At 64.7% G+C, this 54,242-nt stretch carries 62 protein-coding genes and 1 pseudogene (1 of these 63 running past the window's edge); 32 read left to right on the top strand and 31 right to left on the bottom strand.

What is annotated here, in order from left to right; all coding sequences use genetic code 11:
- Window positions 1-142, top strand: a pseudogene (locus FS320_RS08095) (ATP-binding protein); the annotation flags it as partial.
- 181 nt (window positions 143-323) lie between these two features.
- Here FS320_RS08095 and FS320_RS08100 read toward each other — a convergent pair.
- Together FS320_RS08100 and FS320_RS08105 are read right to left on the bottom strand one after the other, a co-directional pair.
- On the bottom strand, window positions 324-1,427 hold the full coding sequence (locus tag FS320_RS08100) for an AraC family transcriptional regulator (protein WP_152710672.1): 1,104 nt from the start codon (window positions 1,425-1,427) through the stop codon (window positions 324-326).
- 9 nt (window positions 1,428-1,436) lie between these two features.
- Window positions 1,437-1,739, bottom strand: a complete 303-nt coding sequence (locus tag FS320_RS08105; RefSeq protein ID WP_244627032.1) for a hypothetical protein — start codon at window positions 1,737-1,739, stop codon at window positions 1,437-1,439.
- A 77-nt stretch (window positions 1,740-1,816) separates the two neighbouring features.
- On the opposite strand from FS320_RS08105, the gene FS320_RS08110 reads away from it, so the two are divergent.
- The 5 genes from FS320_RS08110 to FS320_RS08130 all read left to right on the top strand — a co-directional run bounded on the left by FS320_RS08110 (window position 1,817) and on the right by FS320_RS08130 (window position 8,542).
- Window positions 1,817-3,646, top strand: coding sequence for an adenylate cyclase (locus FS320_RS08110; protein ID WP_152710674.1), 1,830 nt, complete (start codon window positions 1,817-1,819; stop codon window positions 3,644-3,646).
- A 158-nt stretch (window positions 3,647-3,804) separates the two neighbouring features.
- Complete coding sequence (locus tag FS320_RS08115; RefSeq protein ID WP_152710676.1) at window positions 3,805-5,244, top strand: DUF1254 domain-containing protein; 1,440 nt, start codon at window positions 3,805-3,807, stop codon at window positions 5,242-5,244.
- Between the two features lie 75 nt (window positions 5,245-5,319).
- Window positions 5,320-6,864, top strand: a complete 1,545-nt coding sequence (locus FS320_RS08120) for a DUF1254 domain-containing protein (RefSeq protein ID WP_152710678.1) — start codon at window positions 5,320-5,322, stop codon at window positions 6,862-6,864.
- Window positions 6,865-7,300: 436 nt separating this feature from the next.
- Window positions 7,301-7,525: a hypothetical protein gene (locus FS320_RS08125; protein ID WP_244627033.1), complete on the top strand. Its 225-nt coding sequence runs from the start codon at window positions 7,301-7,303 to the stop codon at window positions 7,523-7,525.
- 24 nt (window positions 7,526-7,549) lie between these two features.
- Window positions 7,550-8,542 (top strand): magnesium transporter CorA family protein, encoded by a 993-nt coding sequence (locus FS320_RS08130; protein WP_152710680.1) that lies wholly within the window; start codon window positions 7,550-7,552, stop codon window positions 8,540-8,542.
- Here FS320_RS08130 and FS320_RS08135 read toward each other — a convergent pair.
- Window positions 8,539-8,811: a hypothetical protein gene (locus FS320_RS08135; RefSeq protein WP_152710682.1), complete on the bottom strand. Its 273-nt coding sequence runs from the start codon at window positions 8,809-8,811 to the stop codon at window positions 8,539-8,541. The two genes, FS320_RS08130 and FS320_RS08135, sit on opposite strands and share 4 nt — an antisense overlap.
- Before the next feature lie 97 nt (window positions 8,812-8,908).
- Between FS320_RS08135 and FS320_RS08140 the strand changes: the two genes are divergently transcribed.
- Window positions 8,909-9,610, top strand: a complete 702-nt coding sequence (locus FS320_RS08140; protein ID WP_244627034.1) for a DUF1194 domain-containing protein — start codon at window positions 8,909-8,911, stop codon at window positions 9,608-9,610.
- Between the two features lie 189 nt (window positions 9,611-9,799).
- On the opposite strand, the gene FS320_RS08145 is transcribed toward FS320_RS08140, so the two are convergent.
- Genes FS320_RS08145 through FS320_RS08155 form a run of 3 tightly spaced genes read right to left on the bottom strand, consistent with a single transcriptional unit; the run spans window position 9,800 to window position 10,770 of the window.
- The gene (locus tag FS320_RS08145) at window positions 9,800-10,192 is read right to left on the bottom strand and encodes a response regulator (RefSeq protein WP_152710684.1); all 393 of its coding nucleotides are present in this window, start codon (window positions 10,190-10,192) and stop codon (window positions 9,800-9,802) included.
- A 1-nt stretch (window position 10,193) separates the two neighbouring features.
- The gene (locus FS320_RS08150) at window positions 10,194-10,592 is read right to left on the bottom strand and encodes a response regulator (RefSeq protein WP_152710685.1); all 399 of its coding nucleotides are present in this window, start codon (window positions 10,590-10,592) and stop codon (window positions 10,194-10,196) included.
- Complete coding sequence (locus tag FS320_RS08155) at window positions 10,573-10,770, bottom strand: hypothetical protein (protein ID WP_152710687.1); 198 nt, start codon at window positions 10,768-10,770, stop codon at window positions 10,573-10,575. Before FS320_RS08155 ends, FS320_RS08150 begins: the two co-directional genes overlap by 20 nt.
- A 200-nt stretch (window positions 10,771-10,970) precedes the next feature.
- Between FS320_RS08155 and FS320_RS08160 the strand changes: the two genes are divergently transcribed.
- The 4 genes from FS320_RS08160 to FS320_RS08175 are packed head-to-tail and all read left to right on the top strand — an operon-like array spanning window position 10,971 to window position 14,250.
- On the top strand, window positions 10,971-11,288 hold the full coding sequence (locus FS320_RS08160; RefSeq protein ID WP_152710689.1) for an ArsR/SmtB family transcription factor: 318 nt from the start codon (window positions 10,971-10,973) through the stop codon (window positions 11,286-11,288).
- A gap of 53 nt (window positions 11,289-11,341) precedes the next feature.
- On the top strand, window positions 11,342-11,596 hold the full coding sequence (locus FS320_RS08165) for a DUF1127 domain-containing protein (protein ID WP_162002800.1): 255 nt from the start codon (window positions 11,342-11,344) through the stop codon (window positions 11,594-11,596).
- A gap of 20 nt (window positions 11,597-11,616) precedes the next feature.
- A complete protein-coding gene (locus tag FS320_RS08170; RefSeq protein WP_152710692.1) occupies window positions 11,617-13,044 on the top strand; it encodes an FAD-dependent oxidoreductase in 1,428 nt (475 codons plus the stop codon).
- Between the two features lie 9 nt (window positions 13,045-13,053).
- A complete protein-coding gene (locus FS320_RS08175; RefSeq protein ID WP_342211955.1) occupies window positions 13,054-14,250 on the top strand; it encodes an MFS transporter in 1,197 nt (398 codons plus the stop codon).
- Between the two features lie 16 nt (window positions 14,251-14,266).
- Here the strand turns inward: FS320_RS08175 and FS320_RS08180 are convergent, their stop codons facing one another.
- Window positions 14,267-14,719, bottom strand: a complete 453-nt coding sequence (locus FS320_RS08180) for a DUF1772 domain-containing protein (protein WP_152710694.1) — start codon at window positions 14,717-14,719, stop codon at window positions 14,267-14,269.
- Window positions 14,720-15,177: 458 nt separating this feature from the next.
- Window positions 15,178-15,966 carry a bestrophin-like domain gene (locus tag FS320_RS08185; protein ID WP_162002802.1) on the bottom strand — a complete coding sequence of 263 codons (789 nt, stop codon included), beginning with the start codon at window positions 15,964-15,966 and terminating at the stop codon, window positions 15,178-15,180.
- Between the two features lie 189 nt (window positions 15,967-16,155).
- On the opposite strand from FS320_RS08185, the gene FS320_RS45850 reads away from it, so the two are divergent.
- Window positions 16,156-16,614: a hypothetical protein gene (locus FS320_RS45850; RefSeq protein ID WP_192926262.1), complete on the top strand. Its 459-nt coding sequence runs from the start codon at window positions 16,156-16,158 to the stop codon at window positions 16,612-16,614.
- 89 nt (window positions 16,615-16,703) lie between these two features.
- Here the strand turns inward: FS320_RS45850 and FS320_RS08195 are convergent, their stop codons facing one another.
- Entirely contained in the window at window positions 16,704-17,612 is a 909-nt protein-coding gene (locus FS320_RS08195) for a LysR substrate-binding domain-containing protein (RefSeq protein ID WP_162002803.1), read from the bottom strand.
- A 99-nt stretch (window positions 17,613-17,711) separates the two neighbouring features.
- On the opposite strand from FS320_RS08195, the gene FS320_RS08200 reads away from it, so the two are divergent.
- The 7 genes from FS320_RS08200 to FS320_RS08230 all read left to right on the top strand — a co-directional run bounded on the left by FS320_RS08200 (window position 17,712) and on the right by FS320_RS08230 (window position 23,542).
- Entirely contained in the window at window positions 17,712-18,689 is a 978-nt protein-coding gene (locus tag FS320_RS08200; RefSeq protein WP_152710697.1) for an aldo/keto reductase, read from the top strand.
- A 96-nt stretch (window positions 18,690-18,785) separates the two neighbouring features.
- Window positions 18,786-19,559: an SDR family oxidoreductase gene (locus FS320_RS08205; protein ID WP_152710699.1), complete on the top strand. Its 774-nt coding sequence runs from the start codon at window positions 18,786-18,788 to the stop codon at window positions 19,557-19,559.
- 2 nt (window positions 19,560-19,561) lie between these two features.
- Window positions 19,562-19,891, top strand: a complete 330-nt coding sequence (locus FS320_RS08210; protein ID WP_152710701.1) for a putative quinol monooxygenase — start codon at window positions 19,562-19,564, stop codon at window positions 19,889-19,891.
- Window positions 19,892-19,928: 37 nt separating this feature from the next.
- On the top strand, window positions 19,929-20,813 hold the full coding sequence (locus tag FS320_RS08215; RefSeq protein WP_152710702.1) for an aldo/keto reductase: 885 nt from the start codon (window positions 19,929-19,931) through the stop codon (window positions 20,811-20,813).
- Window positions 20,814-20,891: 78 nt separating this feature from the next.
- Entirely contained in the window at window positions 20,892-21,659 is a 768-nt protein-coding gene (locus tag FS320_RS08220) for an SDR family NAD(P)-dependent oxidoreductase (protein WP_152710704.1), read from the top strand.
- 32 nt (window positions 21,660-21,691) lie between these two features.
- Window positions 21,692-22,810, top strand: coding sequence for an FAD-dependent monooxygenase (locus FS320_RS08225; RefSeq protein WP_202882838.1), 1,119 nt, complete (start codon window positions 21,692-21,694; stop codon window positions 22,808-22,810).
- Window positions 22,811-22,849: 39 nt separating this feature from the next.
- Complete coding sequence (locus FS320_RS08230) at window positions 22,850-23,542, top strand: carboxymuconolactone decarboxylase family protein (protein ID WP_152710706.1); 693 nt, start codon at window positions 22,850-22,852, stop codon at window positions 23,540-23,542.
- 97 nt (window positions 23,543-23,639) lie between these two features.
- Here the strand turns inward: FS320_RS08230 and FS320_RS08235 are convergent, their stop codons facing one another.
- The 4 genes from FS320_RS08235 to FS320_RS08250 all read right to left on the bottom strand — a co-directional run bounded on the left by FS320_RS08235 (window position 23,640) and on the right by FS320_RS08250 (window position 27,182).
- A complete protein-coding gene (locus FS320_RS08235) occupies window positions 23,640-24,626 on the bottom strand; it encodes an IS481 family transposase (protein WP_152710708.1) in 987 nt (328 codons plus the stop codon).
- A gap of 108 nt (window positions 24,627-24,734) precedes the next feature.
- Window positions 24,735-25,055 (bottom strand): c-type cytochrome, encoded by a 321-nt coding sequence (locus FS320_RS08240; protein WP_152710710.1) that lies wholly within the window; start codon window positions 25,053-25,055, stop codon window positions 24,735-24,737.
- Window positions 25,052-25,456 (bottom strand): hypothetical protein, encoded by a 405-nt coding sequence (locus FS320_RS08245; protein WP_152710712.1) that lies wholly within the window; start codon window positions 25,454-25,456, stop codon window positions 25,052-25,054. Before FS320_RS08245 ends, FS320_RS08240 begins: the two co-directional genes overlap by 4 nt.
- A 121-nt stretch (window positions 25,457-25,577) precedes the next feature.
- Window positions 25,578-27,182, bottom strand: coding sequence for an MBL fold metallo-hydrolase (locus FS320_RS08250; protein ID WP_274597146.1), 1,605 nt, complete (start codon window positions 27,180-27,182; stop codon window positions 25,578-25,580).
- Between the two features lie 108 nt (window positions 27,183-27,290).
- On the opposite strand from FS320_RS08250, the gene FS320_RS08255 reads away from it, so the two are divergent.
- Window positions 27,291-27,986: a DUF1003 domain-containing protein gene (locus FS320_RS08255; protein WP_152710714.1), complete on the top strand. Its 696-nt coding sequence runs from the start codon at window positions 27,291-27,293 to the stop codon at window positions 27,984-27,986.
- A 6-nt stretch (window positions 27,987-27,992) separates the two neighbouring features.
- Here the strand turns inward: FS320_RS08255 and FS320_RS08260 are convergent, their stop codons facing one another.
- The 4 genes from FS320_RS08260 to FS320_RS08275 all read right to left on the bottom strand — a co-directional run bounded on the left by FS320_RS08260 (window position 27,993) and on the right by FS320_RS08275 (window position 34,060).
- The gene (locus FS320_RS08260; protein ID WP_152710716.1) at window positions 27,993-29,909 is read right to left on the bottom strand and encodes a heavy metal translocating P-type ATPase; all 1,917 of its coding nucleotides are present in this window, start codon (window positions 29,907-29,909) and stop codon (window positions 27,993-27,995) included.
- 105 nt (window positions 29,910-30,014) lie between these two features.
- Window positions 30,015-30,599: an NAD(P)H-dependent oxidoreductase gene (locus tag FS320_RS08265; RefSeq protein WP_152710718.1), complete on the bottom strand. Its 585-nt coding sequence runs from the start codon at window positions 30,597-30,599 to the stop codon at window positions 30,015-30,017.
- Complete coding sequence (locus FS320_RS08270; protein ID WP_152710720.1) at window positions 30,596-33,193, bottom strand: cation-translocating P-type ATPase; 2,598 nt, start codon at window positions 33,191-33,193, stop codon at window positions 30,596-30,598. The genes FS320_RS08265 and FS320_RS08270 overlap by 4 nt, the downstream gene beginning before the upstream one ends.
- Before the next feature lie 33 nt (window positions 33,194-33,226).
- Window positions 33,227-34,060 carry a universal stress protein gene (locus FS320_RS08275; protein WP_152710721.1) on the bottom strand — a complete coding sequence of 278 codons (834 nt, stop codon included), beginning with the start codon at window positions 34,058-34,060 and terminating at the stop codon, window positions 33,227-33,229.
- Between the two features lie 174 nt (window positions 34,061-34,234).
- Here FS320_RS08275 and FS320_RS08280 point away from each other — a divergent pair, with 174 nt between their 5' ends.
- Window positions 34,235-36,106: a PHA/PHB synthase family protein gene (locus FS320_RS08280; RefSeq protein WP_152710723.1), complete on the top strand. Its 1,872-nt coding sequence runs from the start codon at window positions 34,235-34,237 to the stop codon at window positions 36,104-36,106.
- Window positions 36,107-36,132: 26 nt separating this feature from the next.
- Here FS320_RS08280 and FS320_RS08285 read toward each other — a convergent pair whose 3' ends face one another.
- From FS320_RS08285 to FS320_RS08295, 3 genes are all read right to left on the bottom strand, one after another.
- Window positions 36,133-37,206, bottom strand: coding sequence for an NAD(P)-dependent alcohol dehydrogenase (locus FS320_RS08285; protein WP_152710725.1), 1,074 nt, complete (start codon window positions 37,204-37,206; stop codon window positions 36,133-36,135).
- 114 nt (window positions 37,207-37,320) lie between these two features.
- Window positions 37,321-37,896 (bottom strand): Hsp20/alpha crystallin family protein, encoded by a 576-nt coding sequence (locus tag FS320_RS08290; protein WP_152710727.1) that lies wholly within the window; start codon window positions 37,894-37,896, stop codon window positions 37,321-37,323.
- Window positions 37,897-37,997: 101 nt separating this feature from the next.
- Window positions 37,998-38,261 (bottom strand): hypothetical protein, encoded by a 264-nt coding sequence (locus tag FS320_RS08295; RefSeq protein WP_152710729.1) that lies wholly within the window; start codon window positions 38,259-38,261, stop codon window positions 37,998-38,000.
- A 166-nt stretch (window positions 38,262-38,427) separates the two neighbouring features.
- Between FS320_RS08295 and FS320_RS08300 the strand changes: the two genes are divergently transcribed.
- From FS320_RS08300 to FS320_RS08315, 4 genes are all read left to right on the top strand, one after another.
- On the top strand, window positions 38,428-38,565 hold the full coding sequence (locus FS320_RS08300; RefSeq protein WP_152710731.1) for a copper-binding protein: 138 nt from the start codon (window positions 38,428-38,430) through the stop codon (window positions 38,563-38,565).
- A gap of 137 nt (window positions 38,566-38,702) precedes the next feature.
- On the top strand, window positions 38,703-41,108 hold the full coding sequence (locus tag FS320_RS08305) for a heavy metal translocating P-type ATPase (protein WP_152710733.1): 2,406 nt from the start codon (window positions 38,703-38,705) through the stop codon (window positions 41,106-41,108).
- 64 nt (window positions 41,109-41,172) lie between these two features.
- The gene (locus FS320_RS50675; RefSeq protein ID WP_244627035.1) at window positions 41,173-41,484 is read left to right on the top strand and encodes a DUF2933 domain-containing protein; all 312 of its coding nucleotides are present in this window, start codon (window positions 41,173-41,175) and stop codon (window positions 41,482-41,484) included.
- A complete protein-coding gene (locus FS320_RS08315) occupies window positions 41,481-41,720 on the top strand; it encodes a hypothetical protein (RefSeq protein WP_152710735.1) in 240 nt (79 codons plus the stop codon). Before FS320_RS50675 ends, FS320_RS08315 begins: the two co-directional genes overlap by 4 nt.
- Before the next feature lie 118 nt (window positions 41,721-41,838).
- Here the strand turns inward: FS320_RS08315 and FS320_RS08320 are convergent, their stop codons facing one another.
- From FS320_RS08320 to FS320_RS08330, 3 genes are all read right to left on the bottom strand, one after another.
- Window positions 41,839-42,357 (bottom strand): DUF305 domain-containing protein, encoded by a 519-nt coding sequence (locus FS320_RS08320; RefSeq protein ID WP_244627036.1) that lies wholly within the window; start codon window positions 42,355-42,357, stop codon window positions 41,839-41,841.
- A 40-nt stretch (window positions 42,358-42,397) separates the two neighbouring features.
- Window positions 42,398-42,730, bottom strand: coding sequence for a four-helix bundle copper-binding protein (locus tag FS320_RS08325; RefSeq protein ID WP_152710736.1), 333 nt, complete (start codon window positions 42,728-42,730; stop codon window positions 42,398-42,400).
- 128 nt (window positions 42,731-42,858) lie between these two features.
- A complete protein-coding gene (locus FS320_RS08330; RefSeq protein ID WP_152710738.1) occupies window positions 42,859-43,218 on the bottom strand; it encodes a hypothetical protein in 360 nt (119 codons plus the stop codon).
- 159 nt (window positions 43,219-43,377) lie between these two features.
- Here FS320_RS08330 and FS320_RS08335 point away from each other — a divergent pair, with 159 nt between their 5' ends.
- The 3 genes from FS320_RS08335 (at window position 43,378) to FS320_RS08345 (ending at window position 44,542) form a co-directional block, all read left to right on the top strand.
- Window positions 43,378-43,635 carry a heavy-metal-associated domain-containing protein gene (locus FS320_RS08335; RefSeq protein WP_152710740.1) on the top strand — a complete coding sequence of 86 codons (258 nt, stop codon included), beginning with the start codon at window positions 43,378-43,380 and terminating at the stop codon, window positions 43,633-43,635.
- Window positions 43,636-43,647: 12 nt separating this feature from the next.
- Window positions 43,648-44,121 carry a DUF411 domain-containing protein gene (locus tag FS320_RS08340; RefSeq protein WP_152710742.1) on the top strand — a complete coding sequence of 158 codons (474 nt, stop codon included), beginning with the start codon at window positions 43,648-43,650 and terminating at the stop codon, window positions 44,119-44,121.
- A gap of 160 nt (window positions 44,122-44,281) precedes the next feature.
- On the top strand, window positions 44,282-44,542 hold the full coding sequence (locus tag FS320_RS08345; protein ID WP_152710744.1) for a hypothetical protein: 261 nt from the start codon (window positions 44,282-44,284) through the stop codon (window positions 44,540-44,542).
- Here FS320_RS08345 and FS320_RS08350 read toward each other — a convergent pair.
- The 8 genes from FS320_RS08350 to FS320_RS08380 form a co-directional block, all read right to left on the bottom strand.
- The gene (locus FS320_RS08350; protein WP_244627037.1) at window positions 44,505-44,975 is read right to left on the bottom strand and encodes a YqaA family protein; all 471 of its coding nucleotides are present in this window, start codon (window positions 44,973-44,975) and stop codon (window positions 44,505-44,507) included. The genes FS320_RS08345 and FS320_RS08350 overlap by 38 nt on opposite strands.
- Before the next feature lie 115 nt (window positions 44,976-45,090).
- On the bottom strand, window positions 45,091-46,173 hold the full coding sequence (locus FS320_RS08355; RefSeq protein WP_152710746.1) for a hypothetical protein: 1,083 nt from the start codon (window positions 46,171-46,173) through the stop codon (window positions 45,091-45,093).
- A gap of 660 nt (window positions 46,174-46,833) precedes the next feature.
- Window positions 46,834-47,931: a hypothetical protein gene (locus tag FS320_RS08360; RefSeq protein WP_152710747.1), complete on the bottom strand. Its 1,098-nt coding sequence runs from the start codon at window positions 47,929-47,931 to the stop codon at window positions 46,834-46,836.
- Window positions 47,932-48,022: 91 nt separating this feature from the next.
- The gene (locus FS320_RS08365; RefSeq protein WP_152710749.1) at window positions 48,023-48,658 is read right to left on the bottom strand and encodes a hypothetical protein; all 636 of its coding nucleotides are present in this window, start codon (window positions 48,656-48,658) and stop codon (window positions 48,023-48,025) included.
- Window positions 48,659-48,866: 208 nt separating this feature from the next.
- Entirely contained in the window at window positions 48,867-49,043 is a 177-nt protein-coding gene (locus tag FS320_RS45100; RefSeq protein WP_153885293.1) for a hypothetical protein, read from the bottom strand.
- A gap of 355 nt (window positions 49,044-49,398) precedes the next feature.
- Window positions 49,399-49,890, bottom strand: a complete 492-nt coding sequence (locus FS320_RS08370) for a hypothetical protein (protein WP_152710751.1) — start codon at window positions 49,888-49,890, stop codon at window positions 49,399-49,401.
- Window positions 49,887-50,924 (bottom strand): hypothetical protein, encoded by a 1,038-nt coding sequence (locus FS320_RS08375; protein ID WP_152710753.1) that lies wholly within the window; start codon window positions 50,922-50,924, stop codon window positions 49,887-49,889. Before FS320_RS08375 ends, FS320_RS08370 begins: the two co-directional genes overlap by 4 nt.
- On the bottom strand, window positions 50,921-51,286 hold the full coding sequence (locus FS320_RS08380; RefSeq protein WP_152710755.1) for a DUF6634 family protein: 366 nt from the start codon (window positions 51,284-51,286) through the stop codon (window positions 50,921-50,923). Before FS320_RS08380 ends, FS320_RS08375 begins: the two co-directional genes overlap by 4 nt.
- A 264-nt stretch (window positions 51,287-51,550) precedes the next feature.
- On the opposite strand from FS320_RS08380, the gene FS320_RS08385 reads away from it, so the two are divergent.
- The 4 genes from FS320_RS08385 to FS320_RS08400 all read left to right on the top strand — a co-directional run.
- Window positions 51,551-51,826, top strand: coding sequence for a hypothetical protein (locus tag FS320_RS08385; RefSeq protein WP_152710757.1), 276 nt, complete (start codon window positions 51,551-51,553; stop codon window positions 51,824-51,826).
- A 4-nt stretch (window positions 51,827-51,830) separates the two neighbouring features.
- A complete protein-coding gene (locus FS320_RS08390) occupies window positions 51,831-52,346 on the top strand; it encodes a helix-turn-helix transcriptional regulator (RefSeq protein ID WP_244627038.1) in 516 nt (171 codons plus the stop codon).
- Between the two features lie 323 nt (window positions 52,347-52,669).
- A complete protein-coding gene (locus tag FS320_RS08395) occupies window positions 52,670-53,602 on the top strand; it encodes a hypothetical protein (RefSeq protein ID WP_152710759.1) in 933 nt (310 codons plus the stop codon).
- Between the two features lie 23 nt (window positions 53,603-53,625).
- A protein-coding gene (locus FS320_RS08400) for a hypothetical protein (protein WP_152710761.1) crosses the window boundary here: on the top strand, window positions 53,626-54,242 show its 5' portion. It continues 250 nt past the right edge of the window; the window shows 617 of its 867 coding nt (coding positions 1-617); it begins with the start codon at window positions 53,626-53,628; the stop codon falls past the right edge of the window.

Here is a 54,242-nt window from a genome sequence, read left to right on the forward strand (position 1 = left end):
GAACAAGAGCATCCGGGAGTGGACCGAGCTGCTGGCCGGCGACGAGGTGCTGGCCACGGCCATCCTCGACCGCCTGCTGCACCGAGCGCATGTTCTCAACATCAAGGGGCGCAGCTATCGCCTGCGGGATCTGGAGGAGGCTCTCCAGCGGGCTCACGCTTGAGCCGTCGTAAAACTGGATGTCGCCTTATCTCGTAAATCTCGGTGTCGCTTGACAGACATCACCAGTGCGGCGATGCGGCCGTCGTCACCGCGGTCCCATAGGCGCTTGCCTGGCTCGCGCGACTGATGGGACAATCATCCAACGATTTGGACATCGGGCGTTACTCACAATGGCCTTCGGACCGCCAGGCAGTCGGTGTCCGGCCCGACCAGCGCCGGAACGCGCGGGTGAAGGCGCTCGCTTCCGAATAGCCCAGCGCCGCCGCAATCTCGCCCAGCGGCACCGTGGTGTGCTGCAACAACTGGCGTGCAATCTCGAACCGGACCTCGTTGGTGATCCCGCGGTAGCCCAGGCCACCATCCTTCAGGCGGCGGCTCAGGGTACGACGGTGCATGGCAAGCCGTTCAGCGGTGTCATCGGCCGAGCAGCGATGGCTCGTCAGCCGCGTGCGCATCAGCCGCCGGACATCGTCCGAGAACTCGCATCCCGGACGACCCTTCATCTGGCTGATCCGCTCCTCCAGCAGAGCCCGCATCATCGGATCGGCCCCGGCAACCCGCCGCTCCAGATCGCGGGCCGGGAAGACGATGCTGGCGCTTTCCCGGTTGAACCGGACCGGAGCCCGGAAATGGTGCCGATACGGCGCCTGATCCGCTGGCGCGGCGCGGGGCAGCAGAACCTCGCCCGGCCGCCAGTCCGATCCGCACAAGGTCCGCAGGATGTTCACTGTCACGCCCACGGCGGCGTCGAGGATCTGCTCCACGTTCCTGCTCTCCACCTGATATGTCGCGAAGGTGAGCAGGGCCGTGCCGTCACGACTGGTCAGCGACGGCACCACCGCCCGGTCCTGGACACTCAGGTTCGAGACGAGGGCGCGCACGGCATCGCCGATGGTGTGCGAGTGCCGCATCAGGCGGCCGACCAGGCCCAGCGACAGGGTGCTCGCCCGCCGGCCGACCAGCAGTCCGAAATGCGCGCAGCCCGAGCGCGCCACGCACAGGGTGTACAGCCGGCCCACGACCGCAAACGGGATCACACTCATCTCGTCGTCGAACAGGCGCGGATCGAGCCCTGCGGCCCGGATGACCGGATCGGGATCGACGCCGAGTTCGCACAGGGTCGGTACGATTCCCTTGGAGACGCCGAGGTGGATGTAGCCTGGGGCAAGCGTTCGCTCGCTTGCTGCCGGGACAGTGTGGAACTCCTGGCCTGGTGGCCGGCTGTCACCCGCTGTCAGACATTCGGTGCCATCAACCTGCTTCATGGGAACCTCCTAGGCATTCCGATCAAGTGTCGCCTCGATCTCGCCCGCGAGATCCCGCACCAACTCCCGGTACTCGGCGCAGCGCTCCTCCCGCACCGGGGTGTCGGAGCGCTCCCACCGCGCGAGCGCCGCCTCCGCCTCGGGCAGGTCGGCGCACAGCAGCAGGAACTCCTCGTCCCATCGGGCCAGCTCCTCGATGGCGTGCCCGCGATCCGGGAAGTGGGCGATGGCGGCAAGCAGGCGTCGATCCATGACAGGGCCCCACCTTGGTGCCGGAGACGGCGCGGCGCGCCGTCCCGCAAAAGCCAGCATCCTCCTTTGCCGTGGGAATCGGGAGTAGTTTACGCCGATAAGGGTGCCCTTCGGCAGCCTGGGGAAGGGGTCGGCCCATGCACGGCGACAGGGGCCTCACTGTCGGTGGGCCGCCGAATGCGCAGTCGCCGCCCTCGGCTGCGGACGTGCGCGCCCAGCTCGACATCCTCCTCGCCAGCCCCGCATTCGATGTGCCCGCGCGGGCCCGCAGGTTCCTGAGTTACGTCGTCGAGGAGACGCTGGCCGGCCGCGGCGACCGCATCAAGGCCTACGCGGTCGGGATGGAGGTATTCGGGCGGGACAAGAACTTCGACGCCCAGAACGACCCGGCCGTGCGCATCGAAGCCGGGCGGATCCGGCGCGCGCTGACGCACTATTATCTGGCCGCCGGCCTGTCCGACCCGATCATCATCGACATTCCCAAGGGCGCCTACGTCCCGCACTTCGCCTGGCGGACCGAGCCGGTCACGGACGGTCCCGCCGCAACCGGTCCGCCGCCCGAGACCCCCGCCGCATCCCTGCCGCCCATGCCGAGAAAGCGCATCATGTGGCTGGGCGCAGGCCTTGCCGCCCTTGCCACTGTCGTCCTGCTTGTCATGGTGTTCCTGATCCCGTCTCGGGACGCTCCGGTTCCAACCGCCCAGGCACCGATGCCGGGAGGGCCGACGCTGGTCGTCATGCCCTTCGCCGACCTGGGCGGGAGTCCGGAAACGAAGATCTACGCCCAGGGCCTCACCGAGGAGGTCCTGAGCCAGCTCGCCCGCTTCAAGGAATTGTCGGTGCTCGGGCGCGAGACGTCGAGAAGCATCCCGCCCGACGCCGACGCCGCCCGGATCCGCCGTGATCTCGGGGTGCGGTACGTGCTGGAGGGGAGCGTCCGGACCGCCGAGCACCAGTTGCGCGTGACGGGCCGCCTCCTCGATGCCGAGACGGGCGCCGTGCTGTGGTCGCAGGCCTACGACGAGGACCTGCGCGTCCGCGGCTTCTTCGCGATCCAGGACGATGTGGCGCAGAAGGTCGCGACCGCCATCGGCCAGCCCTACGGCATTATCGCCCGGTCGGACGAGAGGCGCACCCAGGCCGGAGCGCCCGAGGACCTAGAGGCCTATGCCTGCACACTGCGGTTCTACGGCTACCGCGCCGCGCTGGGTCCGGCCAGCCACGCTGCCATCCGGACGTGTCTCGAACGGGCGGTTGACCGCTATCCGAGCTATGCCACCGCCTGGGCGATGCTCTCGATGCTCTACCTCGATGAGGACCGCTTCGGCTTCAACCCACGCCTCGGTTCGCCGACGGCAACGCAGCGTTCCATCGAGGCCGCCCGGCTCGCCAACCGCCTCGACCCGGAGAACGTCCGCGGGTTGCAGGCGCTGATGGGGGCGCTCTTCTTCACGGAGCAGCCGGTGGAGGCGCTCAGGGTCGGCGAGCGGGCCGTGGCGCTCAACCCGAACGACACCGAGCTGCTCGCGGATTTCGGAGCCCGCGTGGGCCAGGCCGGCGACCACAGGCGCGGCATGGCCCTCATGGAGCAGGCCCTGGTCCGCAATCCAGGCCATTCGGGCTATTACAACGGGGTACTGGCGCAGCTTGCCTACCTGGAGCGCGACTACGAGCGTGCCCAGCTTCTGATGAGACAGGTCAGCCTGGAGAAGTTCCCGCTCTACCATTTCGTGTCGGCCATCATCTACGCCCAGCTCGGAATGAAGTCCGAAGCCGCCGAGGCGCGGGACCGTTTTCTCCAGGCGCGTCCCGCGATCTTCGAGCAGTGGGATCGGGAGATGGCCAAGCGCAACTTCCGGCCCGAGGACGCTACCCTCCTGGCCGAGGGGGCCCGCAAGGCCGGCTTCCCGGTGGCGGACACGACGGCGGCCGAAACGGCCCTCCGGACGGCCGCTCCCCAACGCTGAACACAGCCCTCACCTACACAGAGACTACCGTAAACTACAGGCGGTCAGCGTCCTTGCTTGCTAGCGTCAGTCCAGTGCTCGTGCCGTTGTCGCGACCGGGGGTGGCCGTGGCCATACCCTGCTCGAGCGGAAGCCGTGAACCGAAAGGACATGTTCCGATGCTGACGAAACGCGATCTGCTTTGCTCGGCCGCGCTGGCCGCGCTCGCCGCCACGATGGTGACGTCCATCCCGGCCATAGCGCAGGACAAGGCCGAATGGCCCAACCTCCTGGAGGCCAAGGACATCGCCGAGGAAGGATTCGTCTACGGCCTGCCGCTCGTGATGAACTATGCGGTCATGCACGAGTTCGCCGTCGACCCGAAGTCCGGCCAATTCAAGGCACCGTTCAATCGGATCGACAACATGCACCATGTCGCCACCCCGGCGGACACGGCCATCGTCACGCCGAACAGCGACACGCCATACTCCATCCTGTGGCTGGATCTGCGGGCGGAGCCGATGGTCATCTCGGTGCCGACGATCGCAAGGGACCGCTACTACTCGGTCCAGCTCATCGACGGCAACACCTACAATTTCGGCTACATCGGCACGCGCGCCACGGGAACCGAGGCGGGCGAGTATCTGGTGGTCGGCCCCGACTGGAAAGGCGCAACGCCCTCCGGCATCAAGAAGGTCTTCCGATCGACCACCCCCTTCGTGTTCGCCAACTTCCGGACTCAGCTCTTCACCCCTGGCGACATGCCGAGCGTCGAGACAATCCAGGCCGGCTACAAGGCGCAGCCTCTGTCGGCCTTCCTCAAGCAGCCCGCCCCGCCCGCCGCGCCGACGATCGAGTTTCTTCCTGCCACCACGGCCGGGATCAAGGACAACTTCTTCCAGTATCTCGACGCGGCCCTGCAATTCGTCCCCGAGACGCCACGGGACAAGGCGATCCGCGCCAAACTTGCGAGGATCGGCATCGGGCCAGACAGGACCTTCGACTTCAAGGATCTGTCGCTTGAACACAAAGCCGAAATCCTGGTGGGCATGAAGCAGGGCAACGACAAGGTCGAGAAGTGGCTGGCCAACGGCAACAAGGTCATCAACGGCTGGAGCGTCGGCTCCTTCCTTGGCGATGAGGCCTTCTACAACGGCGACTGGCTGAAGCGGGCCGGAGCGGCCAGGGCCGGCATCTACGGCAACGATGCCGTGGAAGCCATGTATCCCTTTACCCGCACGACTGCGACAGGCGAGACACTCGACGCCGGCAACCACGACTACACGATCACCTTTCCCGCCGGGCAACTCCCGCCGGTGAACTCGTTCTGGTCGGTGACGATGTACGACGGCAAGAGCCAGCTCCTGGTCAGGAACCCGATCGACCGCTACCTCATCAACTCGCCGATGCTGCCCGGCATGAAGAAGAACGAGGATGGCTCGCTCACCCTCTACATCCAGAAAGACAGCCCCGGTGCGGACAAGGAGGCCAACTGGCTGCCTGCACCCAACGGCACGATCTACCTCGTGATGCGCCTGTACTGGCCGAAGGTCGAGGCGCCTTCGATCCTGCCGGCTGGCGAAGGGACGTGGCAGCCGCCCGGTGTCGTGGCGCAGTAATTATCCCCCCAATCCGTGACGCGTGGCGCCGGATGCGGCGTCCGCGGCTTGAACTGCCGTGAAGGATCAAACGCCATGAAACGCTCCCTGAAACTGGCCGGCCCTGCGGCGATCGCCGCACGCAGGGCGAGACTGCTTTGCGCCACTGCCGCCGTGGTCCTGATGGGCTTGGGCACGGCTTCCGCACAGACCTACAAGATGACGACGCCTGTCGCGCCGGGCGTCGCCGTGCCGGACAGGATCGAATCCTCGATCGGGGCGCTGAAGCTCGATTACGGCTACCCGTCGGACGAGACCGTCGACAAGATCTACGACAACCTGGACCGCTCGCGTGCGCTCCAGGCCTACCTGCTGGCGATTCCGATCGTCAATCAGGCCGGCATGCGCGACTCCCTGCGCAAGTTCGGACCGGACAACCAGACCAACGTGATCTGGGAAAGTCTGATGGATTCCAAGACCGTCGCGCTGACGGGCAACGACAACACGATCTACAACTTCATGTGGGTCGACACGAGCAAGGGGCCGGTGGTGGCCGAAATTCCGCCCAAGGTGCTCGGGACGGTCGACGACTTCTGGTACAAGTGGGTGGGCGACATCGGCTTCACCGGGGCCGACAAGGGTCAGGGTGGCAAGTACCTCCTGTTGCCGCCCGGGTTCGAGGGCGACATCCCAGGCGGCTATCACGTCTTGCGGCCGAGCACCTTCGGCAGCTACCTCGTCTTTCGCTCCTTCCTCGTGGACGGCTCAACCCAACCTGCGGTCGATGCGGCCAAGAAGGACCTGAGGATCTATCCCTTGGCCGAGGCCGCCAACCCGCCGCCGATGAAGTTCGTCAATGCCTCCGGCATTCCCTCGAACTTCGTCGCACCGGGCGACTACTCGTTCTGGAGCCTGTTGAACCAGGTCATCCAGGAAGAGCCGGCGGGTGGTTCCGATCCCACGACCTTGGGGCTGTTCGCCTCGATCGGCATCGTCAAGGGCCAGCCCTTCAATCCCGATGAGCGGATGAAGAGGATCCTCACCGACGCCGCCAACATCGGTGCCGTGACGGCCCGGACGATCGCCTTCAAGGTTCGCGCGAAGGACGCTTATTTCTATCCGGACAGTGCATGGCGCCTGCCGTTTTTGGGCGGCTACAAGTTCGAGTCAGCGCCTGGTGTCAGCAACCTGGACGGAGCCGTCTTCTTCTACTACTTCGCGATTGCCGTGACGCCGGCGATGGAGGAGAAGATGGTCGGCCAGGGTTCGCAATATCCCTGGTCGGTTCAGGATGCGAAGGGCAATCCCCTCGATGGCGGCAAGACCTACAAGCTGCGCCTGCCGCCCAATGTCCCGGTCAAGGATTTCTGGTCGGTCATCGTCTACGACAACCAGACCCGTTCGATGGTGCAAACCGACCAGCAAGCTCCAAGCGTCAGCAGCCAGAGCAAGGGCGTCAAGACCAATGCGGATGGTTCGGTGGATGTCTACTTCGGACCCAAGGCCCCGGCAGGAATGGAGAACAACTGGGTGCAGACGATCGCGGGCAAGGGCTGGTTCACGCTCCTTCGCCTCTATGGTCCGCTGGAACCGTGGTTCGACAAGACCTGGAAACCGGGCGAGATCGAACTCGTCAGGTAGCCGGCGTGGCAGCGATCGAGTTGCTGCATAGCTAGAACCAGGCCGTCGCTTGACCCTTCCGTTTGGGCAGCCGTCAGCATGTGCGTTAAAGGGTCAGAGTGTAACATTGGGCGGACCAAATGAAGGTCCGCCCGTCGTGCCTTTGCAGAAGTTCCGCGTACTTCCGGAACGTGCCAATTCCCGACCTCCTCAACATTCGGTGCGCTGAGTGAACGGCAGCGTTTTTGGCTTGACCGGGAACCGCAACAGGCGCATCTGGCTTTTCCATCCGCAGCCTGCTTCGGCAGACCGCGGACCCACAGGAACCCTGAACCCCATGCCAAGCGACAGTCCCAGTCGATTGACCACGCCGTTGCCGGCCCGCGCGGACGCCTGATCGCTTGATCGGCTCACCCGCCGCCGGCCTGCGACGGCTGGTCGGAACCGAGGTGAGCCCATGACCCTCCTGAACCTGTTCCCGCTCCGCGCCAACGCGCGCTCGGAGCAAGTAACCTCCGACGATCGCGGCGTGACGCTGATGCTCGTCCTCCTTCTCGGGCTGGTGTTCGCGCCGATCATCGGTCTGCATATCGCCGCCGTTGCCTTCGGCCCTGAAGCCGCAGCGCCCCCGCCGGAGAACCTCGCCCATCACGCGACGCCGCCGAAGCCCACGCGCGGCTAGTTGATCCTGCCTGAGGACTGCCCGATGATGAACTTCCATGGCCTGCGCCAGGGCCGTTTCGTACGCCTGGCGCAGGACAGCACGACGCTTCCTGCCCCGTCCGACGTGCTCTGGATCGACCTCTTGGATCCCACGCACGAGGAGGAGAAGGCGGTCGAGGCGCTGCTCGGGCTTCAGGTGCCGACTCGGCAGGAGATGGCCGAGATCGAGGAGTCCGCCCGTCTGTATCAGGAGCATGATGCCTTGGTCATGACGGCCGTGATCATCAACGGCGTCGCCGAGGGCCGGCCCTCCCGCACCCAGGTTACCTTCGTCCTGACAAAGACCCACCTGGTCTCGGTGCGCTATGCCGACCCGGTGCCCTTCCGCACGTTCATGGCCAAAAGCCAGCGCCAGCCCGAGGCCCACACCACCAGCGACAGCCTTCTGGCCTCGCTCCTGGAGAGCATCGTCGAGCGGGCCGCCGACGTGCTGGAGATGGTGGCCGCCGACCTGAACGAGGTCTCGACCCGGCTGTTCGTCGAGGACCGCAGCCCGAAGCGCCGCAAGGTCAAGCGGGTGGAGGACGAACTCCAGGCCCTTATTCGGCGGCTCGGGCGCAAGAACATGACGGTGGCCATCCTGCGCGAGAGCCTGCTGTCGCTGTCGCGGCTCATTCCCTATGTCCGCCAGGGCGCCGAAGAATGGCTCACCAACGGCAGCCCGGCGCGGCTGAAGCAGGTCGAGCGGGACCTGCGCTCGCTCTCGGCCTATGAGGGACAGCTCTCGTCCGAGATCGTGTACCTGCATGATGCGACGCTCGGGCTGATCAACCTCGACCAGAACCGCATCATCAAGGTGTTCTCGATTGCCGCCGTGCTGTTCCTGCCCCCGACGCTGGTCGGCACGATCTACGGCATGAACTTCGAGTTCATGCCGGAACTGCGCTGGGACTACGGCTATGTCGTCGCCCTGGTGCTCATGGTGCTGTCGGCGGTGGTGCCCTACCACTGGTTCAAGTGGCGCGGCTGGCTCTAGCGGCCATCACTGCCAAAGGATTGCCAGGCGGGCTGCCATGCCCTGGCCCGCCAATCCACCGCTTCGGCTCGGGCCGTCAGGCAGATCGCCTTGACCCTGAAGCGCAGCGCGATCCCCGCCAAGCGCCGTGCAGGCTCCGGACGCCCCGCTGTGGCGAGGATCTCCGCCAAGCCAAACAGACGCTCGGCCGCGCTCTCCTGTGCCACCGCCTGCCGTTTCAGGGAGCGGCGGTGCTGCCACAAGGCATAACGAAGCCGTCGTGTTGCCATGTCCGTCTCCGCCGCCAACGCGCAGCCCGGGATCGCCGGGCCTGCCGAATGCCCTAGTTTCAAGGTGTAGGACGTCCTGCCTGAACGGGAGCTTAGGATGATCGGCATCGCGCATGCCCTGGGCTCCCTGCTGCTGGCAGCAGGACTGGTGTTTCTGGGGGCATGGAGCGCTCATGCCGAGACCGAGGTCGATCTGGCGCTGGTGCTGGCCGTCGACGTCTCCCTGTCGATGGAGCCGGACGAGCAGGAACTCCAGCGGCAGGGTTTCGTCGACGCCTTCCATTCCCCTGAAGTGCACGAGGCCATCGGCAGAGGCATGCTGGGCCGCATTGCCGTGACGTACGTCGAGTGGGCGGGAGCCGGGTACCAGCAGGTCGTCGTGCCCTGGACCGTGATCGAGCACCCGGCCGACAGCCATGCCTTTGCGGCGCGTCTGGCCCAGACATCCCTCCATCGTTTCGGCTACACGTCCATCTCAGGCGCCATCGACTTCAGCCTCAAGCAGCTCCGGGAGAGCGGGGTCACACCCGTGCGGCAGGTGATCGACATCTCCGGGGATGGTGCCAACAATCAAGGCCGGGTGGTGACGGAGGCCCGGGACGAGGCGGTGGCGCAAGGGGTGACCATCAACGGGCTGCCGCTGATGCTCAAGCGGCCCGATGGCATGTGGGACATCGACGACCTCGACCTCTACTTCCGCGACTGCGTGATCGGCGGATCGGGGGCCTTCATGATCCCGGTGCGGGAGAAGCAATCCCGGTGCGGGAGAAGCACAGATTGCTCAGGCCGTCCGGACTAAGGTCGTCCGCGAGATCGCCGCGAAGCCTCAGGCCCGGTCCTTGGTCCAGCCGGCCCAGGCGGAGGAACGGGCCAACTGCCTGGCCGGGGAAATTCGGCGCCAGCAGCGGTCAGAGAACTGATTGCCTCGCTTGGACGCCGAAGCGCCGGAAGTGCTCCGCCCCTGCAAGCCTTGGCCCTCCTGGCCCACTCACGGGCGCAGCGTCCGCATCAGGTCGTGGATGTGCCCGACCAGGGTGGCCGCGTGATAGGGCTTGGGCATAAACTGCCCGTGATCTGGGATCTCGTCGGGATGCGGGCGGGCGTAGCCGGAGGAGATCAGCAGCAGCACGTGCGGCCAACGCCGATGGACCTGCTCGGCGAGTTCCATACCGTCCATCGAGCCGGGCATGTCCACATCCGTGAAGAGCACCTGCACCTCGTCGGAGCGCGCCTCCAGCACCGCCAAGGCCACATCGGCGTTCGCCGCCTCCAGCACCTGGAAGCCCGCCTCCTCTAGCTCGTCGGCGGCCGTCATTCGCACCAACGGTTCGTCCTCGACCAGAAGGACAACGGGAGGATCCACGATTGCATCCTGTCCCATGTCACGTCACCGGTGGCTGCGGGTCATGGATGGCCTTCTCGGCCTGGACCAGCACGTCGAGGCCACGCCAGGGCTTCGGCATGAAGGTGACGCACTCCGGCAGGTCATCGGACGCTGCGCCGGGATCGCCCGACGTGAGCACGACCCGCACCGTCGGCCAGAGCGTGCACGCTGCCCTGGCAAGCTGGACCCCGTCCATCTCTCCCGGGAGGCGCACATCGGCGAACATCATCGCCACCTCGCCCCCACGCTCCTGAAGACAGTCCAGAGCCGCTTCCGCGCTTTCGACCTCGACCACGTCCAGCGGGGTTTCCTCCAGCAAGGCGCCCGCGAGCGCCCGGACATCGGGATCATCCTCGACGATCAGTGCGAGGTGCGGCTCAGGATGGAGTGTGTTCATGGTCGGTCTCCCTGATTTCCATATGGCGCAGGATGGCGACGAGCGGGTCCGGCACCGGCGCGTCGAGCACGTCCCGGTAAACCTCGGCGAACGCACGGGCGATCATGAAGGTGGCAACATCCGGATGAAGGTCGTTGACATGGGGCAGGCGCACGTCGCCTGAGGCGTCGTGGGACATCGGCACTCTCCTTGGGTACTGGTCTGGCGTGCCCGTCGCGGCGACTCGCCCCGCCTTGGGCTAACATACGTTAACGAAGGGAACCGCTGATCCGGCGGCGGGTTTCACCGTGACGGTAAAATAACCATACGCCGTAAGCTATTTCGATAAATCCAGAAATATCGCTTGACGCATGATCCAGACACGCTCATTTTATTTCCATGAACGTCGAACAAGCAGCCAAGCAGCTCGAAGCGCTCGGGCACGTCAGCCGGCTCCAGGTCTACCGCACCCTGGTGCGCGCAGGGGAAGCGGGCTTGGCCGTCGGGCAGATCCAGGAACGCCTCGGCATTCCAGGATCGACACTCTCTCACCACCTCCAGCGGCTCCTGCTGACCGGACTGGTGACGCAGGAGCGGCAGGCCACGACCCTGATCTGCCGGGCCAGCTACCCGGCGATGAACGGCCTCATCGGCTTCCTGGCCGACGAGTGTTGCGCCGACGCCGGATGCTCGACCCAGGCGGAGAACGCCGCCTGATAATTTTTTGCCCGGTATTTCTATTATACCGGAAATATGAAAAGGAGAGACAGATGCCAGGCTTCCTTCCCTTCATCCTCCGCCTCGCTCGCGCGGCCAAGAACCGCCGGCAGGTTGTCGCCCTCGGCGAGCTGGACGACCACCTCCTGCGCGACATCGGCCTCCAGCGGACGGACGTCCTGGCCGCCCTGGCCCAGCCCCGCTACCGCGATCCCTCGCGGGTGCTGAAGGTCCTCTGCTGCCACGGACGCGTCTTCATCGAGCGCGTGCGTGACGGCTTCGCCCCCAAGCCCGCCTCCTGCTGCTGATCCCCACAAGGAGACCTTCCATGACCTCGCCCGAAAACCTTCCCGTTGCTGTCATTGGTGCAGGCCCGGTGGGCCTCGCCGCCGCTGCCCACCTGATCCAGCGCGGGCTGCCCGTAACGGTCTACGAGGCGGGCGAAACCGTCGCTGCCAACGTACGCGACTGGGGCCACGTCCGCCTGTTCTCGCCGTGGGAGTACAACACCGACATGGCAGCCCGCGCACTGCTCCAGTCCCATGGCTGGCAGGAGCCGCCCGGGAAGGCCATGCCGACGGGATCGGACCTGTACGAGGCCTACCTCAAGCCGCTCGCCGAGACGCCCGAAATGGCGGCGGTGATCGAGACGGGCGCCGCCGTGAAGGCGATTACCCGGCTGGGCGCCGACAAGGTGCTCAGCAAGGGCCGTGAGACCAAGCCGTTCATGCTCGCCGTCTCCAATGGCAACGGCTCCATCCGGCGCGACCTGGCGCGGGCCGTGATCGACGCCTCCGGAACGTGGACGGCTCCGAATCCCCTAGGTGCGGGCGGCATCCTCGCCGAGGGCGAGGCGGAGAACGCGAGCCACATCGCCTACGGCATCCCGGATGTGCTCGGACGCGACCGCGCCGCGTACGAGGGCAGGACGACCCTCGTCGTCGGTACCGGACATTCGGCCGCGAATGTCCTCCTCGACCTTGTGAAGCTCGCGGAGCGCGATCCCGCGACGACCATCGTGTGGGTGACCCGCGGGGCCAACCTGATGCGGGTCTACGGCGGCGGACGCGCCGACCAGCTCCCAGCCCGGGGCGAGCTCGGCTCCAGGCTCAAGGCCCTCGTCGGCAGCGGGCGCGTCACCCTAGTGGCCGGCTTCTCGGTGACCCGTATCCGCGCCGTCGGCGACCAGGTCGTCCTCGAGGGCGAGACCGCGGACGGCGTCCGGGAGGTCGGTCCCGTCGACCGGATCGTCGTCACGACCGGACAGCGCCCGGACCTGAACCTCACGCGGGAACTGCGCCTCGACCTCGATCCGTGGCTGGAGAGCGCGAAGGCCCTCGGTCCCCTGATCGACCCGAACCTGCACTCCTGCGGATCCGTCCCGCCGCACGGCCACCGCGAGCTCGCCCACCCCGAGCCGGGCTTCTACACGGTCGGCATCAAGTCATACGGCCGCGCCCCGACCTTCCTCATGCTCACAGGGTACGAGCAGGTGCGCTCGGTCGTGGCAGCCATTGCCGGCGATCTTGCGGCAGCGGACGACATCCATCTCGTGCTGCCTGAGACGGGCGTGTGCTCGACCAACCTTGCCCCGGTCGCAGCGGCATCGTCCGGCTGCTGCGGCGGTCCCGCTCCCGTGGACGTTGACGCGTGCTGCGTCGCGGACGCGAATGCCAAGGCCGACGGCAAGTCCGGCTGCGGATGCAGCTCCGCGAATGCACCGGAAAAAGTTGCGGATCCTGTGCGCTGCTGCTGAGATCAGTCAGTGTCGAATCCGTCGAGTGTGGTCATCACCACCCTCGGGATCACCCAGATCCTCGCTTGGGGATGTTCCTTCTACCTGCCCGCCGTGCTCGCCCGTCCGATCGCCGATGACACCGGATGGTCTCTCGGCTGGGTCGTCGGCGGACTGTCCGTCGGCCTGCTCGCAGCCGGGCTGGTCGCGCCCCGGGTCGGGCGCACCATCGATGCGAAGGGTGGGCGTCCGGTTCTCGTCGCCAGCTCGATCCTTCTCGGGTCAGGCCTCGCCACCCTGGCCCTGGCCCACAGCCTGCCCGTCTACCTGATGGCCTGGCTGCTCATGGGCGTCGGTATGGGAGCCGGCCTCTACGATGCCGCCTTCGCCACGCTGGGCCGGCTATACGGGAAGGATGCGCGACGCGCGATCACCACCCTGACCTTGTGGGGTGGCTTTGCCAGCACGGTCTGCTGGCCCTTGAGCGCCTGGCTTGTGGAGCACTTCGGCTGGCGCGGCGCCTGCGCGACCTACGCCGCGATCCAGATCCTCGTCTCGCTGCCGCTGCACGCCTTCGTCCTGCCCGGCGTCAGTACGGTCAGGCCGGATGCCAAGCCGTCGGGGAACCCCATTGAAGCCCCTGCCCCGCAAACGTTGACGGGCGCCAAACGCAACCGGGCATTCCTGCTGCTGGCCACCGTTCTGACCCTTGGGGCGGTCACCGCCTCCATGATCGGGGTGCATCTCCTGACTCTCCTGCAAGCCCGTGGATTGGACCTCGCGGCAGCCGTTGCCCTGGGAGCATTGGTCGGTCCCTCACAGGTGGGTGCCCGGGTCGTGGAGATGGCCTTCGGCCGGTACTACCACCCGATCTGGACCATGGTGGCCTCGGTGGCGCTCGTCGCAGGAGGAGTGGTCCTGCTCGTCGTCGGCTTCCCGATCCTTGCCCTGGCGCTGGCGTTCTATGGCGCCGGGAACGGCATCGGCTCCATTGCGAAAGGCACTCTCCCTCTCGCCCTGTTCGGACCCTTCGGGTACGCATCGCTCATGGGACGGCTGGCGATGCCCAGCCTGCTTGCTCAGGCCTTGTCCCCCTTCCTAGGGGCAATCCTGATCGAATGGAGCGGTCCCGCTGCCGCGTTGGGCCTGCTGGCCGGACTGGCCTGCCTGAACATCGGCCTCGTCGGCTTGCTGTGGCTGACATCGCGGCCGTTCGGGCCGACGTGATGCTGTCGAGGAAGCGTCAATCCGGACGGGTGGTGATCACCGCCAGCGTCACTGAACAGAGTGCGACGAGCATCACGACCGCATTCACCGCATGCGAGTACTCCCACTCCCGGCGCAATCCGCTCCAGTTGTCCGGCATGGCCGTCCAGTTGGCGGTCGCCTGATTGGCCGGGAACGTCCACGTGAAAAAGATCGCGAAAAAGACGACGAAGCACAGGGCAGCAGTCACGGCGAAGGAGAAGGCCAGGCGCTGCTGACGCAGCTTGATCGCCAGCACGGCGTTCATGATGAGCGCAGTCAGGTCAACGATGCCCAACCAAGCCCAGCCGGCATAGACGCCCTGAACGGTCTGATAGACATCCCGTGAAAGATCGATCTTGTTCGGCAGCTCAAACAGATGCGCTCCGGCCGGGACCAGGGCAAGAGCTGTGAACACGACGGCAAGGAACTGGATCACACGTAAGCTCAAGCAATGCCTCCGCTTACCATAACTGAGTGGAATGTCCGCATCGGGTCCAGCCTGTGTGAAAACGCAAACTACACTCGCCACAGCGAACTATTTGTACAAGTCCGCACCTCGACATCGGAGATTCCACGGTCAAACAGGCCTTGCGAGACATAAAATTACTCAAAGGAGCAACCCGTCAGCGTTTTCACACAGGCTCGGTCAAACTGAGCCGTCGGGCGTGGCCTTATGAAAGTCGGCTTACCCTATGACTACGGAAGTTCGGCTTTCGTCCGCCTCGTGCCAAGAAGCGACGCTAGAGATCGATCGCCATTGCGGGGCTGCTGTCAGCGCGGCTACTAGGATAAAGCGGCAGAGGGAAGGCTACTATCGGCAGAAGGATTTCCACGAACGTGGAAAGATCATGCATCCGTCCATGAGCCGTTCTACTCTGGAATACTTGCAACGAGATATATCACGGATCACGGCTGAGCCTTCTCACCAAAGTCCTCCAGCACCGCCGAGAGGGCCTCCGGCTGCACCTTCACCGATCCCGCAAAAGGATGGTTCATGGCGATGATCACAAGCAGCCCGGAGACGATCAGGAAGCACAGGATCCCCGTCATCATCGCATGAACGCGCAGGTTCTCGGTGCCAAAGAAAAGCGTGAAGCCAATCGTCAGGACGGCGCCGCCGAAGAGCACGAACCAGAGCACCCCAGGGACTGCGCCGGAGGCCAGGACGAGCCTAGTGCGGCGGGCTTCGGTCAGGCCGTCAAGCTGGCGGAGAGCCTCGGCCAAAATGGCCGTTCCGCGGCCGTCGCTGGGGGTGAACGTCAGCAGGGCTGCGTAGGCGGCGTCCAGCCCGCGCGTCACCGCGTGGCTTGACCCGTTCTGCTCCATGGCAGGCCAGTCCTCGGCGATGGCTGCTCTCACGTAGCGGGTTAACCCGTCGCGGAGGGCAGCACCGGAATCACCCCCGATGCCCTCCGCCAGGCGGTAGAGGGTCGCTGCGGCGCCGGCTTCCTGGGCAGCCGCGTGCTCCGCCTCGCTGAACTTTTCCCAGACGATGATGACGGCGAAGGCCAGCAGCACGGCATAGAGCACACCGACGGTCGCAAACGTGAAGCCGGCCACCTCGTTGTTGATCCGCAGGCGGTCCGAGCTGACGTGCCGACGAACGAAGGCGGGGGCGGCCATTGCGATGAGCGTTGCCCCGCCGACGAGAAGGACGCCAGACAGCCATAGTGGCAGGATGGTCAGGAGTGCCATGTGTCGACCCGCTCCGGTCCAGTCCCATATGACGGATGGGAGCAACTGTGCGCAAGCAGCAACGGCCTTGCTGCGGGAGGCCATTGACGGCTATGCAGGAGTACCACCAAGCCGAACCGCTCTTCCAGCCCAACTCCAGCCACACTGGCGATAAACGCCTATGCCTGAACAACCGCTCAGGGTCAGGTAGTGAAATTTGTTCACTGCCAGGAACGTCCGCTGTTCCTTGCTGGAGCAGACCCTCGGCTTACTTCCGAGAAGTGCCAAAAGCAGCCCTTTGCCTTTTCTGGCATGGCCTGCCGCGAAGACAGACACATCCTGGAGTTCTCCTTTCAGCCGACCTTGGTCGGCCTGACGGCCTGGTATTCCCAGCTTGTCGCAACCTTCCTGCTCACCCTGCTCATCACACTCGCCGTCTGGCGCCGCCGGCGGACCTTGCTGAATCAGGTCGAGGCCGAGGTCGTTCGTGCGGATCTCGCACGACATGTCTCCCCCGATGTGGCCGAGGCGCCCACCAGGCATGGCGAGACGGCATTACGACTTCCGATTTCTCGGATTGATTCTCAAGATAGGCAGCATAGGCGGCGGGTGTCGTTCTGTCAGACGCAAGAAAGCGCTCGCGAGCCCACTGATGATGGAGCGGTATAAGCTCACCGCCGAACCGACCGAGCGTCACCATGTCCGCCGAAACAGCCTAGGGGATCAGAATCTTTCCGGTTGTTTCTGTTGTCATAGCGTCAATTCCTCGACCGCGCGTCCCGGTAACGGAGTGCATTGACGATGGCAGTGAATGCAGGTGTCGGCTGGCGACGGCTCGGATAATACAAATGATAGCCCGAGAAGGGCTTGCAATAGTCTTCGAGCAGGGCCTTCAGCCGGCCTTTGTCCAAGTCATCCTTGATCCGGCTTTCCGGGACATAGGCCAGACCGTGCCCAGCGAGCGCCGCTGTGACGATCATACCGACGCTGTTGAACATGAGTTGGCCCTCGACGCGAACGTTCAGCTCCCTGCCGTTCTTCTCAAACTCCCAGGCATACAGGCCGCCATAAGTCGGCAGGCGGAGGTTGATGCAGTTATGGCTGGTCAGGTCCTGAGGGGTCTGCGGCGCTCCATGGGTTTCCAGATAGCTCGGAGCGCCCGCGACGATCATGCGCATATCCGGTCCAATAGGGACGGCAATCATATCCTTGGCGATGACCTCTCCGATCCGGACCCCGGCATCGTACTGTTCCGCGACGATGTCGGTGAGGCCGTAATCGATGACGATCTCGACCTTGATGTCGGGAAACTTCGGAAGGAACTTGTCCAGAGCAGGCCAGAGAACATCCTCTGCGGCATGCTGATCGGCGGTGATCCTGACCGTCCCGGAGGGTTTTTCCTTCAGGCCACTCAGGGCGGCTATCCCGGCATTGATCCCGTCGAAATGGGGCCCGACCGATTGCAGCAGAAGTTCCCCGGCCTCGGTCGGCGAAACGCCTCGCGTGTTCCTGGTCAGCAGACGGATGCCAAGACGCTCTTCCAAACCCCTCAAGGTCTGGCTGAGCGCCGACTGTGACACACCGATCTTGGCGGCCGCGCGGGTGAAGCTGCGCTCACGCGCCACGATCAGAAAGGCCGAGATGTCCTGGATGTTGTCACGCGCCACGGTATTAGCCCTGCTTATAACCTTACGCGTCCAATAGCAGCTAATCGTGGAACTAACCACATTCTATATTCGCTTCATCAGATCACGGAAGGAACTGTCATGAAGAAGCGTACACTCGGCACTGGCCTCGAAGTCTCCGCTATCGGCTTGGGCTGCATGGGTCTCACCTTCGGCTACGGGCCTGCAACCGACACCTCGGAGGCCGTCGCTCTCATCCGCGCCGCCTACGACAAGGGCATCACATTCTTCGACTCCGCGGAAGCCTACGGCGCTGCCAACGAAGAGATGGTCGGCGAAGCCGTCCAGCCGTTCCGCGACCAGGTTGTCATTGCCACTAAATTTGGCTTCAGGAACGGCAGCCCGAAGGACGGCCTCGACAGTAGTCCGGCCCGCATCCGTCTCGTGGCAGAGGAATCCCTGAAGCGCCTCCGCACGGACGTCATCGATCTGTTCTATCAGCATCGTGTCGACCCTGCCGTGCCGATTGAGGATGTTGCCGGAACCGTCAAGGACCTGATCGCCGAAGGCAAGGTCAAGCACTTCGGCATGTCGGAAGCGGGCGTCGAGATGATCAGCCGCGCCCATGCCGTCCAACCTGTGACTGCCCTCCAAAGCGAATACTCGCTTTGGACCCGTGAGCCTGAAGAGGCGATCATTCCGCTTCTGGAAAAGCTGGGCATTGGCTTCGTGCCGTTCTCGCCACTCGGCAAAGGCTTCCTGACGGGCGCGATCAATGACGGCACGTCCTTCGCCGAGGGCGACATCCGCAACACGCTTCCGCGCTTCGAGGCCGACGCCCGTACCGCCAACCAGGCCCTGGTTAACGTGATCGGTGAGATTGCCGACGGTCGCAAGGCTACCCGCGCCCAGGTCGCCATCGCATGGCTCCTGGCCCAGAAGCCATGGATTGTCCCGATCCCCGGCACCACGAAGCTCCATCGTCTGGAGGAGAATGCCGGAGCCGACGGCGTCGCGCTGACAGCCGACGACCTGTCCAAGATCAAGGAAGCCCTGTCCGGGATCGAGGTCGTGGGCTCACGCTATAACGCCGCCCAGCAGGCGACGATCAACCGTTAATCGCTTCACGCTCCATCTAACCCGGACCTCGAAACCGCGCGCCGCACAGTGGCTGGCGCGCGGTAACGGCTCCGCACGCCATCAAGGAAGACCACCATGGAAATGCAATCACTGAAGGGTCGCGTCGCCCTCGTCACCGGAGGAAGCACCGGACTTGGGTTCGGTGCGGCGAAGAAGCTGATCGAGGAGGGTGCGTTCGTCTACATCACGGGTCGTCGGCAGGCGGAACTGGACCGCGCTATTGGCGAACTCGGTTCAGCCGCTACCGCGATCCAGGCCGATGCCAGCAGCAAGGCGGACATGTTGCGGGTTGCCGCGGCCATCAAGTCGGCGCACGGCCAGCTCGATATCCTGTTCGCCAACGCGGGCGGCGGTCATGCAACCCCGCTGGAAGAACTGACCGAAGAACAGATCGACCGCGAACTGAGCGTCAACATCAAGGGTGTGGTCCTGACGGTCCAGAGCCTGCTCCCGGTCCTGCGCAACGGCGCGTCCGTCGTCCTCAATGCCTCGATCACGGCCGACATGGGCCTGCCGGGTTTTGCTGTCTATGCCTCGACCAAGGCGGCCGTACGTTCGCTCGCCCGGAGCTGGACCACCGATCTCAAGCATCGCAGGATCCGCGTCAACACGATCAGTCCCGGCGTGGTGCCGACCGAAGGCTATAGCCACGTCCAGAAGCTCAGCGACGATGACATCGCCAGCTACGTCACCCGCGTTGCCACGGAGATCCCGGCCGGTCGTGTCGGTACCGCCGAGGACATCGCCGATGCCCTGGTCTTCCTGGCCTCCGACTCCAGCAAGTACATCACCGGGATCGACCTGATCGTCGATGGCGGCATGACGCGCGTCTATGCAGGGAGGAACTGATCATGAGGGAGGAACCGATCATAAACGCGAGAAAATCCCTGGAGCGACATATCATCTGCGAGCTTCGCTGCGAGACGGCCAACCGTGACAGGGTCCGGGACCTGATCCTGAGGTTCGTTGAACCCGCTCGGCTGGAGGACGGCTGCATCTACTACGACCTCCACCAGAGGATCGATGATCCCAACACGTTCTACATTCTCGACGGATGGACGGACCAGGCTGCCGTGGATGCCCATGCCGCCAACCCGCATGTTGCCGAGGTGATGAAAGAGCTCGGTCCCCTTCTGACCTTTGGTCCCTCGATCACGCTATGCGCCCGCGTCAGCGATTGATCCGCCGCTCGAAGCCCTCACACCGACAGGTACAGCAATGACATCGACCAATCCCCTCGTTACCTTGAACAACGGCGTTCGGATGCCAGCTCTCGGGCTCGGCGTCTTCCAGTCGAAACCGGAAGAAACCGTCGACGCTGTCGTGACCGCCCTGAACGGCGGATACCGCCTCATCGACACGGCAGCCGCCTATATGAATGAACGCGAGGTCGGAGAGGGCATCCGTCGTGCTGAGGTCGATCGCGCCGACGTCTTCGTGGAGACCAAGATCTGGATCACCGACTACGGCTTCGACAGCGCCCTTCGCGCCTTCGATGTCAGCCTGAACAAACTCGGTGTCGACTATCTCGATCTATGGCTGCTGCATCAGCCGCTCGCCAAGGAATTCGACAAGACGATCCAGGCGTACAAGGCGGCTGAGCGTCTTTTGGCCGAAGGTCGCGTGCGTGCCATCGGCGTCTCGAACCTGGTCCCCTCCAGGCTGGAGCAATTGATATCGGAGACGGGGATCGTCCCAGCGGTCAATCAAATCCAGGTCCATCCCTATTATACCCAGCCGGACCTGCGCGCTGCCAACGAGAAGCACGGCATCCTCACCCAGTCGTGGTCGCCTATCGGCGGAGCCTATACCTATCGCGGCAACGACAGGAATCCGCTTCTGGACCCCGTAGTCCTGTCCCTGGCGCAGAAGTATTCCAAGACCGCGGCCCAGGTCATTCTTCGCTGGCATCTCGACCACGGCTTCTCGGCCATTCCGAAGTCCGTGAGGCCGGAGCGCATCGCCGAGAACTTCGACGTCTTCGACTTCTCCCTGACCCTCGACGAAATCGCATCGATTGACGCGCTGGACACGGGCGTTCGCGGCGGCCCCGACCCGGAATCGCTCGATCTGGAGACCTACGGCTTCGTCATCCCGGATTGATCATGGACGATATGTCGGGTGGGGACAGATCCACAATCGCCCCTACCGCCATTGATGTCTTATCGAAAGGAACGTTCCATGAGCCGCATCTTCGTCACAGGGTCCACCGATGGCCTCGGTCTTGCCGCTGCCCGCACTCTCATGGCCGACGGTCACGAGGTCGTGCTGCACGCCCGGTCGAAGGAACGTGCGTCTGCGGTTTCCGCACTGTCGTCCCGGTCGGCAGGTGTCGTCATCGGCGATCTCAGCAGCGGAGCCGAAACCCGATCTGTCGCGGACCAGCTGAACAGGATCGGCCGCATGGATGCCGTGATCCACAATGCCGGGATTTACCTTGAAGGAAGTCGCGGCAACACGCCCGAAGGACACGCCAGGACACTCGCGGTGAACACGCTGGCCCCGTATATCCTCACCGCTCTGATCGAGCGGCCGGATCGTCTTGTCTATCTCAGCAGTGGCATGCACCGGAGCGGAAGCGGCTCGCTGCGGGACATCGACTGGACGACTCGCGAATGGAGCGCCAGCCAGGCCTATTCCGAAACCAAGCTTCACGTCGCGACGCTCGCCGCAGCGGTCGCCCGTCACTGGCCCGAGGTCTTCAGCAACGCGGTCGATCCCGGCTGGGTGCCGACGAAGATGGGCGGAGCCGGAGCGCCGGACGACCTGAAAAAGGGGCACCTGACGCAGACATGGCTTGCCGTCAGCGACGAACCCGCTGCCAAGGTCAGCGGCTTCTACTGGCACCACCGTCAGCAGAGAAAAGCCGCCCCGGAAGTTACTGACCCCGGCTTCCAGGATCAGCTCGTCGAGAAACTCACCGAGCTGACTGGCATCAGCCTGTTTTGATTCCGAAACAGAGACCACGAAAGAACTTCGCCTTGAGCGCCGCCGCCCAGCAAGCCAGAGCTATCGAAAGCCGGAGGAGCGCCGTAATCGTCGGTGCGTCCTTGTCCGGCCTGATGACGGCGCTCGTCCTGTCGCGCATCGGTTTTGCCGTTACGGTGCTGGAGCGCTCGGACAATTCGTTCCGAACAGGTGCGGCCCTTCACGTGGACCACGGGCTGCTCGCAAGACTGACCGGAAATCGAATGCACAATCCCCTGGCACCTGGAATCCAGTCCTGGTTCACGGTCCATGCGGGCCTGCTCGGCGCTGCGCGATCCCATCCCCTGATCGATATCCGGCAGGGTATGTCGGTCGAAAGCGTCGGCCAGAACACGGAAAGCGCCTGGGTCGTCGCCGCCAACGGTCAGAGGTTCGGCGGCGATCTCGTCGTCGGAGCGGATGGCCACAACAGTGTGGTCCGGCGAACGGTATCGCCAGAAAAACCGAACGCCACGTTTGCCGGATATTCCATCTGGCTCGGTGTCGTGCAGGAATCCTCTCTCGGACCTAATGTCCGCTGGCCAAGCGAGACCGCGTTTCTCGGCGGCGGTGACGAATATCTACTGGGCTATCCTCTGCCTGGCTCCGACGGTTCGGTCGAGAAAGGACATCGCCAGCTCGGCTGGGCCTGGTACGATTCCAGCCGGAATGGTCTTTTCCGTGAGAAGGGATGCGTGGCCGGAAATGTGGTTTCGCACTCGCTGAAAGCCGCCGACGTACCGGAACAGACGCTTCGGGAAATGGCGAGCGATGCCGAACGCTGGCCTTCTCTCTGGCATGACGCCATTCTCGACAGCATCAAGCGGAAGGCTGTCATCGGCACGCCGATCACTGAATACGTTCCCGACAGGCTCGTCGAAGGTCGTCTCGCACTCGTCGGCGACGCCGCCCATGTTCCGACTCCCATGACAGGCAACGGATTCAGGGCCTCCCTGCTCGACGCCGAAGCCTTGGCTGAATGCCTTTCCGGCGAGGTGTCTGGGTCTGGTCCGCTCCAGTCGTCGCTTGTGAAATACCAGACCCTGAGACTGAACGATGTCCGCCGATTGGTTCAGTCGGGCCAGGACTTCAGCCGAAACTTTGCGGCATCCCGAACGCGCGGCCAGCCTTAGGCTCTGCGTGCAGTTCCTACGATAACGATGGAGACGACCATGTACGACCTGAAAACGATGAACCCCGCCATGGGGCGTTATGAACACGACGTCCTGGAGAGCGATCTGTGGAAACGGCCACAGTTGTCGGCGCGGGATCGCAGCATCCTGACGGTCAGCGTACTGATCGCCCGGAACCAGTCCTTCGAGATGACCAACCATTTTGGCCTGGCCCTCGAGAACGGCGTCACGCCTGCCGAGTTGTCTGAGATCATCACGCATCTTTCTTTCTATTCCGGCTGGGCCAACGGTACACTGGCGGCGTCCATCGCCAGCCAGGTCTTCGCGGAACGCGGTATCGGTCTCGACCAGCTCCCGGCGCCAACGGTCGAATTCCTTCCGATTGACGAGGACATCGAAGCCAATCGTGCGGCGATTGTCGACCAGACGGTAGGTCCGACCTTCCAGCCATTGGTGGACTTCACGACGAATGTCCTGTTCCGCGATCTCTGGCTTCGTCCGGGTCTCGCGCCGCGAGATCGCAGCCTTGCAACGGTGGCGGCACTGGTCGCGGCCTCGCACTTTCCGCAGGTCAGCTTCCATCTGAACAAGGCGATGGAGAACGGAATGACGGAGACTGAAGCCGCCGAGGCGATCACGCACCTCGCATTCTATGCCGGTTGGCCGAATGCCATGTCCTCAGTTGCCGTTGCCAAGGCGGTCTTCGAAAAGCGCCGGACAACCGTTTCATAATCAAAACTGAGAAGGATCGCGAAAATGGCTCCGAAGCTGTTTCAGACAGGCCTCATGTGTATCGTCTCGGCAGCGTCAGGAACCTCGAGTCCTCACCCTAGTTGTCTGGATGCGAGACCTCCTTGGCATGAGCGATGACCTGGAGGGCTGGCGGCAACGCGTCTGCATCGGGTGGCTTGTAGCGGCGGTTGGCGAGCTTCGGCTCGGCAGCCAGGCGGCTTCGCACAACCTCATCCGGGGATCGCCCCTTGAGCACGCGTTGACGTCTTCTGTTATAGGCCTGATTGAAGCCCTTGAGCAGCGTCTCGAGGTCCCGATGGCTGTAGATGGTGATGCCCAGCACCTCGCGCTGCACCCGCCCGTTGAAGCGCTCCACGAGACCATTGGTCTGCGGCGTGTAGGGCTTGGTCTTGCGGTGCTCCAGCTTCAGCTGGCGGCAGGCGTCCTCGAAAGCATCCGCCGTGAAGCAGGATCCTCGATCCGTCAGGACGTGCGTGACCTTGAAGGGGAAGGCGCGCACCGCCTCTTTCAGGAAGGCGACCGCGCTGGTGGCCAGCTCATCGTCCTTGACGGCCAGGTGCACCCAGCGCGAGCAGCGGTCGATGGCCACATACAAATAGCGTTTGCGGCGCTCCCCGTCGGCGGTCTGCAGCTTGGGCAGGTGCTTGATGTCGATGTGCACGAAGCCGAGATCATAGTCCTTGAACGTGCCGCTCTTGCGCTGGCGCTGCTGCGCCGGGGGCAATCGTCCCAGACCCTCGGCCTTGAGGATGCGGTAGACGGCATCGCGGTTGAGATGCGGCAGGAAATGCGTGACGATGAAGGTCAGATCGTCGAGCGGAAAGCCGGTGGCCTGGCGCAGGACGCAGACGATGGCGCGCTCCTCGTCCGTGGCTTTCCAGGGCAGCTTGTGCGGCCGGCTGGAATGGTCCTGGCAGTCCTGGGCTCCGCGCTTGCGCCACTTGCGGATGGTCTCGGTGCTCACGCTGAAGCGCTGGGCCAGCACGCCGGTGGGCTCTCTCGAGCGGGCGATCTCCTGGCGGACAGCGGGGGTGGTGCGGGCTTGCGGATGAAGGGAGTGCATCACGTCCTCCTGCGGTGAGAAGCTCGGCGTCGCAGGCCGTCAAAGCGCCAAGTGTACTCCTCAATGGCGTAACGCACCCGATCCCAACAACGTTCCGCCACCAAACAACTAGCCCTGGATCGAATTCAGGTAGGCAATCAGGTCGTTGATCTGGGCGGGGTCGAGCTGGAACTGGGGCATGGAGGGATGGCCCGTCGTGATGCCTTCCGCAAGGGCCTCCGCCAGGTCCTCAATGGGATAGCGCGTGTGCAAGGTCCGGAAGGGTGGCGCTTCCGGAAGGGGACTGTCGCCGACACGGCCGATGGCATGGCATTGGGAGCAGTTCGTCTGCGCGAACGTAAATCCGCGCTGTGCCCGGCCCGACTGGGCCATGGCGGCCGTCGAGAGGCATGCGACGGCAAGGCAGACAAGGGTGAGCCGCTTCATCATCGATGCTCCCCTGCCCTGCCGGGTTCCGCCGCCGTCACCGAAACGACCTGGAACGTATACGGCTTGCCATCGTCGTCCTCGATGGTGACGTATTCGCCTTCGGCAAAACGGTGCTGGTGCAGGCGGTAGCCCGCCTCCTCGTCGCCGGGACGATCTTGGTTATAGTCGATCATCCAGGTCGCCCCGCCGGCCCCGCCGGGCCGATGGACCAGGACACCCTGGCGCTCGCCCTCATTGGCCCAGAAGCGGTGGACCCGGCAGCGATCCCGTTTCAGTGCCCATTCGTCCTGATCGAGATGTCCCTCCGCATCGAGCGGCACGGTAATGACATAGCCGTAACGTGAACTTCCCTCGGGAAACTGCTTGCTGCGGGCCAGATGGAGCGTGACGTAATGGAGCATCGATTCCTCCCAGGATTCACGCGGGTCTCGAGCAGACCTCGACATTGTGGCAAAGCTTAGAGACAAGCGGCGCCACGACCTTGATCCTGATCAATTCGTCGCGGAATCAGGGGCGGGCAAGTCAGCCGGACTGGTCCTTGGATCCGTTCTTCAAGGCATCCCTGATGCGCCGGATGATGACCCCTTTCGCTTTCCTGTCGGCCGCCGCCTCGACGGCGTCGCTGATCTCGAGCAGCATTTCCGCATAGTCGTTGTGCCAGTCGCGGTGCCCGGCGCCCGCAGGCGGCAGGCGCTCCTCGTGTCGCTCGATCCGGACCGCCCGATCGCCCGCCAGATCATAGACGTCGTCGATCTCAGGGATAACGGCGCCGGGCACGTGATCAAGATCGGCGAGCGACGCTTGGAGCGCCTTGAGGGGCGCATCCTCCCCATGCACGAGGAAGACCCCGCGCCGGACCGGGAGGCGCTCGGACAGCCACGCCTTCAGCTCCGGCCCGTCCGCATGCCCGGAGTAGAGGTCGAGCGACCGCATGCGGGCGCGGACCTTCACCTCCTCGCCGTGGATCCGCACCTTCGAGGCACCGTCCTGGAGGATGCGTCCGAGCGTGCCCTGCGCCTGGAAGCCGACGAAGAGGACCGTCGCCTCGTCCCGCCAGAGCCAGTCCTTCAGGTGATGCCGGATGCGGCCCGCCTCGCACATGCCGCTGGCCGCGATGATGATGTGGAAGCTGTGGATGCGATCGATGGCCTTGCTCTGCTCCACGGTCTCCGTGAAGCGGACCCAGCGGGATTCAAGCGCCTGGACCAGATCGGCGCCGTTCCTGAGTTCCCCGGCATGCCGCTTGAAGATGCCGCTGGCTTTCGTGGCCAGGGGCGAGTCGATGAAGATCGGGATGTCCGGCAACTCGCCCGTTTCCATCAGTTCCATCAGGTCGACGAGAAGCTCCTGCGTCCGCTCGACCGCGAACGACGGAATGAGCAACACCCCGCTCCGATGCATCGCCGCCCGCACCTCGTCGCGCAGCAGTCCGCGGCGGCTCTCAATGGTGGTGCCAGCGCGATCCGTGCTGCCATAGGTGGATTCCAGGAGGACGTAGTCGAGGTCCTGTGGGCCGTCGGGATCGGGCTGGAGGAGCTTGTGGTCGGGCCCAACATCGCCGGAGAACAGGAGGCGCGTCGGCTTCTCGTTACCGCCTGGCGTCACCTCCATCTCGATCGAGGCCGAGCCCAGGAGATGGCCCGCGTTCCAGTAGCGGGCGCGGAAGCCGGGGGCGACGTCCTGCCATTGGCCGTAAGCCACCGGCCGGAACTGCCCGAGGCACGCGACGGCGTCCTCCTGCGTGTAGATCGGGGATACCGTCTCCCGCCCGCGGCGGCGGTTGCGGCGGTTGAGTTGATCGACCTCCATCTCCTGGATGTAGCCGGAGTCCGGCAGCATGATGGACGCCAGATCAGCCGTTCCGGCGGTCGCGTAGATCGGGCCATCGAACCCGGCCTTCACGAGCTTCGGCACGAGGCCGCTATGATCGATGTGGGCGTGGGTGAGGCAGAGCGCATCGATCCCTGCGGCGCGGAACGGGAAATGCTGGTAGTTGAGCTCCCTCTCCTCCTTCGATCCCTGGAACATGCCGCAGTCGACCAGGACGCGGACCGCTTCCGTCTCGAGCATGAAGCAGGATCCCGTCACGGTTCGGGCGGCGCCGTGGAAGTGGAGGCGAAGCGACAAGGGAACCTCCTGGATGACGAGGAAGCATCGAGCAGGGAGAATGGCACCTTGGTACACCCTCGTCGAGCCGTTAGGTTTGATCCATGACAAACCAGCGGAACGGCGATCATGACCTCCCACGCAGCGTCATCCTCCGGCACCTGCCCGATCACGGGCAAGGCCTATCCCCAGAAGGACTTCCTTCCCATCGACCAATTACACCCGGCCCTCGCCGAGCGGATCCGCCAGGACCATCCATCGCTTGCCGCCCAAAGCCGCATCAGCCGGGCCGCGGTCGACCAGTACCGTCTGCTCTACGTGGAGGAACTCCTGCGCCAGGAGCGCGGAGAGCTGACGGAACTCGACAGGGAGGTCGCCCGCAGTCTCGCCGAGGGCAGCATGGTCTCGGCGAATATCGAGGAGAGCTACGATGAGAAGCGCACCTTGGGAGAGCGGCTGTCGGACGGGCTCGCCACCTTTGGCGGGAGTTGGCCGTTCCTCATCTTCTTCGGCCTGGCACTCGGTGTGTGGATCATTATCAATGTCGCACGTGGGCCAGAGGCCTTCGATCCTTACCCCTACATCCTGCTAAACCTCCTCCTTTCCTGCCTCGCGGCCGTGCAAGCCCTGATCATCATGATGAGCCAGCGGCGGCAGGAGGCGAAGGACCGCCTGCGCTCCCTCAACGATTATCAGGTCAACCTGAAGGCGGAGCTGGAAATCCGGCATCTGCACGAAAAGCTTGATCATCTCATCACGCGGCAATGGGAGCGGCTCGCCGAAATCCAGGAACTCCAGATAGAGCTCTTGCAGGAGCGTCGCTGAGCGCGATCAGGACGGCTCCGGTCCCCACAAGGCCCGTAGGGCATTGAGGATCACGGCAACATCGATGGCTTCCTGGATCAGGGCTCCCTGCACCGGCGTCAGGTAGCCCAGCCCGGCCACGATCATCCCGACGACCGAAAGGCCAATCCCGGCATAAACGCTCTGAAGCGCGATGCGCCTGGACCGGCGTGCCACGCCAATGGCGTCGGGAACCTTATTGAGGTGATCGACCAGGAGAACCACGTCGGCTGCTTCCGCCGACGCGGCGGCACCTCTCGCGCCCATGGCGATGCCGAGATCGGCGGCGGCAAGCGCCGGAGCGTCGTTGACGCCGTCGCCGATCATCATGACGGGGCCGTGCGGCTTCTCCTCCTGCACGATGGCGATCTTCCGGTCCGGCGTGAGGTCGGCATGGACTGCGTCAAGGTGCAAGCCGACGGTGACGGCTTGCGCTACCTCACGGCGGTCCCCCGTCGCCACGATGATCCGGGCGATCCCCAGCCGGCGCAGACTGGCGATCACCTGAGCGGCGTCGGTTCGCAATGGATCCGCCAGGATCAGCAGCCCGGCAGGCTCGCCATCGACCGCCGCGGCGACCACAACGGACCCGGCGGGATACTGGCCTGCGGCGACTGCCCCGACGCGCGGAACACGCTCGGAGACGAACCGGATCCCGCCCACGACGACGCGTCGGCCGTCGACGCATCCTTCCAGACCCTCGCCCGGGATTTCCTCGACTTCGGAGGGGGGCAGAAGATCAAGCCGCCTGCCCTTCGCCTCCGAGACAAGGGCATGCGCAATGACGTGCTTCGATGCCTGGTCGAGAGATGCCGCGAGTTGGAGGAGCCTGTCGGATGACAAGCCCGCCATCGGGCGGATCTCGACGATCCGTGCATGCCCATGCGTGAGCGTTCCGGTCTTGTCGATGACCAGCGTCCTGACGCGCGTGAGCGTCTCCAGCGCCCTCCCGCCCTTCACCAGCACCCCGGCCTTCGCGGCGCGCGACACCCCGGAGACGATGGCCACGGGAACCGCCAGGATGAGAGGGCACGGGGTTGCGATCACGAGCACGGCCAGGGCCCGGATCGGATCGCCGCTCCACAGCCAGGCGCCCCCGGCGAGCCCGACGGTGAGAGCCAGGAACGCCATGGCGAACCGGTCGGCGAGCCGCGCCATGGGCGCCTTCGAGCGTTGGGCGACCTCGATCAGCCGGACGATGCCGGCATAGGTGCTCTCGGCCGCGCGGTGCGTCGCCGAGAGATCGAAGGCATCGCCGACGTTCGTCACGCCGCTCATGACCGGCTCCCCGGCCCGCTTCCGGACAGGGACCGCCTCGCCCGTCAGTGCCGACTGATCCAGGACGGCCACACCCTCGGCCACAAGCCCATCGACAGGAACCACATCGCCCTGGCGGACGAGCAGGCGATCCTGCGGCGCGATCACGTCGAGCGCGACTTCCTCAAGCCTCCCATCTTTATGGAGGACGGCTGTACGCGGCACACGGGCCAGGAGCGCCGTCATCTCGCGGTTGGCGCGGCGCTCGGCAAAGCTTTCGAGGTACTGCCCGCCGGCGTACATCAAGGCCACGACAACGGCGGCGAGGTGCTCCCCGAACACGAGCGCGCCTGACATGGACAGGGCCGCAACGATGTCGAGCCCGACCTCTCCGCGCCGCAGGCTGCCAATGATCTCGATGATCAGGACGCCCAGGACCGGGATCGTCGCCGCGGTCCAGATCGTCCCGGACCACTGCCCGTCGCCCGCAACGCGCGAAGCGAAACCAAGGACCAGTCCCAGGGCCGGGACGATGACCAGGATGGGACGGGCGAGCTTGTAAAGCGCTTGCAGCGAAGGGATCCCGGGCGCCCGGGAGAGCCGGAGGGATCGGGAGGCTGACAGGCTGGCGTTCTCATGACCGGGCATCGTCGGATCCCATCCGAAGCGAAGGGATTGTCGTCCTTCGCAATGTCAGCTTCAATCTTTGCCTGCCGGCATTCCCGCACGACGGGAAAGGTCGACACGGTGCCGCTAGCGAGCCCTCTTGCCGAGGCGGCGCATGGCGTCGATCCATGCCGTCCGCTTGCCGTCGCTCATGCCCTCGATCATGCCGACGAGCGTGTGTCGGTTCGGGCCGATGCCGACCAGGGACAGGATGCTGCGCTTGAGGCTCCTCAGGCTGTGCGCGCCGAAGTACCAGCGATACGCGAAGGCGGGCATGCCCATGGTGATGACGATGCGGGACGACCGGCCTCTAAGGGCCGTCTTCCAGCTCGCGCCTGCCCCGGCACCGCCTCTCATGAAGGCTGGCCGCAGGGCCTGCTCCAGGAAGCCCTTGAGGAGAGCTGGCATCCCTCCCAGCCACAGAGGGTAGATGATGACGAGGTGCTCGGCCCATGCCAGTGTCCGCTGGGCCTCCGCGATGACGGCTGGCGGCGGGGCCTTGTCCCAGTCGTCTTTCGAACGCAACAGCGGGAAGTCGAGGTCGGCAACGGTGATGAACCGGACCTGATGGCCGCCCGCGAAGGCCCCTTCGGCATAGGCGTCTGCGAGCGCGTGGCAGAAATGCCCGCCGCCGGATGTGGGATGGCCCTGGATGATGGCAATATGCGTCATGCGGGTGTCCGTTGCTCGTCGCGTGGCGCCCACACCGTCCGGAGTCGCCTGGCCAGCCCGAACCAGCCGCCCGCCACAACTGCGATCATCAGGGCCATCGTCAGCGATGACAGGCTCGGCGGCGAGAGACGGAGGATGGCGGCAAGCGCGGGAACGTAGATGATCAAGGCGACGATGACGGCGGCCCCGGCTCCGATGGCCCAGAAGGCGAGCCTCCTCCGGTCGAAGAAGGAGGTTCCTGGCTCCGCTGCGTCGGCGAAGGCTAGGACGAGGTTGCCGAGCACCAGGGCGGAGAACGCCGAGGCCCGCGCCTGCGTCTCGGGGACGCCGGAATTCAGCGCCCACGCATAGGGGCCGAGGACGGCTCCGAGGACGACGGCTCCCTGAATGAGCCCGAGCACGATCTGGGAGGGGCCGAACAGCGGCTCGGTCGCGGGCCGCGGCGGCTTCTCCATGGCGTGCCGCTCGCTCGGCTCCCCCTCGAAGGCGAGCGAGCAGACCGGGTCGATCACGAGTTCCAGCAGGATCACGTGCATCGGGTACAGGATCGGTGGCAGGCCCATGACGAGCGGTAGCAGGGCCAGCCCGGCGATTGGCACGTGGATCGCCGTCACGTAGGTGAGCGCCTTGCGCAGGTTCGTGAAGATGCGACGCCCGAGCCGCACGCCGCCGATGATCGAGACGAAGCGGTCATCGAGGAGGACGAGGTCCGCGGCCTCCCGCGCTACATCCGTACCGCGTTGTCCCATGGCGATGCCGATATGGGCGGCTTCGAGCGCCGGCGCGTCGTTGACGCCATCCCCGGTCATGGCGACGACCGCGCCGTTGGCCTTCAGCGCCTCGACGAGGGCGAGCTTCTGCTCCGGCATGATGCGCGCGAAGACCCGGATCCGCAGGACCCGTTCCCGCAGGCCCTCCGGGTCGAGTGCTGCCACCTCTGTCCCGGTCAGCACGCCAGCGCCCGTGTCGATCCCGGCTTGGCGGGCGATCTCCAGGGCGGTGGCCGGATAGTCGCCCGTGATCATCGCAACCGTGATCCCCGCGCGCTTCGCCTCGGCAATCGCCTGTGGGACATCGGGCCGGACCGGATCCGCGAAGCCGATCAGACCTTCGAACCGGAACGGAAGGCCTTCGGGAGCTATCGCGCGGTCCTGGTCATCGTGAGCGGATGCCACGCCCAGCACCCGCAGGCCGCGGCTGGCCAGCCCCGCAACCGCGGCATCCATCGCGGCCCGTTCGTCATCGCCCATGCGGCAGAGACGGAAAATCGCTTCCGGCGCGCCTTTCGCGGCATACAGAACGCCGCCCAAGGGATCCAGCCAAACCTGGATGAACGCCAGCAACTCGGGACGGAGCGGATAGGTGCGCAGCAGGGCCTCGGCCCCAACCGATTCAGGGAGAACCCGCATTCCCAGTATGCGGACAGCCCTGTCCATGGGATCGACCGGGCGGACGGCGGATGCGAGCAGCGCCGTCCGGAGCGGCTCGACGGCGCCGCCGGAAAGCCTGACATGGCCGCGCACATCCTGCACCTCTCCGGCCCGCCAAGCCGTGGCGAGCACCATCCGGTTCTCGGTCAATGTCCCGGTCTTGTCGACGCACAGGAACGTGGCGGCTCCGAGCGTCTCGATGACCGCGGCGCGGCGCACCAGCACCTTGTGCCGGGCGAGGCGAAAGGCCCCGAGCGCCATGAAGATCGCCAGCACCATCGGGAACTCTTCCGGCAGGAGCGCGATGGCCAGCGTGATGCCGGACAACGCGCCGCCGATCCAATCGTCCTGCAAGACGCCGTACGCCACGGCGACGACGGCGCAGAATACGAGCGCGAGGATGCCGAGTCTGGCGATGAGAGCGCCGGTCGTCTTCTGAAGCAGCGTCGGCTCGTCCTCGATGGCGGCCAGCGAGGCTCCGATGCGTCCGAGCCGTGTCGAGGGACCGGTGCGCACGACATGGACCATGCCCTGCCCGCGCACGTTCAGGGTTCCCGCAAACAGGTACGGGGTGTTGTCTCCTCCAGGCTCGGCGTCGTCGGCTTTGTCCGTCCCGGTCGGTGCAGGTCGTTTGGACACCGGAACGGACTCGCCCGTGAGGGCGGACTCGTCGACCGTCAGAGCGTCGCCCGCGATCAGGAGACCATCGGCGGGCAGGCGTTCCCCCTCTCCGACCAGGACGAGATCGCCCGGCACGAGGTCGCGTGCCGGGACGCGCCGCTCGGTCCCGCCGCGGATCACCCGGGCAAAGGGCTCGGCCAGCCCGCGCAGGGCCGCCAGGGCCCGCTCGCTCCGGGCCTCTTGCAGCACCACCAGGCCGATCGTCACGACGGCGCCGGCCGTCATGAACAGGCCCTCGCCGATGTCGCCGAGCATCAGGTACAGCCCTGCGGCGGCCAGAAGGAGCAGGAACATCGGCTCGCGCAGGATCCCGCGGACGATCTCGATCAGGCCACGGGAACGCTTCCCCGCGACGGCATTCGGCCCGTGGCGCGCGAGGCGGCGCTGCGCCTCGGCCTCGTCGAGACCCGTCAGGCCCGCAGGCACGCCGGCCGCGGTGTCCACCTCATTGTTGTTCGATGCGACCCACGCCTGTACCGGCATGTCCTGCTCTCCAGGCGATTGGCACGGTTCGCGTCAATGGGCCACCAGCAGCGGTCTGTCTGCTGCGGAGAGCATGTCCCGCGTCGCACCACCGAACACCTGCTCCCTGAGACGGGTATGGCCGTACCCTCCCATGATGACGAGATCAGCGGACACGCTGCGCGCCTCGTCGAGGATGACGTCGGCGACGCGGCGGTCCTGGCTCTCGGCCGTTGCGACCTCCGCGACCACGCCGTGTCGGGCAAGATGGCTCTCCACCTCCGCCCAGGGCGTGGTGCCCGGCGGGGGGTCCACGACGAGGACAACGGTGCGCCCCGCCTGCTCGATGAAGGGCAAGCCTTCGCGCAGCGCGCGGGCGGCCTCGCGGCTGCCGTTCCAGGCGACCAGCACGGTCTGGATCGGCCCTTGCCGGTGCCGGCCGCGCGGCACGAGCAGGAGCGCATGCCCGCTGCCGAAGAGCACAGCCTCGACCAGATCCGACCAGTCGGGTGTCTCGGTCCCGCCATCGGGCCGGGTGGCGATGTATAGATCGGCGCACCGGGCCTGCTCCACCACCTTCGCCGACAGGGCGCCGTAGGTTTCGTCTAGCCGGCGCAGCTCGCTCGGCACTTGCAGGCTGGCCAGCCGCTCGGTCAGGCGCTTGGCGGTGGTGTCGCCGTCGTGGCGCACCTTGCCGTCCAATTCGGTCAGCACCTGCATCGCGGCCGCGCCACCATCCATCGGCATGGCGATGGTGAGGTCGGGCAGCAGGTTGGTGAAAATGCCGATGAGATGGGCCCGCCCAGCGGACGCGATGGCCTGCCCATGTTCCAACCGGATCTCGTCCTCGGGACTTCCGTCGAGATGCACCATGATGTCCTTGATCATCGCTCTCTCCCTCTGCGCGCCCGGACACAGCCGTTGTGCCGAAGCAACTATCGATCATCATGTGGTCGAAATCGGGGTGGATGCTTTGATCTGACGCAATTCGCCCGAGAACGCTCGGAATAATCTCGAGTGATCCACCGACCTCGGCAGACGGGGTCAAGCCCGGAGGCTGCAATGCCGTCCCAGACGACCGGCGCTCTCACGGGCGATCGCTTGCCGAAGGCCCAAGCCGCCCCGCCTCCTGAGGGAAGGCAGGATCGGCTTCCTGCACGAACCGTGCCTTCGCCGACCCTTCAGTCCTTACCGTCGGAGGATGAGGAACTCCACCGGATCCGGGACGCTCTCGACCATGCCGCCCATGCGGGTCTGGCGCGTCTCACGGGCGGCCTGTCACCGGCCGCTGTCGCCGATGCCTACATGGACTGGGCCGTCAATCTCGCCATCTCGCCGGGCAAGCAGGTTGAACTCGCGGTAAAGGCAGCCCGTAAATGGGCGCGGCTGGCGCAGTTCGCCTCACGTCATCCCGGTAGCGGAGGCACATGCGAGCCGTGCATCGAGCCGTTGCCCCAGGACAGACGCTTCACTGAGGCCGAGTGGCAGCAATGGCCTTTCAATCTCATGCAGCAGGGCTTCCTGCTCCAGCAGCAATGGTGGGACAACGCCACGACCGGGATCGACGGCGTCACCAAGCAGCATCAGGCCGTGGTCGAGTTCATCTCGCGCCAGATCCTCGACATGGCATCACCCTCGAACTTCCTCGTGACCAACCCGGTCGTGCAGCGGCGCATCCTCGAAACGGGCGGCCAGAGCCTCGTGCAGGGCTTGCGCAACTTCCTCGATGATTGGGAGCGGATCGTCCGCTCGAAGCCTCCCGCAGGCGTGGAGGCCTTCCAGGTCGGCCGGGATGTGGCCGTCACGCCAGGCGAGGTAATCTACCGCAACCGTCTCATTGAGCTGATCCAGTACGAACCGACCACACAAAAGGTCCGGCCGGAGCCGATCCTGATCGTGCCGGCCTGGATCATGAAATACTACATCCTGGATCTTTCCCCCGAGAATTCCCTCGTCCGCTACCTCACGGACCAGGGATTCACGGTGTTCATCATCTCCTGGAAGAACCCGACCGCGGAAGATCGGGATTTCGGCATGGACGATTACCGGACGCTTGGCGTGATGGCGGCGTTGGACGCCGTGAACGCGGTTGTTCCCGATCGGAAGGTTCATGCGGTCGGCTACTGCCTTGGTGGCACGCTCCTCTCCATCGAAGCCTCCGCGATGGCACGCGACGGCGACAAGCGCCTGGCAACGCTCTCCCTGCTGGCAGCACAGGCCGACTTTCGGGAGGCCGGAGAGCTCACCCTGTTCATCAACGAGAGTCAGGTCCATTTCCTTGAGGACCTGATGCGCAGCCAGGGCTATCTCGACACCCGGCAGATGGCCGGGGCCTTCCAGCTTCTGCGCTCGAACGACCTGATCTGGTCGAGGCTCGTGCGGCACTACCTCATGGGCGAGCGGACGCCCCTGAACGATCTCATGGCCTGGAATGCCGACGCAACCCGCATGCCTTACCGCATGCATGCCGATTACCTGAGGCAACTCTTCCTCGACAACGATCTCGCCGAGGGACGTTTCCAGGTCGACGGCCGTCCCATCGCCATCAGCGACATCCGGGCGCCGATCTTTTCTGTGGGGACGGAGCGCGATCACGTGGCGCCCTGGCGCTCGGCTTTCAAGATCCATCTGCTCGCCGATACCGACGTGACCTTCCTTCTCACGACGGGCGGCCACAATGCCGGCATCGTGGCCGGAGCGAACAGTTCCAAGGGAAGCTTCCAGGTTCTGACCAGAACCGCCACGGGTCACTTCCTGGATCCCGACACCTGGACCAGGATGGCGCCTCGCTTCGAGGGCTCGTGGTGGCCGGAATGGGCACGCTGGCTCACCTCGCATTCGGGTGAGCCTGTTGCCCCTCCAGCCATGGGAGCACCAGCGCAGGGCTACCCTGCCCTATACGATGCTCCCGGCACCTACGTCATGCAGGCCTGATCGGAAGTCGTGACATCTCCCCAATCCTATGGGGTGATCGCCACCTTGAGTACGCCATCGCGCTGATGTCCGAACAGGTCGTAGGCCTCCTCGATCTGATCGAGCTTGAAACGATGCGTCACAAGGGGACGCGTGTCGACCCGGCCGGACGCGATTGCACCCATGAGCCGCCGCATGCGTTCCTTGCCACCCGGGCAAAGCGTCGTCCGGATGGTGTGGTCGCCCAGGCCTGCCAGGAAGCCGTCGAGCGGGATCCTGAGATCGCCCGAATAGACCCCAAGGGATGACAGGGTGCCGCCGGGCCTGAGTACGCGCAGCGCCGCCTCGAAGGTCTCCTGCCGTCCGAGCGCCTCGATGGAGACGTCGACGCCTCGTCCGTCGGTGAAACGCATGATCTCCTCGACGGCATCAGCGTTCGTGAAGTCGACAACGTGGTCCGCGCCCATGCGGCGTGCCATCTCCATGCGCGCGGGCACGCTCTCCACCGCGATGATGGATGTGGCGCCCATAAACCGGGCGCCGGCCGTGGCGCACAGGCCAATAGGGCCTTGTGCGAAGACCGCCACCGTGTCGCCGATGTGGATGCGTCCGCTCTCCGCGCCGGAGAACCCGGTCGACATGATGTCGGGGCACATCAGCACCTGCTCGTCCGTGAGCCCGTCCGGCACGGGAGCGAGGTTCGCCATGGCGTCGGGAACGAGTACGTATTCGGCCTGGCAGCCGTCAATGGTGTTGCCGAAGCGCCAGCCGCCGAGCGGCTTCCAGCCATGCTTCGTGCCGGCCCCGTCCTGGGAGTGGCAGCCGCACAGGCAGGCGGCGCTGTGCCCGCTCGGCGTGATGGCACCGGCGATGACCCGCTGGCCCTCGCGGTAGCCCTGCACGGCCGAGCCGAGCTTCTCAATCACGCCGACAGGCTCGTGGCCGATGGTCAGGCCACGGGCGACCGGATACTCACCCTTGAGGATGTGGACATCCGTCCCGCAGATCGTCGTGGTGGTGATGCGCACGAGCGCGTCGAGCGGACTGATATCCGGGATCGGCTTCTCGTCGAGCACGATGCGGCCCGGCTCGACGAAGACTGCGGCTTTCATCCTGGGCATGGTCATCCCTCCCAAAGCTGGCCTTCGTTAATCCTGTCTCGGTGCGGCCCGCGTCCGCGAGGCTAAGCCCGATGTCGCCTTGCGCTCGGAGCCCCCGACATAGCGAACCAATCGTCAACCGGATTTCGTATCGTCGGATTGTCCCGATGTCCCGGTTTCCTGTTGTCCTCCCGTGGCACCCTGACCGGATGCACCCTTTCCTTGAACCTGGATGCGCCGTGAGCGCTCCGGCCGCCCGGTCTTCGGCACGGTCACGGTCAGGACGCCGTTCTCGAAACTGGCTCTGACCTGCTCGGAATCGACAGCGAAGGGCAGCCTCAACGAGCGCTGGACGGTGCCGTAGGAGCGCTCGACGAAGTGGAAGCTCTCCTTGTCGTCCTTGCGCTCGAACTTCTTCTCGCCCCGGATGGTGAGCACGTCGTCGTCAAGGCTCACGTCGATGTCCTGCTCGCTGACGCCGGGCAGCTCCGCCGTGATGCGGATCTCCTTGTCCGTCTCCGACACGTTCATGCTGGCATTGACGAAGGTGCCGACATCGCCCTGGCCCTGACTGCCGGATGCGGCGGGCTGACCGACACCGCGGAAGACATCGTCGAAGAGGCGGTTCATCTCGCGGTGCAGCGACAGGAAGGGATCACCAGGAAACATGCCGCCGCCGGGGCGGAAGGGGGTCATGGGATTGCGGGCCATCGTGCGTTCCTCCTCATGCGTTGCGGGATCGGGGGCGGGCCATCGTAGCGTCGCGGGCATGGGACGTCACGGCACCGGGACGGGCCTGCGCCCTGGCGCGTTCAGGCCGCGAAGGACTGACCGCGTTGCTGCATCCAGAGCTGGTTCAACAGGTCGACATAGGGCTGACGCCTCTCAAAGTGGGCGACCCTGAGTTTTTCCCTGATGTACTGCTTGATTTCCTTGGCGTTGGCGCTTTTCTCGACTTTCTCCAGTTCGACCTGATGCTCGAAATCGATGTGGCCTAGCGTCCGCGCGACCTCTTTCATCATCAGGTCAAGGCTGGGCGAGTACATCCGGTACTGCTGGCTGGCGTGATTGGACATGTTCCCTCCATGATTGTTCATCATTGTCTGGGGCTACGCTTATCCAAGATTTTTACGCTGTCTTGGGCCAGTATCGTTGCTGCGGAACAAAGAGAAACTCCGTATTTTTACGGAGGGGTCGCGTGAAGCTTTGCCGATCGGGAGCAAGAGTCCCACGAACCCCGACATGGACCCGATGACGATGGTGTTCCGCATCCAGGATCCGGCGGTCCTCAAGGGCGTGAAGGCTGGGGACAGGGTCCGGTTTCAGGCGGATCGCGTCAACGGGCAGCTCAGCGTCGTCAGAATCCAGAAGGGAAAGTGACCCTCATCGGCGGCCGCGCGTTGGCCTGGATCAATGCCGCAATGCGCAGCCGCCGATAATCCGGAGTCTGGAGCGGCTTGACCTTCCCACGATGGCAAGGGCGAGCATCCGTCCCAGCGTATCAGGCGAGGTGAGCCATGACCGACAACCGTACAGTCGACCACCACTCCCACGGTGGGCATCGTCATGCTCCTCATGCCCATGGCGATCATGCCGGGCACCATCATCACCATGAGCCCGCGGCGGACACCGGGAAGGTGAAGGATCCCGTCTGCGGGATGATGGTCGACCCGCACGTGACCACCCATCGGGCCCAGTACGAGGGCAAGCCGTATTACTTCTGCTCCTCGGGGTGCCAGTCGAAGTTCACGGCAGACCCCGCGCGGTACGCCGGGGATGCCACCGAGATGAAAGCCGAACCCGTGCCTGAGGGCACGATCTACACCTGTCCGATGCACCCGCAGATCCGGCAGGTGGGTCCCGGCTCCTGCCCGATCTGCGGCATGGCGCTTGAGCCCGTTGTTGCGACCGCCGAGACGGGGCCGAGCGACGAACTCGTCGACATGAAGCGCCGCTTCCGGATCGGGCTCGCCCTGACAGTGCCGGTCTTCGCGCTTGAGATGGGCGGCCATCTCATCGGGCTCGATCACGTGGTTCCCCGCAGCCTGTCGAACTGGATCCAGCTCGCCCTCGCGAGCCCGGTGGTGCTCTGGGCGGGATGGCCGTTCTTCGAGCGCGGCTGGCTGTCGCTGAGGAACCGCAGCCTCAACATGTTCACGCTGATCGCCATGGGCACGGGCGTGGCCTGGCTCTACAGCGTGATCGCGACGCTGGCGCCCGGCATCTTCCCGGCGGCGTTCCGCGGCCACGACGGCTCGGTGGCGGTCTACTTCGAGGCCGCGGCCGTCATCACGGTCCTCGTCCTTCTAGGGCAGGTTCTCGAACTGCGGGCGCGTGAGAGCACGAGCGGCGCCATCCGGGCACTGCTCGACCTCGCGCCCAAGACCGCGCGCCTAATCCGGGACGGCGACACCGAGGAGGAGGTCCAGCTCGACACCGTGCAGGTCGGCGACCGCCTGCGGGTGCGCCCCGGCGAGAAGGTCCCGGTCGACGGCGCCGTTCTGGAGGGCCGCAGCGCGGTCGACGAATCCATGGTGACGGGCGAGTCGATGCCCGTGACCAAGGAGGTCGGCGCCCAGGTGATCGGCGGCACCATGAACCAGTCGGGCGGCCTCGTCATCGAGGCGCGCAAGGTCGGCCGGGACACGATGCTGTCGCAGATCGTCCAACTCGTGGCCGAGGCCCAGCGCAGCCGCGCCCCGATCCAGCGCCTAGCCGACCAGGTCTCCGGCTACTTCGTGCCCGCCGTGATCGGAGTGGCGGTGCTGGCCTTCCTCGCCTGGGCGGTCTGGGGACCCGAACCGCGCCTTGCCTTCGGCCTCGTGGCGGCGGTGTCGGTGCTGATTATCGCCTGCCCCTGCGCCCTGGGCTTGGCCACGCCAATGTCCATCATGGTCGGCGTCGGGCGCGGCGCCCAGGCCGGGGTTCTGATTAAGAACGCCGAGGCCCTCGGGCACATGGAGAAGGTCGACACCCTCGTGGTCGACAAGACCGGAACGCTCACCGAGGGCAAGCCGGCCGTCACCGCCATCGTGCCCGCCCCCGGCTTCACCGAGGCCAATGTCCTGCGCCTGTCGGCGAGCGTCGAACGGGCAAGCGAGCATCCGCTCGCGGTGGCCATCGTGGCAGCCGCGGAAAAACAAGGCATCACCACCGGGCCCGTCACCGACTTCGACTCGCCCACGGGCAAGGGCGCGCTCGGCACTGTGGAGGGCAAGCGCATCGTCCTTGGCAACAAGGCGTTCCTGGCCGAGCACGGCATCGACGTCGCTCCGCTGGCGGAGCAGGCCGACAGATTGCGTGAGGACGGTGCCACGGCCATTTTCGCGGGCGTCGACGGCAAGGTGGCAGGAGCCATCGCCATCGCGGATCCGGTGAAGGCGTCGACCCCGGAGGCACTCGCGGGCCTCAAGGAGGAAGGCGTGCGGGTGGTGATGCTCACTGGCGACAACTGGACCACCGCGAGGGCGGTCGCCAAGCGGCTCGGGATCGAGGAGGTGGAGGCCGAGGTGCTGCCGGACCAGAAGAGCGCCGTCGTGGACAAGTTCAAGCGTGCGGGCCGGGTCGTCGCCATGGCGGGCGACGGGGTCAACGACGCCCCGGCGCTGGCGGCGGCGGACGTCGGCATCGCGATGGGCACGGGCACGGACGTGGCGATGGAAAGCGCGGGCGTGACCCTGCTCAAGGGCGACCTGACCGGGATCGTGCGAGCGCGGCGGCTGTCGCGAGCGACGATGGGCAACATCCGCCAGAACCTGTTCTTCGCCTTCATCTACAACGCCCTCGGCGTGCCCGTCGCGGCGGGGGTGCTCTACCCGCTCTTCGGCATCCTGCTCTCGCCGATCATCGCGGCGGCCGCGATGGCGCTGTCGTCGGTCAGCGTGATCGGCAACGCCATCCGGCTACGCACGGTCAAACTCTGACCTCTGGAGGGGCGAGCCGTGGTCCTGGCCGGCCCGTCGGGAGCCACGATCACGGTGCCCGCCTTTGAGGGAAGTCAAGGCGGGCACCGCATGGAGGGTCCAAGCTCGAGCTTGTTGGATCGGGAGGCCTTGCTATGAGCACTACGGACACCACTCCGCACGTTCCCCCACGCCGCAGAAGAGCTGGCGTACGGTTCTGGTCGGCACTCCACTGGGGTGGGCCATCACGCTCGCGCTGGCCGCGCTCGGCGTCTATCTGTTCGCGAACCACACGGGCCACGTCGTGGCCACCCTGCCCTACCTGCTGCTGTTGGCCTGCCCGCTGATGCATCTGGTCATGCATGGCGGCCACAGCCATCATGGATGGCGCGAATGAACTTCGCCCGGCCAGAGCGCCTGCGGCTGGCCGAGCTCACGTCGGGCTTGCGCGCGGTCGTCCTGGGCGTCGGGCTCGGCGTGCTGGCTGCTGACCGCATTGATTCCTTCCGCTTTCCACTGCTGCTCGTCGGCCTGGTAGCTCACGCGTGGGGCATGTACGACAAGCACCATCTGGAGCGCGAAGCCGACGCCCCGGATGCCTGGTGGGAGCCGGTGGCTTACTGGTCCTGTTAGGGCCTCCTCGCAGTCCTTGCGGCTGGAGTCATGGCACGCTTGACGAGCGTGATCTGACCCTCTGCGTCGCCGGTTCGGAATGGCCCCCGCCGGACAGCGGTGAGGGCCATGGGGCGCGCTATTGGTTTCCTTCCTTGGCGGCGTTCTTCTTGAGCCAGTCCTTCATCTCGGCGATTTCCTGGCCCTGCTCCTTCTTCGTTTTCTCGGCCATCTTCTTGGCCTCGGCGTTGTCGCCTGTCTTGAGGACCACGTCGGCCATGTCGATGGCGCCCTGGTGGTGGGCGATCATCCCGCAAATGAAGGCGACGTCGGAGTCCTTGATCATGTGGGCGGCCATCATCGGACCATGCATCTTCATCATGGCCTGCATGTAGCCCTTCTGGGCGTCGTTCATGTTGGCCATCATGCCCTGCATCATGCCGGACATGTCCATGCCCTGCATGTTCTGCATGTTTTGCATCTGCCCGCTGGCCTGAACCGCGGTCCGACACTCCTCCGGCAGGCTCTCGGCTGACATGGCCATCTGGCCGCCGGAGGGGTGCTGCATCTGCTGCTGCGGCTGGTTCTGCTGGGCCATGGCACCGAAGGTGCCGACGGACACGAAGACGGCTGCAAGAGCGATCATTCGGTCGGTCATGTTGGTATCCTTTCGAATGGTGTTTGGATGATGAGTGGGATCAAGCTGCCATCTTCCGGCAGCTCTCGGCACAGCGGCGGCATTGGTCCACGCACTCCTGCATGTCGCCGACCTGCTCGCAGGACTTGGCGCACTCCTCGCAGATCTCGGCGCACTCACGGCAGGTATGCCTGTGATGGGGCGTGCCGATCAGCATGAAGTGGGCCGAGGTCCGGCAGATCTCGGCGCAGGCCATCATGAGGCGGAAGTGGCCAGGCTCGACGTGCTTGCCGCCCTGCTCGAGGCAATGCGTCATCGCCATGCCGAGGCAGGTCTGGTAGCAGCGCAGGCACTCATCGATGCAGGACTGCATCTCTTTGGACATCTGGTGCATGGTGGTCTCCTGAATTCCAGGCGCAGCGAGTTGTCGGCCCGCAAGGGCACGGCGCCTGACGCGCCGGCGGACCAGGTCTCATGGCGAACGGGGATCCACGCCGAGGCGTGATTGCTCCGTCCCCTGGCTCAGGCCTGTTTTGGTGGGCGGTCGGGTCCCAACGGAGCAATCGGTGTCGCTCCCGGGTCGCCGGGAATCGGAATGGTGACCCACGGCAAGGGATTGCTCGCCAGATCGGCAAAGCCCGGCACGACGGCCATCACACAGCCGGGGTGACAGCAGGATTGACCCATCGCGTGGGGCCGGGCCGGAACCGCATGGTCGTGGTCGGGGGATTGCTGGCCGACCTGGGCCATCTGCCCGTGATGGGGCTGGGCGACCGCAGGCCCGTCCGCAACCTGGGCGACCGCATACAGCGGCGCGCTCGCGAGGCCGAGGGCGACCGTCACGACCAACAGGTAGCGGAGCATGAGGCGAAGGCAGGCCACGGCACCATCCTTTGGGTCATGGCGGAAACGAATGCCCGCATGATGGGTTCCCGGTGCCGGAATGAGCTCCTTGGCGGTCCCGCGAAACGACCGCTTGACCTTGCCATCATTGGAAGGTGCATGGTTCGAACATCGCCACCACGAAACGGAGACCAAACCATGTGCGGATGCAGCACCCACCAGACCCAGTCCACCCAGACGATCGAACGTGATCCGGCCGCCCTGACCCTGCGGGTCGAGGACATGACCTGCGGCCACTGCGCCGGCACGATCAGGAAGGCCATTGAGACGGGCGTGCCGGGCACGAGCGTCGAGGCCGATCCCGTCTCGAAGCTTGTCTCGGTCCGCGGCAGCACCGATTTGAGTTCCATCAAGGCCCTCGTGACCGAGGCCGGCTATACTCCGACCGCTGCCTGAAGGAAGGCTTCCATGATCGACCGCCGCCGTTTCCTGACCGTCCTCGGCACCGCGGGGACGGTCCTGGCCATGAAGCCCGCCCTTGCCGAAGCGGGGCTGCCGAAGGTCGTCGTGAGCAAGGATCCGTCCTGCGGCTGCTGTTCCGGCTGGGTCGACCATATCCGCGCTGCTGGCTTCCCGGTGGAGGTTCGGGAGACACCCGAGATCAACCGGGTGAAGGTCAGGCTCGGCGTGCCCCAGGACCTCGCCTCCTGCCACACGGCCGAGGTCGGCGGTTACGTCATCGAGGGGCATGTCCCGGCGGACGCGATCAAGCGCCTCCTCGCCGAGAAGCCCCAGGCCAAGGGCCTCGCGGTTCCCGGGATGCCTGTCGGCTCCCCAGGCATGGAGGTCGCGGGAGTCGAGGAGGATACCTACGAGATCGTGCTGTTTGGGCCATCGGGCCAGAGGACCTTTGCCCGGTATCAAGGCTCCCGTCAGGTCTGATTGCATCCTTGAAGGAACAAGCATGGGATAGGCTTGTGCTCCGCACTCGCCCTTCCCATGTCCAGCGTAGCCTCAGGGTCCGGGCCCCTCTGGCGAGCGGGGCGCCGCTCGCGATGTCGGACGTTTTCATGCAACGCGTATGCGACCGGGAAACCCGCCCATGCACTTCATCACCTTCCGGACCGTCCCCTCCTCCCCTTCTGGCGGACTCCTGACCATCCTGATCAGACTGGCACTTCTGGCCGCGGCGGGGATTGCCCTGCTGACGATGGTACTCGTCGGCTTCTTCGTCGTGCTTCCCGTGATGCTTATCGGCGGGTGCGCATCATACTTCTACCTTCGGCGTCGCATCCGACGGTCTCGGCAACACTCGCACGATGGCGTCATCGATGCGGAATACACGATTGTCGACCGCCAATAAGGCCCGTGGCTACATCCACCCCAGCGTGAGCCCGGTGACCGCGAGATAGCGGGCACGACCAAGGCGAGGAACATGGGAAAGGTTCGCGCAGGACGCCTGCGACGATTGTGAGCGGATCGCCAATGATCGGCATCCGCGACAGCAGCAGGGACCAGCGCCCATAGCGGTGGTACCAGCCCTCCGCCTTCGCGACCTGTTCCCTGGTGACCGGGAACCAGCGTTGCCCCTCGAAGTGGGCGATGAAGCGGCCCAGGAACCAGTTCACGCACGAACCCAGAATGTTGCCGAGGCTGGCGGCGAGCACCAGCAGCCAGACCTGGTAATGCTCGGCCATCAGCATGCCGAACAGGATCACCTCTGATTGGAACGGGAATACCGTCGCCGACAGGAAGGCGGCCCCGGCCAAGCCGAGATACTCGGTGAGGTGCTCCATAGGCATTTGTCCCAGGCGATGGCGCCCGGGACCAGACCAACTCCTACGTCGCCATGGGGTCCCGGGGGGCCGCGTCTCCCATGTCAGCACTGCGTAATCGCCGCTGAACGGAAGATCAATTCATCCCATAGAGTTGTTCGGAATAGCGCCGCACTTCGTCATCCGCCCCGTCCTCAAGCTCGCCGAGGTAAGCAAGGAACTCCTCCTGCGTGTTCAGGGAGAAGATGCGCGCCCTCAACCTCAGGTCATCATGCAGGGGTGCTTCCCTGAGGAGGCCAGCGCATTCCTTATCGAGAAACATCGCGTCCACGTAGGGAGCGTAGGACGCGATGGCATGCACGTCGTTCATGAAGCCTCGAGTTGGCGGCTTGCGCTGCCCTGCCACGATCTTCCTTGAGATTGCGGCGAAAAGGTACGCGGTAATCCGATGGCGAGGCTGCTCCCAGTTGCCGGGCCACTGCCAAAACTTCACTACCTCGGCCATGGCCGTGGCTTGATCCAGTCCTCCAGCCTCGAAACCGCGAAGCAGTTCCATGAATTCGCGGAATACAGGATGGCCCCCCACTTCCAAGAGGGCGAGTGGATTGCTCGATTGCTCCAACTCGTCCTTCCGGTCCAGAAGGTAACGAAGCACGGTCACGCGCCCGGCGCCGTAGCTTTCGATCTCGCTTCGTAGGACCTCCTCGAATGGCGGACGCTTGTCCTGCCAGTACCTAACAAGGCTCGTCATCCGGTCCGCTGAACGATTGGTGCCCTTGCGGAGACCGTCCGCGAACTGGCTGTAGTCCGCGTTCACGAAGACCCGCATATCCGGGAGCCAAGTATTGCGCCGGGTACGCAATACGTCGTCGACATCGGTTGCGAAGATTGGGCCTCGGTTCTGGCGATATGCGGTAAAGCATTCCCAGACCTGCATAAGGGTAACCTCGTCGGTATCAATGAGCGAAGCAGTTCCACCGATGGCTTCGCTGGCGTTACGAAGGTCCTTCGGGAAAGGGGAGACGATCGTCTCACCGGAATGGACATCCGAAGTCGGGAACACGGCTTGCTGCAACAGCAACACGCGTCGCACCTTCCCGTAGAGTTCCCGCCAGAAGCCGTCATGCGCATCGGCCCGCCGTGTTCCGGCCTTGACCTTAAAGAGTTCACTGAATGCGAACTGGTCGAGGTAGATCACCTTCTTGTTCAGAAGCGGCAACTGCTCGCTCTCCGTGTGTCGGCACTCCTTACACCGCGTGGTCAGGCTGTATTCGCTGCCATAGAGGAGGCCAAAGGACTCAGGACGACGGCAGCTTGGGCAAGAGGAGAAAGGTCGACGTTCGAACATGTCCCGGGATTAAGGCACGCCGATCAAGAATGCTAGCTTGGGCCCGGCGGCAACTCCCCGTTTCCATTGCCGTGCATCGAACCGGACGGGCCGGTAATACAATGTCGTGAAAAGATTTCACGACATACAGGAGAGCCTGGACAGAACCGTGGCGGGCGGGCATGAGTCCGCATGAATGATCGTGAAAGAAGTTCACGACGGGACAGATTATCATGCGGGTTATCGAGCTATTCTGCGGTGCAGGATGCGTCGACGAGCTCATTCGGGACCGTCGCCCCCTCTGAGGAACCAGTAAACGGCGACCGCCCGAGTGAGTCGCCATAAGGACTCCTCGCCGGGTGATCCACTGCCCCGGGCACCCCGGGGCAGCCCAGTGGCCGATCCATTCATCGTGTTCGTATGCCTGGGAAGCGGCATCGGATGGTCAGGCGGGCCAGCCCGCTCGCATACCGCCCCGCAGGAGTGTCGGGAAGGGACGTCCAGCCCTCCCTGCCGAGATGTGATAGCTTCAGGAATGCGGCGGCTTGGGTTCTACGTCGCCGTTTGAGTTCCGGAGCGCTGGAAGAGTTCATGGATCTTCTCACGGAGTCGGTCGTCCACAACGCCTTCCCGATCGACGTAGCTGATAACAAGGTCGACCTGCTCGCGTGAATTCCGTGGCAGCTTGTAGACTGCCTCGAGTTGTTCCGCAGACAGGTAGCGGTCCAGATGATCGTGCGGATCAGGTGGCCGTTCCCAGTTTAACCAGGTGCCGAGCAAGGCATGGTACATCATGCGCCGGTCGCGCTGGACCTTCTCCTGAATGATGCTGTCGTAGTCATGCAACGCGACGATACTCTCGGACTGAAGCTCTGATGTAAGCCAGTCATTGAAGCGATCCACGCGTGCAGCGTAGTCGGCGAATGTCCCACGCAAGTCAATCGAAGATGGCTGCGCTGCGATATAGGCGTTGGCTCCCGCACGCTGCTCCCTCGTCAATCCTTTCTTATTCTCGCTGATGGTACGAGTGAGCGATTCCTTATCCAGAACGAACGAGGCTGTTTTCGTTCCGTTGCGATAGTCCGCTGTCAGATTCCAGCCTGCATCGACGACATGCAGGTGATGGAGCAGTATTCTGAGCGAGACAACGAGTTCGTGAAGGCCGTCGGTTCCAAAGCATTCCAAGCGCTTGGCGTCGTAATCCGCGATCGATGCCTTGTCCGCAACGCGTCGTGCGTGATCGACGAGCGATACTGCCGCATTGGTGCAGGTAAAAAGCTCTTTCTGAATATCCAATTCGATCTCGCGAAGGCGTTCCTCGCCCGCCGGGCCGAAGAGATTTGTTCTTTGGGCCAAAGCTTCCGCTTCGAAGCGGGAAATCATCTCCAGCAGGGTGCGAAGGCTTCGCCGCAAGATGGCAAGACTCGTGAGGTACGAATCCCGTTTCCTCGCCAGCCGGTAGCCTTCGTGGCCGCGCATGATCTCGCGCATATGGCTGTTAAAGAGGCGAACGAGGTCCGCCCTGAGATCGGGCGGCAGCGGAGCGGGACTTTCAGCCACGCGCAGGCGGATCTGCTCCCGCTGCTCCGCCTCGCGGGCGTTCTGTCGGTGCCATATCTCGTTAAATTGGGTGCGGGTCAGCTCTGGCATTTGGGGGAACACATTTGTTCAATTGGCTTCGGAAAGCACTCCGGAGAACCAGCGGGGGCGGGCTCCATCCATTGAAGGAATGATCACCCGGCTACACCGCCATCGCGAGGGCCGCGCGCACGTTCTCGACCACCTCGGCGCCGTGGAGCGCGGCATGTCCCAGGATCGCCTCCTCGGTGATCCCGTCCCGGCAGGCGTTCCGGATGATCTCCTGCATCGGCTCGCCGAGGAGCAGCGGGTCGAGTGTGCACTCGACGACCGCCCGGACCGGATCCGAGGCGAGGAGCGTACGGCCCTGCCCGTCGACCCGTACGGACGTCGCGACCGCCGGGTCCAGGGTGCACGGCATGACCCTCACCTCGAGGGCGCCGGCGAACTCCCTCACCTGGCCCTCCTCGGCGCCGGGGACGTAGACGTTGACCTCGGACGGGGGCTGGACCGACCAGCCGTAGCAGATCGCGGCGCTCAGCCCGCCCACGTGGCCGCCCGCAAGACGGGACGCGGCCGGTGCGTCGACGCCGGACCACCGGAACCCGTCGTCGGCGCCCGGGTGAAGGTCTGTTGCCTTGATCAGCTTCGCCGCAGCCGCGGACTGGACGCCCTCCTTCTGCCAGCGGGCGACCGTCCGGCGCGAGACGCCGAGGTAGACACCCGTCTGGGTCAAGGACAGACCCGAACGGTCCATCCAGGCACGGAATGCGGGGGCTACCAGATATACGGTTGTCACGTTTGCGGCTCTAGGTGGTGTCATGGCGACACTAGGAAGCTCGCAAGTCTTTGTCAACAATTGTCACGGTTGGACGGGTCCGCCAGCCCATGCTCCTCCGCCAGCGCCAGTAGCCGCCGGATGTCCCCGATCGCCTTCTCCAAGTCGGCGACCTGCTCGTGTAATGTTTTCACGACATCCGCTCGGATGACGTGCACGGCGTCGAGGACTACCCACTGACGCCTCCCGTCGCCGCGTCGAGCGAGGATGGCTTCGGTATCCCCTTCCATCCCGTCCACCATAGATCGGCGCTCCCGAGGATCTCGAAGTCGGGCGCCCTGAGGATTTGGGCGACGCGGTTCCGCTTGTGCTCCCGGAGGGCGTCTTCATCCCTGCTGACCGTCATGCTCGTCCTCCGCGATGCACCTGCTACGCCGCGGGTTCACGGGGTAGAACGCCTTCATCCTCGGGTCCGTCTCCTTCGCCCGTTCGCTGGCCACCTTTCGGGTCGTCTCGCGGCCGTTGTGGGCAAACGGATTCCTCGGTCCCGGGAAGCACGCCGTCACCGACCACTGCCACACCCCTGCTCGGGGCCGTGCGGGATTTGCTGCACATTGGCGACGTAGGTGTCGCACGGCCCGTCGCCCTCGCGGTAGAATTTGGCAGGATCGAAGAGGGTGTATTGCGTCTCGGGCCGAGCGGTGTCCCTAAGAGGCGTGCGAGCTCTTCATCCAGTAGAGGTCTCCATGACGCCCGGTGCCTCAGCGCCAGTCCGGCAGTGTATCGAACGTCCACGCGATCCAATGCCCCGGGATCGTCCCGATCACCTTCGTGAGGTTCGTGAGGCAATTGTTCACGTCCGGCCGCGGCACCCTGCCCTCCGCCAGCAGTTCCATGCCCGCCGCGAAGTCCCTGTACGCCGCTTCCGCCTGCCTGTGGTCTTCTGTCGGCATTGCCGGCCACGGCATCGCCACCACCTCCATGAGCGCGGCCGACGCCGCGTGGGCTTCCGATACGAATGCCGGATCGATCACGGCTCGCAGCGGGTCGCCCGGCTGCTCGAACAGGATCGCGGCTTGGGCGAGCGCCGTCGCCGCGCGGCATGCGGCGTCGAACAAGCCGCGATCCTCCGGTGTGACCCATTGCACTGGTATCGCGCGGAGCATGGCCAGCAGGGTCTTGGCGTCGTTGAGCCATAGCGACACGGCGAGCCCCAGCGGAGCGAGGGGCGGAACGTAGGTAGGAGACATCATGTTGGTGGGTTCTCCTTCAATGATCGGGCCAAAGCGACGACTTCCCGGGGCCGACCGGATTGCATGGCTTCGATCGGACTCTTGAGGCCCAAGGACTCATCCGGCGTTACGAACCATTCCAGTCTCGTCCATGGATCCCTGATCGGCAGCAAGGACAGGATCTCGCGCATCGTCAGAACGGACATCGCGTTCTTGAGCTGGAAGCCCGGGTAAATCGTCCGGCCGCCGAAGTTGACGGCAAGGACGTCCCCCGCATCGGCGTATCGGCGCAGGTCGTCGACGGGCATGTCGAGCCAATTGGCAGCCAGCTCCTCTCCCAGCCCGCCGCCGGCCTTGCGGATCAGCTCCCGCTTGTGGACGTCGGGATCGGGTGCCTCTTCCTCAAGCCACTCCACCACCATCCGACCGTACGCCTGCGCCGTGTCGGCCGGCAGCGCGAGCGGCTTCGGCCGGGCGGCCGCCAGTGGCTCGAATTCGTCCCGCGAGGCAAGGGCGGCGAGCCAGCCCAGCGCCGACCATGCGAGTGTGCGGTCGGCGAGCCCCGGCTCCTCGCCCTTCCCTGCCCGCTCCGCGGCCGCCACGAGTGCCGCCGCGGCGTTCTCGGCGACCGCGACCTGGCTCATCCACGTCCCGAGGGAGGCGCGGTAGATCAGGCAACGGAGGCGCCCGTCCCGGTCGTCTTTCGGCAGCGCCCGCGTCAGGAGGAAGGCGGCCCCGTCCAAGGCCTCGGCTTGCTTGTGCTTCACGGCGTCCAGCAGCATCTCGAACGCTCGGAGCACCTGTAGATCGGGCACGCGGGTCCCATTGAGGCGGGTGATCTGATGGGCGGCCCACTCGCCTGCGTCAAGATAGATGCTTCCGCTGAACCACGGGTACAGGCGCAGGAGTTCGTCGGTCGTCGGGAGCGAGCGCCCGGTGAGGATATGGCCGATTCGGGCGACGTATTCGTGCTCCGCGGCCGGGCGGCGCCCGGTCAGGAAGTGCTCCGTCTGAGCGATGTGCCCAGGCTTCTCCGGCATGGGATCCTCTGTCATGACAGCACCTCCGTCTCGCGCAGGCTCTCGTACGGCCGCCCCAGGCGATACCATCGGCTGAGGGTGCGCGCGCAGGAATGGTCCTCGGACATGATCCAGAGATCCGACGTCCGGATCGGGCGTCCGTTGCCAGGGAGTCGGGGATGGCCGGCGACGCCCCCAACGAGACAATCGACGGGGAATTGCGCCCGGCTCCAGAAGTCCAGGACAGGTGCGTCCTTGAGCATGCTGTCCTCCGTCGGCACCGCGCCCACCCGGAGTGCCTTCAAGTCAGAGAGCAGCCCTTCGATCCTCCCGATCTCCTCGTCGAGATCCCGTCGGGTATCGGCTGTCAGCCCGTGGTGCCTGGTCAGTGTGAACATGTCGCGTCCTTCGTTTCGACCCGGATTCCTATGGACGAAATCGGGGCGTTTGCCCGGAGCGGAATGTTGTGACAGTGGCGGTTTTCCCCGGAAACAGGCGGCAAGTGCCATGAGGGTCGGCAAGTGCATGCCCCCGGAAGTCGTCCTGACCTGATGACGGCGGGAAATCCATTCGCTATGGGAGGCGGATTCGATGGAACGCCAAGCGAGGTTGTCAGTTGACAACCCGTCTGGCCCCCTGCATATTTCGAGGCACAGGACCAGATGGCGAGGACTCGTCACACGGATAAGGACGTCGAGGCGGCGCTTCGACATGCCGAGGCTAACGGCTGGCGCGTAGAGTTGGGCGGAAGTCACGCCTGGGGCAAGATCTACTGCCCCTACAACGATGATGAATGCCGATGCGGAGAGTTCTGCATCACAAGCGTATGGAGTACCCCCAGGAACGGGGGCACCCATGCGAAGCAGATTAGGCGGGTCGTCGACAATTGCACGACGCACAAGGCTGAACGCGAGAAGAAGAACGCCGAGAAGGATTGAAGTGATGATGGAATACACCTTCACCCTCAAGTACCGTCTCCCGGAGAACGAGACGGACATGGATTCGCTCGTGGAGCGCCTCGGCGAGGCCGGATGCACCGACGCCCTGATCGGCACCGGCACCCCCGGCCGTCTCGGACTCGAGTTCAGCCGTGAGGCGGAGACCGCACAGGAAGCCGTGCGCAGCGCGCTCGCTGACGTGAAAGCCGCCATCCCCGACGCGATCCTCGTCGAGGCCGGCCCCGATCTCGTCGGCCTCTCCGACATTGCCGGCTACATGGGCGTGACCCGCCAGAACATGCGCAAGTTCACGATCGCCAACCGCGATTTCCCGCTGCCCGTTCACGAGGGGTCTGCTGCCCTCTGGCACCTTGCCGACGTCCTCGCTTGGCTCGAGGCCCGCAAGGGCTATGAGCTGGACCAGGGCTTGCTTGAGACGGCCGCGGCTACCCTCGAGGTCAACACGGTCAAGGAAAGCCGTCGGCACTCAGTCCGGGGGCCCGGGAGCTGGAGCTCCTGATCGCGTAGTGTCAGGCGTGTCGGGAGTGCACACACTCCTGGCACCCATAGCGGCCATCAGGCGGCGAGGAGGCCGACGTCCGACGTCCGTCGGCGGGAGGCCCAGGACCTCGGCGTCCGGGTGCAGGTCCGCCGCCAAGCATGATGCGTCCGTCGCCAGCCCTTCCAAGCTCTTGCGGATCTGTTCGTCGGTCAGGCCGGCCCTCCTTCCACAATCGCGGCAGGCGCTGGGAGTTGTCAGGACCTCGCGGCGTTGGCAAGGTGCCCCGAAGCAAGGCGCCCCGAAGCAAGGCGCCCCGAAATCGGGGCTGATGGGGGCAATCAATGGATTTACACCTGGAGCGCAGGCTGCGGCTACACACCGAGCCGGAGCACAAGAGCCTGTATTCCTGGGCGATCAACGAGTTCGACGAGCAGGGCCAGCAGATCGGTCACGACCGGATCCCCTGGGGCTGGACGCTGCGCTTCACTGCGACCGACGTCGTGCTCGGCCATGGCATCGAGATCAAGTCGGATTACCAGCCTGGGGAAGCCGCGTCGACGACGCGCGAGGTCACGCAGCGCCAGGTCATCCGGGCGCAACTGCGGCCGGGCATCGCCCTGCACGACGGGGACTACCGCCGCATCAAGACTACCTTCTCGATGTTCGGGACCAACCGGACCATTAAATGCTTCCAGCTCGACATCCACCCGCTCGCCGACCCCGCCGGGCAGGAGAGCTGCCGGGCATGGGGCATGGTGTCTTACACGTACGAAACGGACTTCAGGAACGAGACGACCGAGGACTGCGTCACCTTCGAGATGTTCGTGAAGCCGGAGACCTTCGCCCGCTACGCGGCGATGGTGGCCGACGGCTCGGTGGACGAGATGATCCTCAGCGTCGGGTTGGTGTCCGGCTTCTACTCGGAGTGGAGCCCCTCGATCTCCACCCACCACGTGAAGGTCCTGACCGAGGACAAGGACCAGAGGGTTGACCTGCCGCCCGGCCTTCAGTTCGAGCCGCTTCGCCTCGGCCCCGTCGGTGATGCCACGCTGTCCGTCAATCGGATCCTCACGATCGCCAAGCGGACGCCGGATCCCCAGCCTGTCGAGCCGACGACCAAGGCCGAGCCAGTGCCGGCCATCCCCGAGACGCCGGCACCGGAGATGGCGCTGACGGACCCGCGGATCCTAAAGGCGTTGGGATCCCTGCGGCGGGCCGCGTGGTTCATCGTGGCCCTGTTGGCGCTGATCTTCGTCACGACGCTTTCTCGATAAACCGTTTGTACTCAAGGTGATAAATGGGTGAAAAAATTTTTGAGGTAGAGAAAGATGATATATCTATCTCAAACCTAAGTGCATTCGATATACATAATATTCTGATCAGAACCAGAGGAAAAGACTCGCCTGAGAGTCTATGGTTCAGGGTTATGCCTGACTCAAATATTCTATATATACAACAGAAAGATTGGAGTTATAACGATCCCGAATTCGCTATAACTTGCTATCGTGATATAGAATATTTACGTGGCATCAAAAAATACAGCGGAAGAGGATTCCGCTGGAGCATCTCAGCTAAGTACAGTACTGTAAGAAAAGATTACAGCACCATTCGTAATGATCTTTCCCTTTCTTATGTACACCGAGTAGGTGCGCTGCTTCTAATAAACAAGATGCAATGTGTTAAATTAAGCATAAATGAACGAGACAATAATCTATCAGAGTTTTCTAATTACTATCTTGGTGTTAAGGAAAATTTGAAGAACACGCAAACATGGATCAGCGGTAAGCTAGAAATGCGCGCTGATTGTAGCTGCGGGCATTCTGGCATTGTTAAAAACACTGTATTATCAGCCTTATTTAGCCGAGGACTATCTATTGAAGATATCAAGTCTCGCCTAAAATGTGATGATTGTGG

The organism is Microvirga tunisiensis (assembly GCF_009296175.1).
GTDB classification, from domain to species: domain Bacteria; phylum Pseudomonadota; class Alphaproteobacteria; order Rhizobiales; family Beijerinckiaceae; genus Microvirga; species Microvirga tunisiensis.

Excerpts from the sequence above, each read along its gene's own strand:
- FS320_RS08240 (WP_152710710.1), bottom strand. The coding sequence starts at position 25,055 with ATGATGAAGCGGCTCACCCTTGTCTGCCTTGCCGTCGCATGCCTCTCG.
- FS320_RS08285 (WP_152710725.1), bottom strand. The coding sequence starts at position 37,206 with ATGCCCAGGATGAAAGCCGCAGTCTTCGTCGAGCCGGGCCGCATCGTG.
- FS320_RS08350 (WP_244627037.1), bottom strand. The coding sequence starts at position 44,975 with ATGGAGCACCTCACCGAGTATCTCGGCTTGGCCGGGGCCGCCTTCCTG.
- FS320_RS08395 (WP_152710759.1), top strand. The coding sequence starts at position 52,670 with ATGGATTTACACCTGGAGCGCAGGCTGCGGCTACACACCGAGCCGGAG.
- FS320_RS08160 (WP_152710689.1), top strand. The coding sequence starts at position 10,971 with ATGAACGTCGAACAAGCAGCCAAGCAGCTCGAAGCGCTCGGGCACGTC.
- FS320_RS08215 (WP_152710702.1), top strand. The coding sequence starts at position 19,929 with ATGACATCGACCAATCCCCTCGTTACCTTGAACAACGGCGTTCGGATG.
- FS320_RS08125 (WP_244627033.1), top strand. The coding sequence starts at position 7,301 with ATGACCCTCCTGAACCTGTTCCCGCTCCGCGCCAACGCGCGCTCGGAG.
- FS320_RS08110 (WP_152710674.1), top strand. The coding sequence starts at position 1,817 with ATGCACGGCGACAGGGGCCTCACTGTCGGTGGGCCGCCGAATGCGCAG.
- FS320_RS08380 (WP_152710755.1), bottom strand. The coding sequence starts at position 51,286 with ATGTTCACACTGACCAGGCACCACGGGCTGACAGCCGATACCCGACGG.
- FS320_RS08185 (WP_162002802.1), bottom strand. The coding sequence starts at position 15,966 with ATGGCACTCCTGACCATCCTGCCACTATGGCTGTCTGGCGTCCTTCTC.
- FS320_RS08105 (WP_244627032.1), bottom strand. The coding sequence starts at position 1,739 with ATGCTGGCTTTTGCGGGACGGCGCGCCGCGCCGTCTCCGGCACCAAGG.
- FS320_RS08235 (WP_152710708.1), bottom strand. The coding sequence starts at position 24,626 with ATGCACTCCCTTCATCCGCAAGCCCGCACCACCCCCGCTGTCCGCCAG.
- FS320_RS08230 (WP_152710706.1), top strand. The coding sequence starts at position 22,850 with ATGTACGACCTGAAAACGATGAACCCCGCCATGGGGCGTTATGAACAC.
- FS320_RS08335 (WP_152710740.1), top strand. The coding sequence starts at position 43,378 with ATGTGCGGATGCAGCACCCACCAGACCCAGTCCACCCAGACGATCGAA.
- FS320_RS08210 (WP_152710701.1), top strand. The coding sequence starts at position 19,562 with ATGAGGGAGGAACCGATCATAAACGCGAGAAAATCCCTGGAGCGACAT.
- FS320_RS08170 (WP_152710692.1), top strand. The coding sequence starts at position 11,617 with ATGACCTCGCCCGAAAACCTTCCCGTTGCTGTCATTGGTGCAGGCCCG.
- FS320_RS45100 (WP_153885293.1), bottom strand. The coding sequence starts at position 49,043 with ATGACGGTCAGCAGGGATGAAGACGCCCTCCGGGAGCACAAGCGGAAC.
- FS320_RS08280 (WP_152710723.1), top strand. The coding sequence starts at position 34,235 with ATGCCGTCCCAGACGACCGGCGCTCTCACGGGCGATCGCTTGCCGAAG.
- FS320_RS08205 (WP_152710699.1), top strand. The coding sequence starts at position 18,786 with ATGGAAATGCAATCACTGAAGGGTCGCGTCGCCCTCGTCACCGGAGGA.
- FS320_RS08265 (WP_152710718.1), bottom strand. The coding sequence starts at position 30,599 with ATGACGCATATTGCCATCATCCAGGGCCATCCCACATCCGGCGGCGGG.
- FS320_RS08315 (WP_152710735.1), top strand. The coding sequence starts at position 41,481 with ATGAACTTCGCCCGGCCAGAGCGCCTGCGGCTGGCCGAGCTCACGTCG.
- FS320_RS08385 (WP_152710757.1), top strand. The coding sequence starts at position 51,551 with ATGGCGAGGACTCGTCACACGGATAAGGACGTCGAGGCGGCGCTTCGA.
- FS320_RS08345 (WP_152710744.1), top strand. The coding sequence starts at position 44,282 with ATGCACTTCATCACCTTCCGGACCGTCCCCTCCTCCCCTTCTGGCGGA.
- FS320_RS08165 (WP_162002800.1), top strand. The coding sequence starts at position 11,342 with ATGCCAGGCTTCCTTCCCTTCATCCTCCGCCTCGCTCGCGCGGCCAAG.
- FS320_RS08100 (WP_152710672.1), bottom strand. The coding sequence starts at position 1,427 with ATGAAGCAGGTTGATGGCACCGAATGTCTGACAGCGGGTGACAGCCGG.
- FS320_RS08290 (WP_152710727.1), bottom strand. The coding sequence starts at position 37,896 with ATGGCCCGCAATCCCATGACCCCCTTCCGCCCCGGCGGCGGCATGTTT.
- FS320_RS08115 (WP_152710676.1), top strand. The coding sequence starts at position 3,805 with ATGCTGACGAAACGCGATCTGCTTTGCTCGGCCGCGCTGGCCGCGCTC.
- FS320_RS08140 (WP_244627034.1), top strand. The coding sequence starts at position 8,909 with ATGATCGGCATCGCGCATGCCCTGGGCTCCCTGCTGCTGGCAGCAGGA.
- FS320_RS08150 (WP_152710685.1), bottom strand. The coding sequence starts at position 10,592 with ATGAACACACTCCATCCTGAGCCGCACCTCGCACTGATCGTCGAGGAT.
- FS320_RS08340 (WP_152710742.1), top strand. The coding sequence starts at position 43,648 with ATGATCGACCGCCGCCGTTTCCTGACCGTCCTCGGCACCGCGGGGACG.
- FS320_RS08270 (WP_152710720.1), bottom strand. The coding sequence starts at position 33,193 with ATGCCGGTACAGGCGTGGGTCGCATCGAACAACAATGAGGTGGACACC.
- FS320_RS08390 (WP_244627038.1), top strand. The coding sequence starts at position 51,831 with ATGATGGAATACACCTTCACCCTCAAGTACCGTCTCCCGGAGAACGAG.
- FS320_RS08220 (WP_152710704.1), top strand. The coding sequence starts at position 20,892 with ATGAGCCGCATCTTCGTCACAGGGTCCACCGATGGCCTCGGTCTTGCC.
- FS320_RS08130 (WP_152710680.1), top strand. The coding sequence starts at position 7,550 with ATGATGAACTTCCATGGCCTGCGCCAGGGCCGTTTCGTACGCCTGGCG.
- FS320_RS08120 (WP_152710678.1), top strand. The coding sequence starts at position 5,320 with ATGAAACGCTCCCTGAAACTGGCCGGCCCTGCGGCGATCGCCGCACGC.
- FS320_RS08375 (WP_152710753.1), bottom strand. The coding sequence starts at position 50,924 with ATGACAGAGGATCCCATGCCGGAGAAGCCTGGGCACATCGCTCAGACG.
- FS320_RS08245 (WP_152710712.1), bottom strand. The coding sequence starts at position 25,456 with ATGCTCCATTACGTCACGCTCCATCTGGCCCGCAGCAAGCAGTTTCCC.
- FS320_RS08300 (WP_152710731.1), top strand. The coding sequence starts at position 38,428 with ATGGACCCGATGACGATGGTGTTCCGCATCCAGGATCCGGCGGTCCTC.
- FS320_RS08295 (WP_152710729.1), bottom strand. The coding sequence starts at position 38,261 with ATGTCCAATCACGCCAGCCAGCAGTACCGGATGTACTCGCCCAGCCTT.
- FS320_RS08200 (WP_152710697.1), top strand. The coding sequence starts at position 17,712 with ATGAAGAAGCGTACACTCGGCACTGGCCTCGAAGTCTCCGCTATCGGC.
- FS320_RS08260 (WP_152710716.1), bottom strand. The coding sequence starts at position 29,909 with ATGCCCGGTCATGAGAACGCCAGCCTGTCAGCCTCCCGATCCCTCCGG.
- FS320_RS08325 (WP_152710736.1), bottom strand. The coding sequence starts at position 42,730 with ATGCACCAGATGTCCAAAGAGATGCAGTCCTGCATCGATGAGTGCCTG.
- FS320_RS08135 (WP_152710682.1), bottom strand. The coding sequence starts at position 8,811 with ATGGCAACACGACGGCTTCGTTATGCCTTGTGGCAGCACCGCCGCTCC.
- FS320_RS08305 (WP_152710733.1), top strand. The coding sequence starts at position 38,703 with ATGACCGACAACCGTACAGTCGACCACCACTCCCACGGTGGGCATCGT.
- FS320_RS08155 (WP_152710687.1), bottom strand. The coding sequence starts at position 10,770 with ATGTCCCACGACGCCTCAGGCGACGTGCGCCTGCCCCATGTCAACGAC.
- FS320_RS08360 (WP_152710747.1), bottom strand. The coding sequence starts at position 47,931 with ATGCCAGAGCTGACCCGCACCCAATTTAACGAGATATGGCACCGACAG.
- FS320_RS08370 (WP_152710751.1), bottom strand. The coding sequence starts at position 49,890 with ATGATGTCTCCTACCTACGTTCCGCCCCTCGCTCCGCTGGGGCTCGCC.
- FS320_RS08275 (WP_152710721.1), bottom strand. The coding sequence starts at position 34,060 with ATGATCAAGGACATCATGGTGCATCTCGACGGAAGTCCCGAGGACGAG.
- FS320_RS08145 (WP_152710684.1), bottom strand. The coding sequence starts at position 10,192 with ATGGGACAGGATGCAATCGTGGATCCTCCCGTTGTCCTTCTGGTCGAG.
- FS320_RS08255 (WP_152710714.1), top strand. The coding sequence starts at position 27,291 with ATGACCTCCCACGCAGCGTCATCCTCCGGCACCTGCCCGATCACGGGC.
- FS320_RS08320 (WP_244627036.1), bottom strand. The coding sequence starts at position 42,357 with ATGACCGACCGAATGATCGCTCTTGCAGCCGTCTTCGTGTCCGTCGGC.